The 55,621-nt window shown below is 72.1% G+C and carries 60 protein-coding genes and 1 pseudogene (1 of these 61 cut by a window edge); 22 read left to right on the top strand and 39 right to left on the bottom strand.

Going from position 1 to position 55,621, the window contains the following annotated elements; genetic code table 11:
* The 8 genes from ACEQ2X_RS17710 to clpS all read right to left on the bottom strand — a co-directional run.
* A protein-coding gene (locus ACEQ2X_RS17710) for a cell wall-binding repeat-containing protein (protein WP_370327169.1) crosses the window boundary here: on the bottom strand, positions 1–1,409 show its 5' portion. It extends 922 nt beyond the left edge of the window; the window shows 1,409 of its 2,331 coding nt (coding positions 1–1,409); it begins with the start codon at positions 1,407–1,409; its stop codon lies off the left edge, out of view.
* On the bottom strand, positions 1,406–1,891 hold the full coding sequence (locus ACEQ2X_RS17705) for a hypothetical protein (protein ID WP_370327168.1): 486 nt from the start codon (positions 1,889–1,891) through the stop codon (positions 1,406–1,408). Before ACEQ2X_RS17705 ends, ACEQ2X_RS17710 begins: the two co-directional genes overlap by 4 nt.
* Before the next feature lie 78 nt (positions 1,892–1,969).
* Positions 1,970–2,554, bottom strand: a complete 585-nt coding sequence (locus tag ACEQ2X_RS17700; RefSeq protein ID WP_370327167.1) for a hypothetical protein — start codon at positions 2,552–2,554, stop codon at positions 1,970–1,972.
* A gap of 74 nt (positions 2,555–2,628) precedes the next feature.
* Positions 2,629–3,417: a hypothetical protein gene (locus ACEQ2X_RS17695; protein WP_370327166.1), complete on the bottom strand. Its 789-nt coding sequence runs from the start codon at positions 3,415–3,417 to the stop codon at positions 2,629–2,631.
* Between the two features lie 25 nt (positions 3,418–3,442).
* The gene (locus ACEQ2X_RS17690; protein ID WP_370327165.1) at positions 3,443–3,964 is read right to left on the bottom strand and encodes a MauE/DoxX family redox-associated membrane protein; all 522 of its coding nucleotides are present in this window, start codon (positions 3,962–3,964) and stop codon (positions 3,443–3,445) included.
* A gap of 248 nt (positions 3,965–4,212) precedes the next feature.
* Positions 4,213–4,809, bottom strand: coding sequence for a TetR/AcrR family transcriptional regulator (locus tag ACEQ2X_RS17685; protein WP_370327164.1), 597 nt, complete (start codon positions 4,807–4,809; stop codon positions 4,213–4,215).
* A gap of 37 nt (positions 4,810–4,846) precedes the next feature.
* Positions 4,847–5,371 (bottom strand): DUF2017 family protein, encoded by a 525-nt coding sequence (locus tag ACEQ2X_RS17680; protein ID WP_370327163.1) that lies wholly within the window; start codon positions 5,369–5,371, stop codon positions 4,847–4,849.
* Position 5,372: 1 nt separating this feature from the next.
* Positions 5,373–5,681, bottom strand: a complete 309-nt coding sequence (clpS, locus tag ACEQ2X_RS17675; RefSeq protein WP_370327162.1) for an ATP-dependent Clp protease adapter ClpS — start codon at positions 5,679–5,681, stop codon at positions 5,373–5,375.
* A gap of 93 nt (positions 5,682–5,774) precedes the next feature.
* Between clpS and ACEQ2X_RS17670 the strand changes: the two genes are divergently transcribed.
* Positions 5,775–6,185, top strand: coding sequence for a hypothetical protein (locus ACEQ2X_RS17670; protein ID WP_370327161.1), 411 nt, complete (start codon positions 5,775–5,777; stop codon positions 6,183–6,185).
* 101 nt (positions 6,186–6,286) lie between these two features.
* On the top strand, positions 6,287–8,296 hold the full coding sequence (locus tag ACEQ2X_RS17665) for a cell wall-binding repeat-containing protein (RefSeq protein WP_370327160.1): 2,010 nt from the start codon (positions 6,287–6,289) through the stop codon (positions 8,294–8,296).
* Between the two features lie 30 nt (positions 8,297–8,326).
* Here ACEQ2X_RS17665 and ligD read toward each other — a convergent pair whose 3' ends face one another.
* Entirely contained in the window at positions 8,327–10,921 is a 2,595-nt protein-coding gene (gene ligD / locus ACEQ2X_RS17660) for a non-homologous end-joining DNA ligase (protein ID WP_370327159.1), read from the bottom strand.
* Between the two features lie 84 nt (positions 10,922–11,005).
* Here ligD and ACEQ2X_RS17655 point away from each other — a divergent pair, with 84 nt between their 5' ends.
* Genes ACEQ2X_RS17655 through ACEQ2X_RS17630 form a run of 6 tightly spaced genes read left to right on the top strand, consistent with a single transcriptional unit; the run spans position 11,006 to position 15,952 of the window.
* Complete coding sequence (locus ACEQ2X_RS17655) at positions 11,006–12,421, top strand: cell wall-binding repeat-containing protein (RefSeq protein WP_370327158.1); 1,416 nt, start codon at positions 11,006–11,008, stop codon at positions 12,419–12,421.
* Between the two features lie 52 nt (positions 12,422–12,473).
* On the top strand, positions 12,474–13,298 hold the full coding sequence (locus tag ACEQ2X_RS17650) for a Ku protein (RefSeq protein ID WP_370327157.1): 825 nt from the start codon (positions 12,474–12,476) through the stop codon (positions 13,296–13,298).
* The gene (locus ACEQ2X_RS17645) at positions 13,298–13,900 is read left to right on the top strand and encodes an FxsA family protein (protein ID WP_370327156.1); all 603 of its coding nucleotides are present in this window, start codon (positions 13,298–13,300) and stop codon (positions 13,898–13,900) included. The genes ACEQ2X_RS17650 and ACEQ2X_RS17645 overlap by 1 nt, the downstream gene beginning before the upstream one ends.
* Positions 13,887–14,333 (top strand): hypothetical protein, encoded by a 447-nt coding sequence (locus ACEQ2X_RS17640; RefSeq protein WP_370327155.1) that lies wholly within the window; start codon positions 13,887–13,889, stop codon positions 14,331–14,333. Before ACEQ2X_RS17645 ends, ACEQ2X_RS17640 begins: the two co-directional genes overlap by 14 nt.
* Positions 14,334–14,339: 6 nt before the next feature.
* Positions 14,340–14,954 (top strand): ribosome small subunit-dependent GTPase A, encoded by a 615-nt coding sequence (gene rsgA, locus ACEQ2X_RS17635; RefSeq protein WP_370327185.1) that lies wholly within the window; start codon positions 14,340–14,342, stop codon positions 14,952–14,954.
* A complete protein-coding gene (locus tag ACEQ2X_RS17630) occupies positions 14,945–15,952 on the top strand; it encodes a PD-(D/E)XK nuclease family protein (protein ID WP_370327154.1) in 1,008 nt (335 codons plus the stop codon). Before rsgA ends, ACEQ2X_RS17630 begins: the two co-directional genes overlap by 10 nt.
* 4 nt (positions 15,953–15,956) lie before the next feature.
* Here ACEQ2X_RS17630 and ACEQ2X_RS17625 read toward each other — a convergent pair whose 3' ends face one another.
* A complete protein-coding gene (locus ACEQ2X_RS17625) occupies positions 15,957–16,565 on the bottom strand; it encodes a hypothetical protein (RefSeq protein WP_370327153.1) in 609 nt (202 codons plus the stop codon).
* A gap of 116 nt (positions 16,566–16,681) precedes the next feature.
* Here ACEQ2X_RS17625 and ACEQ2X_RS17620 point away from each other — a divergent pair, with 116 nt between their 5' ends.
* Both ACEQ2X_RS17620 and ACEQ2X_RS17615 read left to right on the top strand, forming a co-directional pair.
* Positions 16,682–17,515: an HAD family hydrolase gene (locus ACEQ2X_RS17620; RefSeq protein WP_370327152.1), complete on the top strand. Its 834-nt coding sequence runs from the start codon at positions 16,682–16,684 to the stop codon at positions 17,513–17,515.
* A gap of 21 nt (positions 17,516–17,536) precedes the next feature.
* Positions 17,537–18,604 carry a Fic family protein gene (locus ACEQ2X_RS17615; RefSeq protein ID WP_370327151.1) on the top strand — a complete coding sequence of 356 codons (1,068 nt, stop codon included), beginning with the start codon at positions 17,537–17,539 and terminating at the stop codon, positions 18,602–18,604.
* A 16-nt stretch (positions 18,605–18,620) separates the two neighbouring features.
* On the opposite strand, the gene ACEQ2X_RS17610 is transcribed toward ACEQ2X_RS17615, so the two are convergent.
* From ACEQ2X_RS17610 to ACEQ2X_RS17600, 3 genes are read right to left on the bottom strand one after another with little or no spacing between them, the layout of a single operon-like run.
* Positions 18,621–19,961, bottom strand: a complete 1,341-nt coding sequence (locus tag ACEQ2X_RS17610) for a nicotinate phosphoribosyltransferase (RefSeq protein WP_370327150.1) — start codon at positions 19,959–19,961, stop codon at positions 18,621–18,623.
* A 34-nt stretch (positions 19,962–19,995) separates the two neighbouring features.
* Positions 19,996–20,694, bottom strand: coding sequence for an NUDIX hydrolase (locus ACEQ2X_RS17605; protein WP_370327149.1), 699 nt, complete (start codon positions 20,692–20,694; stop codon positions 19,996–19,998).
* A 2-nt stretch (positions 20,695–20,696) separates the two neighbouring features.
* Positions 20,697–22,799: an ATP-dependent helicase gene (locus ACEQ2X_RS17600; RefSeq protein WP_370327148.1), complete on the bottom strand. Its 2,103-nt coding sequence runs from the start codon at positions 22,797–22,799 to the stop codon at positions 20,697–20,699.
* Between the two features lie 112 nt (positions 22,800–22,911).
* On the opposite strand from ACEQ2X_RS17600, the gene ACEQ2X_RS17595 reads away from it, so the two are divergent.
* The 3 genes from ACEQ2X_RS17595 to ACEQ2X_RS17585 all read left to right on the top strand — a co-directional run bounded on the left by ACEQ2X_RS17595 (position 22,912) and on the right by ACEQ2X_RS17585 (position 24,631).
* Positions 22,912–23,490, top strand: coding sequence for an MBL fold metallo-hydrolase (locus ACEQ2X_RS17595; protein ID WP_370327147.1), 579 nt, complete (start codon positions 22,912–22,914; stop codon positions 23,488–23,490).
* A gap of 263 nt (positions 23,491–23,753) precedes the next feature.
* Positions 23,754–24,206 (top strand): hypothetical protein, encoded by a 453-nt coding sequence (locus tag ACEQ2X_RS17590; protein WP_370327146.1) that lies wholly within the window; start codon positions 23,754–23,756, stop codon positions 24,204–24,206.
* Between the two features lie 2 nt (positions 24,207–24,208).
* Positions 24,209–24,631 carry a DUF5655 domain-containing protein gene (locus ACEQ2X_RS17585; protein WP_370327145.1) on the top strand — a complete coding sequence of 141 codons (423 nt, stop codon included), beginning with the start codon at positions 24,209–24,211 and terminating at the stop codon, positions 24,629–24,631.
* A 38-nt stretch (positions 24,632–24,669) separates the two neighbouring features.
* Here ACEQ2X_RS17585 and ACEQ2X_RS17580 read toward each other — a convergent pair whose 3' ends face one another.
* The 3 genes from ACEQ2X_RS17580 to ACEQ2X_RS17570 are packed head-to-tail and all read right to left on the bottom strand — an operon-like array spanning position 24,670 to position 27,478.
* Complete coding sequence (locus tag ACEQ2X_RS17580; RefSeq protein ID WP_370327144.1) at positions 24,670–25,401, bottom strand: AAA family ATPase; 732 nt, start codon at positions 25,399–25,401, stop codon at positions 24,670–24,672.
* Positions 25,401–27,299: a thioredoxin domain-containing protein gene (locus tag ACEQ2X_RS17575; RefSeq protein ID WP_370327143.1), complete on the bottom strand. Its 1,899-nt coding sequence runs from the start codon at positions 27,297–27,299 to the stop codon at positions 25,401–25,403. Before ACEQ2X_RS17575 ends, ACEQ2X_RS17580 begins: the two co-directional genes overlap by 1 nt.
* Positions 27,299–27,478 carry a DUF255 domain-containing protein gene (locus ACEQ2X_RS17570; RefSeq protein ID WP_370327184.1) on the bottom strand — a complete coding sequence of 60 codons (180 nt, stop codon included), beginning with the start codon at positions 27,476–27,478 and terminating at the stop codon, positions 27,299–27,301. Before ACEQ2X_RS17570 ends, ACEQ2X_RS17575 begins: the two co-directional genes overlap by 1 nt.
* 239 nt (positions 27,479–27,717) lie before the next feature.
* Between ACEQ2X_RS17570 and ACEQ2X_RS17565 the strand changes: the two genes are divergently transcribed.
* Positions 27,718–29,001, top strand: coding sequence for a tyrosine-type recombinase/integrase (locus ACEQ2X_RS17565; RefSeq protein ID WP_370327142.1), 1,284 nt, complete (start codon positions 27,718–27,720; stop codon positions 28,999–29,001).
* Between the two features lie 208 nt (positions 29,002–29,209).
* Here the strand turns inward: ACEQ2X_RS17565 and ACEQ2X_RS17560 are convergent, their stop codons facing one another.
* The 3 genes from ACEQ2X_RS17560 to ACEQ2X_RS17550 form a co-directional block, all read right to left on the bottom strand.
* Positions 29,210–29,485, bottom strand: coding sequence for a hypothetical protein (locus ACEQ2X_RS17560; protein WP_370327141.1), 276 nt, complete (start codon positions 29,483–29,485; stop codon positions 29,210–29,212).
* 170 nt (positions 29,486–29,655) lie between these two features.
* Positions 29,656–32,694 (bottom strand): hypothetical protein, encoded by a 3,039-nt coding sequence (locus ACEQ2X_RS17555; protein ID WP_370327140.1) that lies wholly within the window; start codon positions 32,692–32,694, stop codon positions 29,656–29,658.
* Positions 32,695–32,732: 38 nt separating this feature from the next.
* Entirely contained in the window at positions 32,733–33,245 is a 513-nt protein-coding gene (locus ACEQ2X_RS17550; RefSeq protein ID WP_370327139.1) for a hypothetical protein, read from the bottom strand.
* 357 nt (positions 33,246–33,602) lie between these two features.
* On the opposite strand from ACEQ2X_RS17550, the gene ACEQ2X_RS17545 reads away from it, so the two are divergent.
* The 6 genes from ACEQ2X_RS17545 to ACEQ2X_RS17520 all read left to right on the top strand — a co-directional run bounded on the left by ACEQ2X_RS17545 (position 33,603) and on the right by ACEQ2X_RS17520 (position 37,241).
* Positions 33,603–34,010 carry an excisionase family DNA-binding protein gene (locus ACEQ2X_RS17545; protein WP_370327138.1) on the top strand — a complete coding sequence of 136 codons (408 nt, stop codon included), beginning with the start codon at positions 33,603–33,605 and terminating at the stop codon, positions 34,008–34,010.
* Positions 34,011–34,025: 15 nt separating this feature from the next.
* Positions 34,026–34,574, top strand: coding sequence for a PIN domain-containing protein (locus ACEQ2X_RS17540; RefSeq protein WP_370327136.1), 549 nt, complete (start codon positions 34,026–34,028; stop codon positions 34,572–34,574).
* A gap of 203 nt (positions 34,575–34,777) precedes the next feature.
* Positions 34,778–35,125 (top strand): hypothetical protein, encoded by a 348-nt coding sequence (locus tag ACEQ2X_RS17535; protein ID WP_370327135.1) that lies wholly within the window; start codon positions 34,778–34,780, stop codon positions 35,123–35,125.
* Positions 35,125–36,315: a peptidoglycan DD-metalloendopeptidase family protein gene (locus ACEQ2X_RS17530; RefSeq protein ID WP_370327134.1), complete on the top strand. Its 1,191-nt coding sequence runs from the start codon at positions 35,125–35,127 to the stop codon at positions 36,313–36,315. The genes ACEQ2X_RS17535 and ACEQ2X_RS17530 overlap by 1 nt, the downstream gene beginning before the upstream one ends.
* A gap of 355 nt (positions 36,316–36,670) precedes the next feature.
* Positions 36,671–37,012, top strand: coding sequence for a helix-turn-helix domain-containing protein (locus tag ACEQ2X_RS17525; RefSeq protein WP_370327133.1), 342 nt, complete (start codon positions 36,671–36,673; stop codon positions 37,010–37,012).
* A gap of 37 nt (positions 37,013–37,049) precedes the next feature.
* Positions 37,050–37,241 (top strand): hypothetical protein, encoded by a 192-nt coding sequence (locus ACEQ2X_RS17520; RefSeq protein ID WP_370327132.1) that lies wholly within the window; start codon positions 37,050–37,052, stop codon positions 37,239–37,241.
* 81 nt (positions 37,242–37,322) lie between these two features.
* On the opposite strand, the gene ACEQ2X_RS17515 is transcribed toward ACEQ2X_RS17520, so the two are convergent.
* The 20 genes and pseudogenes from ACEQ2X_RS17515 to ACEQ2X_RS17420 all read right to left on the bottom strand — a co-directional run bounded on the left by ACEQ2X_RS17515 (position 37,323) and on the right by ACEQ2X_RS17420 (position 50,851).
* On the bottom strand, positions 37,323–37,916 hold the full coding sequence (locus ACEQ2X_RS17515; protein WP_370327131.1) for a ubiquinol-cytochrome c reductase iron-sulfur subunit: 594 nt from the start codon (positions 37,914–37,916) through the stop codon (positions 37,323–37,325).
* An 84-nt stretch (positions 37,917–38,000) separates the two neighbouring features.
* Positions 38,001–38,336 (bottom strand): hypothetical protein, encoded by a 336-nt coding sequence (locus tag ACEQ2X_RS17510; RefSeq protein ID WP_370327130.1) that lies wholly within the window; start codon positions 38,334–38,336, stop codon positions 38,001–38,003.
* Between the two features lie 62 nt (positions 38,337–38,398).
* Positions 38,399–38,706 (bottom strand): annotated as a pseudogene (locus ACEQ2X_RS17505) (sensor histidine kinase).
* 62 nt (positions 38,707–38,768) lie between these two features.
* Positions 38,769–39,236, bottom strand: coding sequence for a HAMP domain-containing protein (locus ACEQ2X_RS17500; RefSeq protein WP_370327129.1), 468 nt, complete (start codon positions 39,234–39,236; stop codon positions 38,769–38,771).
* 47 nt (positions 39,237–39,283) lie between these two features.
* The gene (locus tag ACEQ2X_RS17495; protein ID WP_370327128.1) at positions 39,284–39,487 is read right to left on the bottom strand and encodes a hypothetical protein; all 204 of its coding nucleotides are present in this window, start codon (positions 39,485–39,487) and stop codon (positions 39,284–39,286) included.
* A 63-nt stretch (positions 39,488–39,550) separates the two neighbouring features.
* Positions 39,551–39,766 (bottom strand): hypothetical protein, encoded by a 216-nt coding sequence (locus tag ACEQ2X_RS17490; protein WP_370327127.1) that lies wholly within the window; start codon positions 39,764–39,766, stop codon positions 39,551–39,553.
* Positions 39,759–40,454 carry a response regulator transcription factor gene (locus tag ACEQ2X_RS17485; protein ID WP_370327126.1) on the bottom strand — a complete coding sequence of 232 codons (696 nt, stop codon included), beginning with the start codon at positions 40,452–40,454 and terminating at the stop codon, positions 39,759–39,761. The genes ACEQ2X_RS17490 and ACEQ2X_RS17485 overlap by 8 nt, the downstream gene beginning before the upstream one ends.
* A 40-nt stretch (positions 40,455–40,494) precedes the next feature.
* Positions 40,495–40,839 (bottom strand): cupredoxin domain-containing protein, encoded by a 345-nt coding sequence (locus tag ACEQ2X_RS17480; protein WP_370327125.1) that lies wholly within the window; start codon positions 40,837–40,839, stop codon positions 40,495–40,497.
* 23 nt (positions 40,840–40,862) lie between these two features.
* On the bottom strand, positions 40,863–41,993 hold the full coding sequence (locus ACEQ2X_RS17475) for a cytochrome c-type biogenesis protein CcmH (RefSeq protein WP_370327124.1): 1,131 nt from the start codon (positions 41,991–41,993) through the stop codon (positions 40,863–40,865).
* Positions 41,990–42,532, bottom strand: a complete 543-nt coding sequence (locus ACEQ2X_RS17470) for a TlpA family protein disulfide reductase (protein WP_370327123.1) — start codon at positions 42,530–42,532, stop codon at positions 41,990–41,992. Before ACEQ2X_RS17470 ends, ACEQ2X_RS17475 begins: the two co-directional genes overlap by 4 nt.
* A gap of 50 nt (positions 42,533–42,582) precedes the next feature.
* Positions 42,583–44,577 (bottom strand): heme lyase CcmF/NrfE family subunit, encoded by a 1,995-nt coding sequence (locus tag ACEQ2X_RS17465; protein ID WP_370327122.1) that lies wholly within the window; start codon positions 44,575–44,577, stop codon positions 42,583–42,585.
* Entirely contained in the window at positions 44,574–45,005 is a 432-nt protein-coding gene (locus ACEQ2X_RS17460) for a cytochrome c maturation protein CcmE (protein ID WP_370327121.1), read from the bottom strand. Before ACEQ2X_RS17460 ends, ACEQ2X_RS17465 begins: the two co-directional genes overlap by 4 nt.
* An 85-nt stretch (positions 45,006–45,090) precedes the next feature.
* Positions 45,091–45,810, bottom strand: a complete 720-nt coding sequence (ccsA, locus tag ACEQ2X_RS17455; protein ID WP_372530573.1) for a cytochrome c biogenesis protein CcsA — start codon at positions 45,808–45,810, stop codon at positions 45,091–45,093.
* Between the two features lie 23 nt (positions 45,811–45,833).
* Complete coding sequence (locus ACEQ2X_RS17450) at positions 45,834–46,490, bottom strand: heme exporter protein CcmB (protein WP_370327119.1); 657 nt, start codon at positions 46,488–46,490, stop codon at positions 45,834–45,836.
* Complete coding sequence (locus tag ACEQ2X_RS17445; RefSeq protein WP_370327118.1) at positions 46,487–47,140, bottom strand: ATP-binding cassette domain-containing protein; 654 nt, start codon at positions 47,138–47,140, stop codon at positions 46,487–46,489. Before ACEQ2X_RS17445 ends, ACEQ2X_RS17450 begins: the two co-directional genes overlap by 4 nt.
* A gap of 153 nt (positions 47,141–47,293) precedes the next feature.
* Positions 47,294–48,169, bottom strand: coding sequence for a phosphogluconate dehydrogenase (NAD(+)-dependent, decarboxylating) (gene gnd, locus ACEQ2X_RS17440; protein WP_370327117.1), 876 nt, complete (start codon positions 48,167–48,169; stop codon positions 47,294–47,296).
* 97 nt (positions 48,170–48,266) lie between these two features.
* Positions 48,267–48,899 carry a class I SAM-dependent methyltransferase gene (locus ACEQ2X_RS17435; RefSeq protein ID WP_370327116.1) on the bottom strand — a complete coding sequence of 211 codons (633 nt, stop codon included), beginning with the start codon at positions 48,897–48,899 and terminating at the stop codon, positions 48,267–48,269.
* A gap of 75 nt (positions 48,900–48,974) precedes the next feature.
* Positions 48,975–49,730, bottom strand: coding sequence for an alpha/beta fold hydrolase (locus ACEQ2X_RS17430; RefSeq protein WP_370327115.1), 756 nt, complete (start codon positions 49,728–49,730; stop codon positions 48,975–48,977).
* A gap of 155 nt (positions 49,731–49,885) precedes the next feature.
* A complete protein-coding gene (locus tag ACEQ2X_RS17425; RefSeq protein WP_370327114.1) occupies positions 49,886–50,437 on the bottom strand; it encodes a TlpA family protein disulfide reductase in 552 nt (183 codons plus the stop codon).
* Between the two features lie 99 nt (positions 50,438–50,536).
* Positions 50,537–50,851, bottom strand: a complete 315-nt coding sequence (locus ACEQ2X_RS17420) for a DUF2933 domain-containing protein (protein WP_370327113.1) — start codon at positions 50,849–50,851, stop codon at positions 50,537–50,539.
* A gap of 1,463 nt (positions 50,852–52,314) precedes the next feature.
* Here ACEQ2X_RS17420 and ACEQ2X_RS17415 point away from each other — a divergent pair.
* Together ACEQ2X_RS17415 and lnt are read left to right on the top strand one after the other, a co-directional pair.
* On the top strand, positions 52,315–53,088 hold the full coding sequence (locus ACEQ2X_RS17415) for a ferric reductase-like transmembrane domain-containing protein (protein WP_370327112.1): 774 nt from the start codon (positions 52,315–52,317) through the stop codon (positions 53,086–53,088).
* A gap of 209 nt (positions 53,089–53,297) precedes the next feature.
* Positions 53,298–54,932: an apolipoprotein N-acyltransferase gene (lnt, locus tag ACEQ2X_RS17410; protein ID WP_370327111.1), complete on the top strand. Its 1,635-nt coding sequence runs from the start codon at positions 53,298–53,300 to the stop codon at positions 54,930–54,932.
* Positions 54,933–55,621 lie beyond the last annotated feature (689 nt).

Below are 55,621 nucleotides of genomic sequence, written 5' to 3'. Positions count from 1 at the left end.
ACCCGGTCGACGCCCAGGCGGACCAGCTCGTCCGCGGTCGCGGAGTCGAGCGCGTCCCCGCCGGTCAGCAGCACCGGCCCGCCGGCGATCGCCGCCAGCACGCCGCCGGCGAGCGCGTCGGGGAACGACCCGGACGCCGCCAGCACCGCCATCGGCGCCCCGTCGGGGTGGGATTCGGTCGACACGCGCACCGCGGTGCGGACGCGGTCGTCCCCGCTCCACCGGGACACCTCGGCGGTGGCGGGCCACTCGCCGGGCCGGTCGCTCAGCTCGACGTCGGCCGGCAGCAGCCGGACCTCGCCGGTGGAGGGATCGTGGGCCAGCGACCAGCCGGCGGCGAAGTCCACCCGCGACCGGCCACCGGGGGCGTCCTGCACACCCGTCACCGGGAACCCGAGCCAGCCGGCCGGCCCGCCCCGCCGGGCGTACTCGTCGTCGATCGGCCCGTGGACGGCGTGCGCCTCACCGGTCGGGGCCAGGTACAGGCCGCCCCGCTCGGTGGGGACCACCTGGCCGCCGGCGACGTCCACAGGGTCGCCGCTGACGTGGCCGAGCACCCCGTTCGGGCCGTCCAGGGCGGCGTACGCCAGCCCGGTCGGGCCGACCAGCACGACGATGCCGAACGCCGTGGACCGGGTGATCACGCCGTTCTCGTACTGTCGCCAGGATCCGCCGTCGGGCGCGGCCAGCTCCTCGGACGTCGGTGAGCCCAGCGCCGAGCCGACCAGCCCGAGGTCCTGGTAGACGACCGCGATCTCGGTCGGGTTGGGGCTGTTCAGGCAGGTCGAGTTGTGGTCCCGCGTCCGCTCGTCGCTGCGGACGGTGGTGGTGCAGGAGGAGTCCCACTCCCACGGCGGGGTGCAGATCACGACCCGGCACACGACCGGGGTGGTCCCGCGGATCTGCTGGTTGCACTGGCCGTAGCGGAAGTTGTTGCAGCACACCCGGCGGCGGTCGCAGGAGCCCGACGCGCAGCGGCACGAGCACCTGGACTGCGGCAGCCGGTTGCAGTCGATGACGTAGCGGTCCTCCCCCCGGCAGAACGCCGACGAGGACACCTTCCACCAGCCGGCGACGTACGAGCCCGGCGGGCAGGTGTTCGCGCCCCCGTTGATGGTGCAGCAGAACGCCGTCCAGCCCTGGCTGCACTCGTTCGCCGGCCCGCAGGTCTGGGCGTACGCGGTGCCCGGGCGCAGGACGTAGTCCAGCGGGTTCACGGCCAGCGCGGTGCCGACCATCGCGGCGCGCTGCAGGAAGCTGCGGCGCCCGCGGTCGCGGCGGGGCCGCAGCAGATCGGTCGCACGGGCGACCGCGCGCTGGGCGAACGTGCCGCCGGCGCGGACGTCGGTGGCGCGGACGTCGGTGGCGCGGCCGTCGCTGGCGGGCGTGTCGGTCAGCAGGAGCGTCATCGCGGTGCGATCTCCAGGCGTGAGAGGACGTCGTCGGCGGTGCGGACCAGGCGCCGGGCGTTGTGGCGCGAGCCGAGCACGACGTAGAGGCACAGGGCGCGGCCGTTCTCGGTGCAGAAGTGCTGCCAGCCGGCCTGACCCGGGATGGCGCGCTGCAGGCCGTTGCCGGCGAACGCCCGGTGGTCGAGGGACCGCGGCAGCGGGCCGGTGTCGAAGAGGGGGGTGCCGACGCTGTCGGCGCCGTACTCGAGGACCGCGACGAACACGTCCTCGGTGCCGAGCAGGTCGACCGCGCCGGATCCGAAGTCGCCCCGCAGCGACGGCATCTGGGTCGTCGACAGGTGCAGCACCGGCGGGGTCTGCAGGACGCGGCCCTGGAACGCCGCACGCTCGTGCGCGGTCCTGCTCGCCTCGCCCAGGCGGACCGCGCCCTCCCAGGGGGCGGGCAGGTCCACGCGGAACCCGTGGGCGTCGATGCGCATCAGGTCAGTCCTCCACACGTCGGTCGGAACCGGACTCTAGTGCCACGGAGCGCACGCACACCCCTACGACCTGCCACGTCAGACCACCACCGCGACCAGCGCCGCCGCACCGGCCAGCCCCTGCAGGACCGGCACCGCCCGGGCGACCCGCGGCCGGACGCGGTCCATCCAGGCCAGCGTGCGGCGGAGCGCGCCGACGGTGCGGACCCGGCCGGCGGCCAGCAGCGGCAGGGCGCGCACCAGCCCGAACGTCAGCCCGACCAGCGCGCCGAGGCGCGGGTCGGCCAGCAGCGCCGCACCCAGCCACGTGGCCCACACGACGCTCGATGGGATCACCGTCACCAGCCCGGTGCCGAGCTGCAGGCCGTACCCGCCGCCGTACACCCAGCCCCGGTAGCCGGTCAGCCAGCGCTCGTCGACCTGGCGGTGCAGGCTCGGGACGCCGACGGTGAGGTCGGCCACGACGCCGACGAGGGCGACCGCGGCGATCAGCGCCAGGCGCAGCTCCTCGGACAGCCCGGACAGCGCCAGCGCGCCCACCCCTCCCACGAGGGTGCCGACCGCCGCCCCGCCGACGACCGAGCCGGCGAGGTAGGCGGTGACGGTGACGGCCCACCGCTGGCCGCGTCCGCGCTCCCCGACCGGGGAGATGCTCGAGAGCATGGACTCCCCTCAGGGGGACCACTGGGTGCGCACCGCGGCCATGACGGCCAGCGCGGTGACGACGACGAGCGGGGTCACGTGGCCGGTGGCTCGTCGCCCGGCGCGGTCTCCTCCTGCCCGGGGTAGAGGCTCGGGTCGCCGGGGCGGATCCCGGCGTTGAGGAGCTCGGCGTCGGTGTCCCGCTCGACCTCCATGTCGCGACCCGCCTTGCGGGTGCGCGGGGTGTCCTCGCCGACGTAGGCCAGGTCGCCGCTGGCCTGGGCCAGCAGGTTGGCGACCTGCTCCCACGACCCGCCGGTGCCCTCGCCGATCACGCGGCCCTCCGCCCCGCCGACCAGGACCGCGTAGGGGGAGCCGGGGACGGCGTAGTCCGTCCACGCCGCGGAGCTCATCAGGTGCACCGCGCCGTGGCGGGGGATCAGCTCGGCCAGCTCCGACGGGCTCTCGGCGTCGAGGTCCTTCGTGACCGCGACGACCCGGATGCGCGAGGGCAAGCCGAGGCCACCGGGCTCGCGGAGGGCGTCCCAGAAGCTCCGGCAGGTGAGGCACCCGCTCGAGAGGAACAGCAGGAGGGTGTCGTGGCCGACGCCGGAGACCCGGACCGCCTGGCTGCCGCCGTCGAGGGTCGCGCCGGACAGGTCGATCGCCGGCCGGCCGGTCTTCGCCGCGGGTGCGGGCGCCTGGTCGCGGCGCCGGCGGCCGGCTGCAGGGCCGGACGCGCCAGAGGGGCCGGAGGGGTCGCCGATGCCGGCGCCCAGGTCCTCGAGGGCGCGCAGGACGTCGGCGTTGGTGCGCAGGAGGCCGATGACCATGACCGCCAGCAGCGCGACGACGATGGCGAGCAGCGCGACGACGACACCCATCCCTACCCCTCCACCCGGGTCGTGGTCACAGGTTCGCCGCCTCGGCCAGTCCCGCCCGCTCGGTCATCGCAGTCACCAGTGCGACCCCCGTCGCGACCAGCACCGCGCCGGCCAGGAGGGCCAGGACGCCGGCGTCGGCGCCCACCTCGGCCAGGGGGAGGGGTGGGGCCGCCACGGCGGCCAGGGAGACCACCGCCAGCCCGGCGTCGACGGCGATGTGCAGCTTCGGGATCGGGTAGCGCCGGACGCCGAAGCACCCGCAGTCGACCTGGGCGGCGCGCTGGTGCAGCGACACGCCGGTCAGGGCCAGGTAGGTCACCAGCGAGACCACGGCCCCCACGAGCCCGCCCGCGACGACGATCACGGCGCCGACGGCGATCTCGCCGAGCCCGAGCACCCGGGCGGCGACCCGGCCCGACGGCAGGTGCAGGCGGTGCAGGGCGGCCATCGCCGCGTCCGGCACGACCAGCTTCGTCCCGCCGGCGTACACCAGCAGACCGGCGCCGAGCCACAGCACGGCGGTCAGCACGTCACGGGCCAGATCCATCGCCCCGGCAGCCTAGGTCGCGCGGTCGCCGGCGTCCGCGGTCGACGGCCACCGGGCATGACCTGAGATCTGAGCTTCAGCTCCGCCGGTGCGACCAACTCCCAGATCTGGGTCCCACGTCGGCCGACCGTGACCTGAGATCTGAGCCTGAGCTCCGCCGGCACCACCAACTCTCAGATCTGGGTCCCACGTCGCGCCCACGCGACCACGCGACAACGCGACCGCCCAGGTCCCCGACCGGCAGATCCCTACGAGCGCTCGAAGCCCGCTAGGCCGCGCCAGACCAGGCGGGCGAGGAGTTGGACGGCGTCCTCCTTCGCCTCCGCCGACGCGCCGGCCTGGTCGACCCACCACTGCGCCCCCGCCACCGCGAGCCCGCGGACCCCGGTCGCGAGCAGCTCCGCCGACGGCGTCGACAGCCCCGCGTCGGCGGCGATCAGCTTGGCCACCGACTCGGCGACCCCCTGCTGGGCGGTGTCCACCACCTCGGCGATCTCGGCGTCCGCTGAGTCCGCGGTCAGGAACAGCAGGCGGAAGCGGGGGTCCTCGACGAAGTCGAAGAACGCCCGGATCGCGCCGAGGACCCGCTGGCGGTTGTCCGTCGTGCCCTCGAGCGCGCTGGTGACCTGGCGCTGCATCTCCCCGACCGCGTCCTCCACCAGGGCCAGGTACAGCGCCCGCTTGGACGGGAAGTGCTGGTACAGCACGGGCTTGGACACGCCGGCCGACTCGGCGATCGCCTCCATCGACACCGCGTGGAAGCCCAGCTCGGCGAAGCGCTCGCCCGCGACCGCGAGCAGCTGCTCGCGTCGCTCCGGTGCCGTCAACCGCCCTCGCCGATCCATCCCGACGCATGTTACCCGCTGGTAACCCGCCGGCCGGTCAGGCGTCGTCCAGGCCGCCCATCAGCAGCAGGACCATGCCGTTGAGCAGGTCGCCGAGGTAGGCGAGGACGAGCACCGCGTGGTCCTCGCGCTCGTCGGCGATCTCCTCCACCCGCTCCCAGTCCGCCTCGGTCTCGATGCCCACGACCCTGCTGAGGACCTGGCGGCCGTCCTGGAGGACCGCCAGCCACGCCTCCACCTGGTCGGGATCGAGGTCGGTGCGCCACCGCCCCTGGGTCGTCCGCCCGCCGTGGAGCGTGTCGACGAACGTGTCGAGGAGCGTCCGCTTGGTGTCGACCAGCGACCCCATCATCGCGTCGGCGTACTCCATCTCCTCGAGCGGGTCCTCGTAGGCCCGGGGGAACAGCCGACCGGTCAGCTCGTCCGGCGGGGTGTCGGCGTCGACGCCGGCGATGACCTGGCGGAGGGTGGTCGCGACGTCGAGCAGGACCGCCCGCTCGGCGTTCGGCAGCGTCACGCGGATCCCCCCGCCGGGTTGGCGGACCAGCCGTCGGAAGAGCACCTCAGCCCCTCGTCAGGGTCGCCTGCAGCCCGTGGGCGTGCAGGCGGTGGACGTCCATCTCGGCCTTCTCCCGCGGACCGCTCGAGACGATCGCCTTGCCCTCCTCGTGCACCTGCATCATCAGCTGGGTCGCCGTGGCCTCGTCGTAGCCGAACAGCTTGCGGAGCACGAAGACGACGTAGCTCATCAGCGTGACCGGGTCGTTCCACACCACGACCTCCCACAGGCGCTCGGAGTCGTCGCGGGTGTCGGTGGAGGTGACCTCCTCGCGGTCGGGGGCGACCGTCGGGGTCGACGAGGTGAGGTGCATCCGGCAGCAGCGGCGCGGAGGGTCGGGGGCGCGCCGAGGGGCCTCAGCGTAGCGTCCGGTCAGACAGCCGACCCCTGGAGGAGCGAGCCCTCGATGAACCAGATGCCCGTCCCGGACCTGCCGTTCCGACCGCTCGTGACCGTCGTGCGGGTCTGGCCGGACCTCGACGCGGTCGAGGTGGTGCTCGAGGACGGCGGCCGCAGCGCGACGGGCGAGGTTGCGGTCGAGGGTGACGACCTGCTCGCGGCCGCGGGACGGGCCACCTGCAGCGCGGTCTCCCAGCTGCTCGTGCTCGGGACCGAGGTGACGCTCCGCTGGGTCGAGGAGCACCCCGACACCCCCGTCCGGCGGGCGCTGATCAACGTCGGCGTCGACGTGACCACGGGCGAGGACGCCGAGGAGCTCCTCGGCTCGGCGTTCGTGCGGAACGACCCGCAGGTCGCCGCGGTCCGGGCCGTCCTGCACGCCCTCGCCCGCCGGGTCACCGCGTCGATGCGCCGCTGACGCCGGTCCGCTCAGGCCACCTCGGGGTCGGGGACGTGCGGTACCGTCCCGGCCCGTGGCGGCCGCCGGGGTCGCCGGTGCGGATGCGGTCAGGAGCGACGGTGGAACACGCTGCGGTGCGACGAGGTGGGTGGCGGACGTTGGTCGCGGTGGCGGTCGCCGCGCTGCTGGTGGGGGCGGTGATCCCCGCCGCGGCGCAGGGCGAGAGCCGGCGGCTCGCGGCCGTCGAGGACCCGGTCGGGGCGGCGATCGCGCTGTCCGAGGAGACCTCGTCGGTCCCGGCCCGCCAGGTCGTCCTCGGCCGCTCCGACGTGTTCGCCGACAACCTCGCCGGCGCCGCCCTCACCCAGGGGAACGGCCCGCTGCTGCTCGTCGACCCGGCGCCCGCACCGCTCGCCGACGAGGTGCTGGCCGAGATCCAGCGGGTCCTCGGCACCCCGCAGGCGAACGACGAGCGGTGCGGCAACGTGCCGGCCGACGTGCTCGTCCTCGGCGGCGTGTCCGCCATCAGCGAGGACGTGCTCGACACCCTCCGCGACGAGGGCTACTGCCCCAGCCGCCTCGCCGGCGACGAGCGGGTCGGCACGTCGGTGGCGGTGGCGAGCCACATGCTCGCGGAGTTCCTCGAGCCCGGCGCCAGCCGCGGCACCCTGCTGATCGCCACCGCCGGGAACCCGGCGGACTCCGCGTCGGCGAGCGCGTGGGCGGCCGCGAACGGGTTCCCGATCGTGGTCACCGGCCAGGCGGCCCTGGACCCGCAGGTCCGCGACCTGCTCACCCCGGGCGACACCGCCTGGGAGGAGGTCATCCTCCTCGGCGGCGAAGCGGCGCTGTCCGCCGAGGTCGAGGAGCAGGTCATCGACGCGGTCAGCCAGCAGGGCTTCGTCACCACCGTCCGCCGCGTCGCCGGCGTCAGCCGGGACGACACCGCCTACCTGGCCGCCACCGAGCTGTGGGACACGAGCGCGGTGTTCACGGCGATCATCGTCAACGGCTTCCGGCCGGACTTCTGGACCACCGCGCTGCCCGCGGCGGCGGTCGGCGGGCTGTTCGGCGCCCCGCTGCTCTACGTCAACCCCGGGGGGGTGCCGGCGAACGACGGGATCCCCGAGACGACGACGGAGCTGTTCCTCCGGGAGTTCCCGATCAGCACGCTCCTGACCGTCGGACCGGAGTCCGAGGTGCCGGAGGCGACCCGCACCGCGGCGGAGGGCATGCTCGGGTCGGGCGTCGGCCCGGACGACCCGGACGAGGAGCCGGCGGCACCGTTCCTGTTCCTCGACGACGGCGTCGTGTACGACGGCGAGGGCCAGGCACTCACCCCGCCGGGTGAGGAGGTCACCGGGTTCGACGTCAACGCGGACGGCGACATCGCGATCACCGTCGACGGCGACCTGTTCTGCCTCTGCGGCGGCATCGGGACCGACAACCTCCAGGTGCTGCACGCGCCGGAGACCGCCGAGCAGCTGTCGAATCCGGTGTTCACCCCCGAGGGGACCCACGTCGTGGTGACCAACACCTTCGAGGACGCCCAGGACCTGCAGGTCGTCGACCTCGGCGGCGAGGACGCCCGGTTCATCACCACCACCGGTGACGCCGACCCGATCCTCTCCGACCAGCAGTTCAGCCCCCACGGCGGCGTGGTGATCACCGCCCTCGGCGGCGAGCTCGCCACGGTCCACCTCGACGGCAGCGGCGCCGAGCGGCTCGACCTGTTCGGCTTCGGCCCTGCGATCAGCCCAGACGGGACGACCATCCTGTTCACCGACGGGGACGGCACGTTCACCGCGCCCTCCGGCGGGGGCGACACGGCCCGCCTGAACGATCGGGTCGGTGAGATGGCGTGGCTCGACGACAACGTCATCATCCAGGTCGACGCGATCGCCGGTGAGCTCTGGGCCCACGACCTGCGGGGAGCCGACACGCAGCTGACCGACGACCTGCCCGGGATGATCTACTCCCTGGACGTCCACCCCGCAGAGGGGCAGGCGCTGGTCAGCAACCAGAGCACCGTGCGCCTCTACGACGTCGCGTCGGCCACCGAGGTCGTCAGCCTGGCCGGCGACGACATCCAGCAGGTGCGCTTCGGCGCCGCCGCGGCGGGGGACTAGCCGCCGGAGCCCGCACCGGCCGCCCGGTGGTCAGGTCACCTCCGACCTGGCCACCGACTCGGGCGGCACGTCCTCGCGGGTGCCCCGGTAGGAGGGCGCGCGCAGGCGACCCTCGTCGGTGAGCTCGCCGTACTCGACCTCGGCCACCACGACCGGGCGGACCCAGTGGACCGCCTCGCGCGGCGTGGCGGCGGTGCCCGCCGGATCGGCGAAGGGGCAGTCCTCGACCTCCTCGAGCAGGTCGAGGAGCCGCGCCCGCTCGGCGGTGTCGAAGCCGGTGCCCACACGGCCGAGGTAGCGCAGGCCACCGTCCTCGTCGTGGGCGCCGACCAGCAGGCTGCCCAGATCTCCGGGACCACGGGTCGACTCGAGCCACCCGCCGATCACGACGTCGGCGGTGCGGCGGATCTTGATCTTCACCCAGTCCGGTGACCGGCGCCCGGGCAGGTAGGTCGAGGTGAGCCGCTTGGCGACGATCCCCTCGAGCCCCTGGGCCTCCGCCGCCGCGTGCAGCGCCGTGCCCGAGCCGATGATCGCGTCGCTGCGACCGATCCGGCCGCCGGGCACCAGCACGTCGTCGAGCAGGCCGAGGCGGTCCGACAGCGGCAGGCCGGTCAGGTCCTGGCCGTCGACGGCCAGCAGGTCGAAGACCATGAACGTCACCGGGATCGTCCGCCGCAACCGGTCGACCCGCTCGCGACCGCGGACGTGCATCCGCTGCTGCAGGCGCCCGAAGGACGGGCGGCCGTCAGGTCCGAGCGCGACGACCTCGCCGTCGAGGACGGCGGTGAACGCGAGGACGCGCTGCCACAGGTCGGCGATCTCGGGGTACGCCTCGGTGATGTCGTTGCCGTTCCGCGACGTGTAGGTCGTGGTGCCCTCGTTGCGCTCCTTCGTCGGACCCAGACCGGGTCGCCGGGTGGTGGCGATCGCCCGGACGCCGTCCCACTTGACCTCGAAGGCCCAGCCGTCGTCGTCGAAGGGCGCCCCGCCGCCGGTGGCCAGGCACGGCCGCACCGCCGGCGGGTCCGGCGGCAGGACGATCCGGTCCCGGGCAGAGCGGACGATCATCCAGTTCCGCCCGTCGCGGCTCCCCCGTCCCCCTCGGCCAGCGTCGTCGGTCCGCCCTCCCGGGCGGAACATGTGCCACTCGCCGGTGTGCCGCTGGCCGTGCAGCCGGAAGGTGACCTTGCCGTCCTCCCACTCGAGGGTCTCGTAGGTGCCGGTGTCCCAGATCCGCATCGGGCCGCCGCCGTACTCGCCCTCGGGGATGTCCCCGGCGAAGGTGAGGTACTCCATGGGGTGGTCCTCGGTCTGGACCGCCAGGTGGGTCAGGCCCGGGACCAGCGGCAGGCCCTTCGGCAGCGCCCAGCTGCGCAGGGTGCCGCCGCGCTCCAGGCGGAGGTCGTGGTGCAGCGCCGTGGCCAGGTGGTGCTGGATGGTGAAGCGGGACTGCCCGGTCGGGACGACGTCGTCGCCGGCGGGTTCGGACGTCCGGCCGAAGTCCCGCATCGCCCGGTAGGTGTCGAGCTCGCCCGCCTCCTCGACGACCGCCGCGGACCGTGCAGCGGGCTCCGGCGCTGGCTGCGCCTCGGGTGTTGGTGGGGCGTCGGCGAGGGTGTGGGAGGGGCCGCGCCGCTCGGCGTCGGTGGCCATCCCGATCGCCTCCATCGCCGACCAGAGGGTCTGCCCGCCGGCGAGGACGGCGGTGAAGATGTCGCCGACCTCCACGAGCCGCGGCCAGATAGACGCCATCGTGAAGTCCTGGGGCTCGACGTCGGTCTCGAGCTCCTCCCAGCGCAACGGCGTCGACACCGGCGCGCCGCGGTGCGGGCGGACGGAGTAGGCCGAGGCGATGTTCCGCCCCTCGGTGTTCATCCCCGCGTCCAGGAAGACCTTCCCGGTGCGGTCGCTGATCTGCCACTCCATCGTCGTCCGCTCGCGGTCCGCGCGGTGGACCAGGCGGCACACGCGGGTGATGAACTCGCGGACCTCCGCGAAGGTGTGCTCGCGGTCGATCGGGACGTAGATGTGCATCCCGGTCGCCCCGCTGGTCCGCGGGTAGCCGACCAGCCCGAGCTGGTCCAGGGCGGCCTTGATGACCAGCGCGACGTCCTTGACGGTCCGGAAGTCGACGTCGAAGGGATCGAGGTCGAAGAAGGCGTAGTCGGGGAAGCCCAGCGCATCGGTCCGGCTGTGCCACGGGTGCATCTCGATGCAGCCCAGGTTCGCGACGTACACCAGGCTGGCGGGCCCCTGGGCCATCAGGTAGTCGATCCGCTTGCCGTCGTCGTCGGAGATGATCGGCGCGCGGGGCACCCAGTCCGGGACGTGGCCGGGTGCGTTCTTCGCGTAGAAGAAGTCGCCGTCCGCCCCCTCGGGCATCCGCTTCAGCGTCAGCGCCCGGTCCTCGAGGAACGGCAGGATCCAGTCGGCGGCGTTCAGGTAGTACGCGAGCAGGTCGCCCTTGGTGTAGCCCTCCGGCCTCCAGTACGGCTTGGTGAGGTTGCTGACCGTCTGGGTGATGCCCTCGCAGTCGAGCTCCCACGACGTCGCCGCGACCTGCTCCACCGGCAGGGGGGAGGGGAAGTCGATCGTCGTCACGCGGGACGCTCGGGTGGCCACGATCCCATCATCGCCGGACCCGGGCCGTATGATCACGTCGACGCGGGCGCGGGCCCGCGCGCAGTCGACGCGGGAGGTCCACGCATGCCCACACGTCGGAGCCGCGCAACCTGGTCGGTCCTGGTCGCCCTCCTGCTCGCGCTGGTGGTCACGTCAGCGCCGCCGGCGGGGGCGCAGTCGCGTCTGCCCGGGGACGGGCCGGCGGCGCTCGGCCGCTACCGCATCGGCATCGGCGCGACACCGGTCGACGTCGCCATCGACATGTCGCGGGCGGTCTTCGACGACGGCGAGGCGGCGCAGGTCGTGATCGGCCGGGACGACGGGTTCGCCGACTCCCTGGCCGGCGCCGTCCTGACCGGTGGCACGGGCCCCCTGCTGTACGTCCCGGGCGGGGCGGCGGGGCAGCTGCCGCAGTCCGTCGCCGACGAGGTCGCCCGCGTGCTGGGTCCGCCGGGAGGCTGCGCCGACGGTCCGGACGTGTTCATCCTCGGTGGCACGTCCGCGGTGTCGACCGCCGTCGAGGAGGCGCTGACTGCCCAGGATCGCTGCACCGAGCGGTTCGCAGGCGCCTCCCGGGTCGAGACGTCGGTCGCGATCGCCACGTACGTGCTGGACCGGTTCCCGACGACCCGGCTGCTCCTGGCCCGGGACGACCAGTGGGCGGACGCCGCGACCGGCGGCGCCTACGCGACGTACTCGGGCACGCCGATCGTGGTGACCTCGCGGACCGCGCTGCACCCGGCGGTCGAGGGGCTCCTCGCCGGGCGGGGGTGGAACGACCTGGTCCTGCTCGGGGGCGAGGCCGCCCTGTCGGCCGATGTCATGGCCGAGGTCGGCGCCCACGGCCCCACCCGTCGCGTCGCCGGCGACGCGCGGGATCTGCCCGCGGTCGCCATCGCGACCGACCTGTGGGCGCGGACCGAGCAGGTGACCGTCGTGAACGGCTACACCGATGACGGGTGGGTGTACGCGCTCGCCGGCGCGTCGCCCGCGGCTGCGCTCGCCGCGCCCCAGCTGTACGTCCAGCAGTCGGCGGCGCCGAGCTCGACCCTCGGCTACGCCGAGGACCGCGGGCCCCTCGACCTGGTCGTCGGGCTCGGATCGACGGCCGAGATCAGCGACGCGGTCATCGAGTCCCTCGGTGCCAGCGGCCCGGTGCACGACGGCCAGGGCGGTGGCGACCAGCCGCCGCCGGCTGGCGGCGCGATCCCGACCGGCACCTACGTGTGCTGGCAGGACGGCGTGTACCCGTTCGAGAACATGGACATCGTCGACGCCTCCACCTACGCCTCCCAGAGCGGCGGAGCCGGCACCTACACCTACGACGCGGGCGCGAACGACATCCAGTTCACCTCCGGTCCGTACGCATCGTGGGTGGAGCGGGGCGAGTACCACCCCGACGGCGTCCTCCAACCCGGTGACGGTCCGACCATCGTGTTGTACTACCTCGACGAGGACGGGGAGTCCGAGCGGATCCTCTGCTACCTGGGCGAGGACTGAGGTCGGTCCACAGCCCATGGCGCGCGGCCGGTGACCCCGCGATGATGGGGGCATGCCGCGCACGTTGTGGAAGGGCACGCTCTCCTTCGGGTTGGTCACCATCCCCGTGGGGCTGTACACCGCCACGGAGAACAAGTCGCCGTCGTTCAACCAGCTGCGCCGCTCCGACTCGAGCCGGATCGGCTACAAGCGGGTCGCGAAGGCCGACGACGAACCGGTCGGCAACGACGAGATCGTCAAGGGCTTCGAGTACGAGCGCGACCGCTACGTGGTCTTCGAGCCCGAGGAGATCGAGTCGCTGCGGCCGAAGTCCAGCCGGGTCATCGACATCGAGACGTTCGTCCCCCTCGCAGAGATCGACCCGATCTACTTCGACAAGGCCTACTACCTCGGCCCCGAGGAGACCGGCGCGAAGGCCTACGCGCTGCTGACGACCGCGATGGCGCAGTCCGGCAGCGTCGCGCTGTGCCGGGTGACGATGCGGGACAAGGAGCACCTCGCGGTGCTCCGCCGGGTCGACCCGCCCGCGACCGACGAGGACGACGCAGCCCCGGTGCTGGTCCTCAACACGATGCACTGGCCCGACGAGATCCGGGAGTTCAGCCTGTCCGACGTCGGCATCGACGAGGTCCCCGAACCGCGGGAGGCCGAGGTCGACATGGCGATGACGCTGATCGAGAGCTACAGCGGGACCTTCGACCCCGACGCGTACACCGACACGTACCGCCAGAAGGTCCTCGACGCGGTCCAGGCCAAGGTCGAGGGCGAGGAGATCGCCGTCGCCGAGGGTGAGGAGGAGCCGTCCTCCGTCGTCGATCTGATGGAGGCGCTCAAGGCCTCGGTGGAGCGCTCCAAGGGCCAGCAGAAGGCGTCCTAGTGCTGCCCTTCATCCTGCTCGCCTTCGTCGTCGTCCCGATCGTCGAGATCACGGCGATCGGGCAGGTGCAGGCGTGGCTGGGATGGCCGACGACGATCCTGATCCTGGTCCTCGACTCGGTGGTGGGCGCGTACCTGGTCCGGATGCAGGGCGCGCTCGCGTGGCGCAACTTCCAGGCGGCGGTCGCCGAGGGGCGCCTGCCGACCGAGGAGGTCGCGGACGGCGCGCTGATCCTGTTCGGGGGTGCGCTGATGCTGACCCCGGGGTTCGTGACCGACGCCGTGGGCCTGATCTGCGTGTTCACGCCGACGCGCAAGCTGCTGAACGGGTGGGTGCGCCGACGCGTGCAGCTCGGCGGTGGCCCGTTCGGCCAGATCCTGACGATCGGCAGCACGCCGCGCGCCCGAGGGTCCGGCCGGCGCGGCTGGCGCGCCACCGGGTCGGACGAGGCCGATGCACGGCCTCCCCGCCGTGGCGGCCCCCCGACCAGCCCGCCACCGCGTCGCGACCCGGGTGTGATCGACATCGAGGTCGTGGAGGTCCGCCGCAACGACGACGCGCGCCGCCCGGAGCGGCCGTCAGACGGCGATGCCGGGGGTTGACGCCGACGTGACCGCCGACGGCGGTCTCGCGGGGGTGGGCTTCGACGAGGGGTGGCGGTCCGCCGTCGACGCGGTGGTCGCTGCGACGGTCGACGCAGACGCGGACGCCGCCGGCAGCGGACACCGTCCCGGGCGGGTGGTCCGCACCCACCGCGTCGGCTTCGACGTCATGACCCCGCGCGGGCGGGAGTTCGTGGTCCACCGGGCCCGCAGCCGCGACCCGCTCACGGCACCGGCCACCGGCGACTGGGTCGTCGTGGCGGACCTGGCGGACCTCGACGAGCCGGTCATCGCCGAGGTGCTGCCCCGCCGCACCGCGCTGGTCCGCCGCGACCCCGCCGATCGGGCGGCTCCGCAGGTCCTCGCCGCGAACGCCGACGTCGTCGCCGTCGTCCAGGGCGCCGACCGCCCGGTCAACGCCCGCCGGCTGTAGCGGCAGCTGGCCGTCGCGCACGGCAGCGACGCCGAGGTGGTGGTGATCGTCACCAAGGGCGACCTGCCCGGCGCCGACGACGTCGTGACGGCCGTCGCCGACGCCACCCGGGGGGAGCCGGTCCTGCTCACCGCCGCCGCGACCGACGACGCCCGCGCGCGCGGCATCGACGCCGTGGACGCCCTGACCGATCCCGACCGGACGCTCGTGCTGCTCGGCGAGTCGGGGGCCGGCAAGTCGTCCCTGGTCAACGCCGTCCTCGGCCACGAGGCCCTCGCCATCGGCGGCGTCCGCGAGGGCGACGCGAAGGGCCGGCATACGACCACCCGCCGCGAGCTGCTGGTCCTCCCCACCGGTGGCGCGATGCTCGACACGCCCGGCGTGCGGGCCGTCGGCCTGTGGCCGGAGGGGGCCGACCTGGACGCGGTGTTCACCGAGGTCGCCGAGGCGGCGGCGACCTGCCGCTTCCGGGACTGCACCCACGACGTCGAGCCGGGCTGCGCGGTGCGCCATGCCGTGGCGGACGGTCTGATCGACCCCGACCGCCTGGATGCCCACCAGCGGCTCGTCGAGGAGCTCGAGGCGACGCGCACCCAGCTCGAGCGGAAGGGGTGGCGCTGATCGGCTCTGACCACGCACCCGACCCCGACTCCCAGATCGTCGGCGGCATCGACCTGGCCGGGCTGGGCGAGGCCCCCCGGCGGATCGTCACCGACCTCCTCGCGGTCGGCCGTCCGCGCCCGGTGCCCGACCCCGACCGGCCCGCCCGGCTGCGCGACTGGATCGAGGGCCGCCTGGCCCCGCTGCTCGAGGACCGGCCCGCGGACGCGCGCCGGGTGGTGCTCGGCAAGACCCAGCTCGACGCGCTCGCCTGCGACGGCCGCTACCTCGACCTGCGGGCCACGCCGTTCGAGTGGTCCCGGCCGACCGTCCGCGGACAGCTCGTCCACCGGGCCATCGCCCTCGACCACCACGTCAGCCGGCGGACCGGCGCGAAGGAGCTGATGGCCCACGCGTGGGAGGAGTTCCGCCACTCCGGCGACGGGCAGGTCGACTACGCCGACGGCCTGACCGACCTCGAGGTCGCCGCCGTGCAGGCCGAGGCCACCACGGTCGTCGAGGAGTACCGCACCCTCTTCCCCGTCCTGCCCGACTCCTGGCGGGTGATCTTCGAGCCGACCCTGACCGCCCGGTTCGGCGCGGGGGCGGTGGCGGTCCGCGGCAAGCCCGACCTCGTGCTCGGTCGGGTCGTGCCGCACGAACGGCGGTTGCTGCTGGTCGACCTCAAGACCGGGAACCGCTCCCGGAGCGACCGCCAGGACATGCGCTGGTACGCGCTGCTGGCCACCCTCAAGTACCGCCAGGCCCCGTTCAAGGTGGCGACGTTCTACGTGGACGAGGGGACCTGGGACGAGGAGGCGGTGACCGACGACGTCCTCGAGGCCGCCGCCCGCGGGCTGGTCGACCGCGTCGCCGCCGCCATCCGACTGGAGGACGACCCGACCCCGATCACCCTGTCGGCCGGGCCGATGTGCCGCTGGTGCGGACGCGCGGACAGCTGTGAGGAGCGGGCCCGCGCCGACGCGGAGCTCGCCGCCCGAGCCACGTCGACGCCCTGACACCTCAGGTGGGGACGCGCAGGACCACGCGACGGCGTCCGGCCTCGTCGCCGACGGTGACGAGCCCCCCGACGTCGGCCAGGCGGATGCCGGCGAGCTGCACCCACGGGCCGGCGGTCCCGACCTCCCCCGCGGACCCGCCGGTGGAGGTCACGCGCGCCTCCACCCCCTCGGCGTCGGCGGAGACCGCCACCTCGACGAGCTGCTGGCCGCCGAGCAGCACGTCGACGGCGACGTCGTGGACGGCTGTCACCAGGACCCCCCACACCTCCGGCGCGACCTCGTCGCCGAGGTCGACGCGCACCGCGGGGGAGGCAGCCGGCGCGGCATCGGACAGCGACCGCTCCAGGTCCTCGGCCAGGTGGGAGGGGCGGAAGGTCGGCGCGGTCAGCGCCCACATGATCTGACGGGCCTGCTCGCCGGCGGTCGACAGCGCCGCCATGCCGCGTTCGGAGAGCTGGTCGGCGACACCGACGGTCTCCAGCATGAGCCGCGCGGCGACGAGCTGCTGCACCGGCCGGTCGTGGATGGCGGCCGCGACGAACCCGAGGAGGGACTCGAGCAGGTCGAGGGACAGCGCGGCGGACGGCTCGTGTGCAGGCGGTGAGGTCATGTGCACCGCAAGTGTCGCGCAGGGGCTCGCGTGGCACGAGGTGACCCTCCGGGCCGGTCCGCCGGCCGCGGAGCCGGAGCACCGGTGGCAGACTCCGGGCCACGATGAGCCCCGAGATGACCGCCACCACCGTCACCGAGGCCGGCACCACCGACAGCGCCGCCTTCTTCGACCTCGACCGTACGCTCATGTCCGGGTCGAGCGCCTACTACTTCGGGAAGGCCGCCTACCGCGAGGGGCTCCTGCCGATGAAGCGGCTGCTCGCCGACGGGTCCACCGCGCTCATGTTCCGGCTGTTCGGCGCCTCCGACGAGCAGTCCGAGGCGATCCGCGACCGGATCCTCGCCACGGTCGCCGGCACGGAGGCGGACAAGCTGACCAGCCTCGCCCCGCAGGTGATCGAGGAGCTGCTCCCGAAGATCAAGCCCGAGGCCAACGCCCTGCTCGACATGCACCGCGAGAACGGGCGGGACGTGTACATCATCTCGGCCAGCCCGATCGAGATCGTCGGCGAGCTGGCCCGCGCACTCGAGATCACCGGCGGGCTCGGCACCCAGAGCGAGATCGTCGACGGGATGTACACCGGGCAGCTCGCCGCCCCGTTCTGCTACGGGGAGGGCAAGGCCGACGTCCTCCGCCGCCTCGCCGTCGACGAGGGCTACGACCTGACCAAGTGCTACGCGTACTCGGACTCAGCGAGCGACCTGCCGATGATGCAGATGGTCGGCCACCCGGTCGCGGTCAACCCCGACCGGTCCCTGATGGCCATCGCCCACCGGCGGGGCTGGCCCGTCGTCGAGTTCGACCGCACCCAGAAGAAGGTGATGCGCGGGGTCGGCATCGGCACGCTGACGGCCGCCGCCGCGGGTGCGGGCGTGTACGCGGGCATCCGCATCGGCGAGAACAACGTCCAGCGCACCGTGGCCCGGACGTTCGGGTTCTCGCGCTAGTCCGCGGGCGCATCCCCCACAGTGCAGTTCACCTACAGCCACCACCTGGTCCAGCTGGTCGCCCGCGCCGAGGCGGCCACGACGCGGATCGCCGGCGCCGATCCCGATCGGCGGGCGCGCCTCGCCCCCGCAGCCCGCGGGGAGGCGGCGGCCTGCTCCGCCCGCCTCGACGGGTCGCCGCTGACCGACGAGACCGTCGCGCGGGTCGACGCCGGTGACGTGCCGGTCCTCGACGGGCCCCCGGCGGACCTCGGCACCGGCTGGGCCCGCGCCCTCCGGCTCGAGGGGATGGAGACCCAGGACGTCGCCGCCGTCGAGTACGCGAACCTCCGGACCCTCGACGCCGTGGAGGCGGAGCTGGCCTCCCGCATCGTCACCGAGCCGCTCACCGCGCTGCGCGACGTGCACGGCATCGTCTGCGAGGGCTTGGTCGACCCCGCCGTCATCGGCGCGCCGCGGCGCACCGAGCAGGCCGTCCACGACGGCGCGCAGGGCATGGTCATCTACCACGCGCCGGCGCCGGACACCGTCGAGCCGGCGCTGGCCGACCTCGACGAGTGGCTGCGACGGCGCACGCTGGTGCAGCACCCCGCCATCACCGCCGGGTTGGTCCACGGGAGGCTCCTCGAGATCCAGCCGTTCGAGGCGGGCAACGGCCGGGTCGCGCGCGCCTGCGCACGGCTGGTGCTGGTGGCCGCGGGCGTGGACCCCCAGGGGGTCGCCGTGCTCGAGCGGCAGCTGATGGCCGATCCGACCGGCTACTACGGGGAGGTCGCCGCGACCGTGCGCCGTCGGGGCGACCGGTCCCGCTGGCTCGAACGCCACACCGGTGCGCTGGCCCGCGCGCTCGAGGCCGCCGCGGACGCCCTCGACCCCCGGCCCCGCCCCGCCCTGCCGGACCGGGGCCGTGCCGTGGTGGCGGCGGTCCCCGCCGGTGGGCGGATCAACCTGCGCGAGTACGCCCGGGACGTCGGCGTGGACCTGCGCGACGCGCGGGCGGACCTGGTCGCGTTCGCCCGCGCCGGTGAGCTGGTGGAGGCCGCCGGCGGCGGGGGGCTGACGTTCGAACGGCCGCGCTCGATGGCCTGACCCCGTCGGGGGCGGGTCAGGCCTCCCCGCGGATCCCGTCGGCCATGTCGGCGAGCACGGCCTCGCGGAGGTCGTCGAGGCGCTGGCTGCGCCGCACGGGCCAGCGCAGCAGGTCCTCCTCGGGGCAGCGGGCCTGCAGCCACCCGCGGGACTCGATCGCCTGCGCGCGGATCCGCGCCAGGTCCGGGAGGTCGGCGATCCGCCGTCCGTCGGCCATGACCTGGTTGAGCAACGGCGTGCCGGGCCGGTCCTCGTCCGCCAGCCCGATCACGTCGCCGTCGTCGGTCCGCCACACCTGCTTGCGCCCCGGGTCGGTGGTCTTGCCCGGGTTGGAGGAGATCTTCGCCACGTCGACGTCGGCGAGGTGCGCGAGCTTGTAGACCCCTGAGATGGTCGGGTCCTGCTTCGCCGTGACCAGGGCGGTCCCCACCCCGAAGGAGTCGATCGGCGCGCCGGCGCGGCACAGCTCGGCGACCCGACGGGCGTCGAGGTCGCCGCTGGCCACGATCTGCACCTCCTCGAACCCGGCGGCGTCCAGCTGCTCGCGGGCGCCCGTCGCCAGCGCGGACAGGTCGCCCGAGTCCAGGCGGATGCCCTGCAGCCGCTGTCCCCTCGCCCGCATCTCCCGGGCGACGGTGATCGCGTTCGGCACGCCGACGCCCAGCGTGTCGTAGGTGTCGACCAGCAGCACGCAGGCATCGGGGAAGGTCGTGGCGTAGGCGCGGAAGCTCTCGAGCTCCGACGGGAACGCCATGACCCACGCGTGGGCCTGGGTGCCCGACACGGGGATCCCGAAGCGGTGCCCCGCCTCGACGTTGGACGTCGAGTCGCACCCGCCGACGAACGCCGCACGCGAGGCGGACAGCGCCCCGTCCGGTCCGTGCGCCCGTCGGGCACCGAACTCGAGGACCCCGCGATCGCCGGCGGCGAGGCGGACCTCCGCGGCGTTCGAGGCCACCAGCGAGCTGTAGCAGATGGCGTTCAGCAGCGCGGTCTCCACCAGCTGGGCCTGGGCCAGCGGGGCCTCGACCCGCAGCACCGGCTCGTTGGCGAAGACCGGCGTCCCCTCTGGCACGGCGTGCACGTCGCCGGTGAACCGCAGGTCGGCCAGCGAGTCGACGAAGGCGGCGGGCAGCGGCGTCGTGCGCAGGTAGGCCAGGTCCTCGTCGGTGAAGCGGAGCGCCTCGAGGAAGTCGAGGGCGAGCTGCTGGCCGGCCGAGACGAGGACGGACACGCCCTCGGGCGGACGCCGGAAGAACAGGTCGAACGTCGCCGGGGCGTCGGCCAGCCCCGCGTCGGCGTAGCCGGCCATCATCGTCAACTCGTAGAAGTCGGTGAAGAGTGCGGAGGGCGTCATGGGTCGTCCGGGGGATGGGGCGTCAGGGCGGGCGTCAGGAGGTGGCGATCACGTCGTCGAGCAGCACCAGCTCGGCGCTCGTGAAGGTGTACAGGCGCGCGGGGCGGTGGGATCCCCGCCGCTGCCGGCCGGTGTCGCTGAGCAGGCCCAGGGCGGTGACCTTGCGCCGGAAGTTCCGCTTGTCGAGCGTGGTGCCGAGCACCGCCTCGTAGACCAGCTGCAGCTCGGACATCGTGAACTCGTCGGGCAGCAGCCCGTAGGCGATGTTCGAGTACGAGAGCTTGCTCCGCACCCGCTGGACCGCGGCCTCGACGATCGTCGCGTGGTCCCAGGCGAGGTCGCCGGCGGCCTGCTGGGCGGCTGGCACCCACCCGCCGTCCGTCCCGTGGGCAGGGGGATGGTGCGGCTCGGGGATCAGGGCCAGGTAGCTGACGCTGACCGCGTGGCGTCCTGGCACCCGGTCGGGAGCGCCGAAGGAGGCGAGCTGCTCGAGGTGGCGGGGTTCGTCGATGCCGATGGCGGCGAGGACCCCCCGGGCGGCACCCTCCAGGTCGTCGGCCGGGGTGAGCGGTCGGCCCGGCAAGCGCCGGCGACCGGGTGTGGTGTCGTCCGGCTCCACCCAGACGTGGGGGGAGGGGAGCTGCTCGCCGTCGGCGAGCTGACCGCCGGACAGCGTCAGCGCCACGACGTCGACGTCGACGCTGGTCAGCGGACCCGCCGACCGCGCGGCCACCGTCAGGCCCGCCCGGCGATCGTCGCCAGGACGTCCGCGCCGTAGCGGTCCGCCTTGGTGGGGCCGATGCCCGAGACGCGGAGCAGCGCGGCGCGGTCCGCCGGCCGTCGGGTGGCGAGCTCGATGAGGGTCGCGTCGCTGAAGACCACGAACGCGGGGACGCCGTCGGCCTGGGCGCGATCGCGCCGCCAGGTGCGCAGGCGCTCGGCGAGCACCGGGTCGGCGTCGTCGGGCAGGGCGTCGAGCGACGCGCCGCCGCTCCGCGCGCGCCCGCGGCTGCGGGAGGACGAGGTGGTGCCAGGCGTCGGGGCGCCCTCACCCAGGCCGTACAGGAACCGGCTGGGCCGCCGGCTGGTGGGCTTGCCCGACCGGTTGGGTCGGGTGGTCGCCCAGGTGATGGACAGCCACCGCCGGGCGCGGGTGACCCCGACGTACAGCAGGCGCCGCTCCTCGTCGACCTCCTCCTCGGTGGAGGCGTGGCTGATCGGCACCAACCCCTCCTCCACGCCGACGAGGAACACCGCGTCGAACTCCGTCCCCTTGGCCCGGTGGAGGCTCATCAGGGTGACCGCGTCGGTGGCCTGGTCGGCGCCGGCGGCGACGCGGTCGGCCAGCTCGGCTGCGGCGCTCGCGAGGTCGGCACCGCCGTCGACCAGGTCGGCCACCTCGTCGCGGACCGCCTCGACGGCCTCCCACCGCTCGCGGGCGCGACGACCTTCGGGCGGCCGGCCCGGACGCCAGCTCAGGGCGTCGCGGAGGATCTCCTCGGCGCGGGTGACCTCGTTCGGGTTCGCGACCGGCGCGTCCACGACCGGTGGCGGCCCGCCGGCGTCCGGCGGACGGCTGGCGGCCTGCTGCAACGCCCGGACGGCCTGGCGGACCTCCGGGCGGGTGTAGAACGACCCCTCGCCCCGGACGCGGACGGGGATGCCGCGCTCGCGGAGCGCATCCTCCCACGGGGCGGCCTGGGCGTTGATCCGGTAGCAGATCGCCATCTCGCCGTAGGGCAGGCCGCCCTCGGCCAGCGCGGTGATCGCATCGGTCACCCGGCGGATCTCCGCCTCGTCGTCGGCGCACTCGGCGAACGTCGGCTCGAGGGCGCCCGCGCCGGGCAGCGTCGCCCGCAGATCTGGGGCGCGCCGGCCGAGGACCGCGTTCGCGACGGTGAGCACCTGCGGCGTCGAGCGGTAGGACCGGTCGAGCTGCACCGTGGTGGTGCCGCGGAAGGTCCGGTCGAAGCGGGTCAGGAACCGGCTGTCCGCACCGGTGAAGCTGAAGATCGTCTGGGCGGGGTCGCCGACCACGCAGACGTCGTCGCGGTCGCCGGCCCAGGCGCGGAGCAGCCGCCACTGCAGCGGGTTGGTGTCCTGGAACTCGTCGACGGTGAAGGTCCGGTAGCGCTCGCGGATCGTCGTCGCCGGACCCTCGAGGTCGAGGAGCGCCCGGGCGAGGCGGAGCATGTCCTCGTAGTCGATCACGCCGCGACGCGCCTTCTCCTCGCCGTAGCCGCGCACCACGTCGGCCAGGGTCGCGGGGTCGATCAGCTCGTCCCGGCCGCTGGTTGCCACCTCGTCGGGGGTCAGGTCGGCGTTGGCGGCCCACTCCACCTCCGCGGCGAGGTCCGAGGCGTCGACCCGCAGCCGCCGAGCTGCGGAGAACAGCAGCGGCAGCTTCGAGCCGAGCACCTCGGGCAGCCCGCCCGACGGCGTGGACGCGACCCCGGCGTCGACCAGTGCGCTCCAGAAGTGGCGGACCTGGGCCCACGCGGCGGCGTGGAACGTCAGCGCCCGGACGGTCACCTGCGCGCCGTCGGGCCTCGACTCGGCGAGCAGCGCGGCGATCCGGCTGCGCATCTCCGCCGCCGCCCGCTCGGTGAACGTGACGGCGAGGATCTCGGAGGGGGCGAACGCGCCGGAGGCGATCTGCCCGGCGATCCGGTGGGTGATCGTCCGCGTCTTGCCGGTCCCGGCGCCGGCGAGGATCCGGACCGGCCCCACCGGCGTGCCGGCGGCCGCGGCCTGCTCGGGGTTCAGCGGCGCCAGCAGGTGCTCGGGCACCACGTGCGGACCGGTCGCGGGTCGTGTCGTCGCGTGCGCGGTGCTCACGGGGAGGCAGCCTAACCAGGCGGTGGCACATCGCACCGCCGCGTCCACAGCGGATCCGCCGCGCCGGGCAGGCAGGTGGTGCCCGACGCCGTCCACGGGGCAGGATCCGCACATGACCGCTGAGCTGAAGGTGCTGTTCGAGGGCTACGTCAGGGGCGGCGAGGTGGACGGCGCGAACCACGTCGGCGCCACCGCGTCCCTCATCACCGCGGGCGACCGGGTGATCGTCCACGACCCGGGGATGTGCCCCGGCCCCGAGGCGCTCCTCGGACCCCTCGAGGTCGCCGGGTTCCACTCGGGGCAGGTGACCGACGTCATCGTCAGCCACCACCACCCCGACCACACCCGCTGGATGGGCCTGTTCGCCCTCGCGCGGGTCCACGACCACTGGGCGGTCTACGACGGCGACCTGTGGACGTCCCGCGAGGCCGAGGGCGTCGAGGTCGTCGAGGGCGTCACGCTCATGCACACGCCGGGGCACACCCACGAGGACATCACCACGCTGGTCACGACGCCCGACGGCGTCGTCGCGCTGACCCACCTGTGGTGGGACGAGCGGTCGGAGTCCGACCCGCGCGCCGTCGACCTCGACCTGCTCCACACCCACCGCGCCCGCGTCCTCGAGCGCGCGGACCGCATCGTCCCGGGCCACGGCCACGCCTTCGACGTGACGGACGCCACCCCGCGGTAGGCGATCTGCACGCTGCCGGGTGCCGGGAGGGGCGCGACTGCACGTCGTCCGGCTAGCCGGCCCGTGCATCTGCACGCTGCCGGGTGCGGGGAGGAGCGCGACTGCACGTCGTCCCGGAGGGTCCCCGACGATGTGCAGGTGGGCCGCGTCGGGCACCCGACGACGTGCAGACGGGCCGTGATGAGCACCAGACGGCGTGCAGCTGGGCCGTGCTGAGCACCCGACGACGTGCAGCTGGCACGACCGGGGCAGACTCGGGGCCCATGACCGCCCCCCTCACCGCTGCCCTGGCCACCGTCACCCCCCAGGACGGGACCATCGACAACATCTTCGTCTCCCCCGCCGTCCACGAGGCGGTCGGCGGGATCGTCGTGCTCTCCCTGCTGGTCACCACGGTCTGGACGGCGAAGCGGGCGCTCGGCGGCACGCCGCTCGACGGCGGGGTGCGGATCAGCCTGGTCGTCACCCAGGTCGCGCTGATGGCCCAGGCGCTGATCGGGATCAAGCTGCTCGACCAGGGCCTCGGCGTGGCCCAGCTCTACATCCACTACGTCGGCGGGCTGATCCCCCTCGGGCTGTACATCATCGCCGGCTGGTTCTCCTGGCGGTCGCCCGAGACCCGCAGCCGCGTGATCGCGGTCCTCAGCCTCCTCGGCACCCTCAGCGCCGCGATGGCGTTCCTGATCGGCCGGGCCTACGTGCAGGGCACCCTCTAGCCGTGGCGACCTGGACCTGCCCCGACTGCGGCCGCCGGTTCGGACGGCGCAACGCCGGGCACGTCTGCGCGCCGGCCATGACCCTCGAGGAGTGGCTGGCGACGTCCCCGCCCCACGAGCGCCCCGTGGCCGAGCGGTTGATCGAGGCCGTGGCCGAGCTGCCCGACGCCTGGGTCGAGCCCGTGCAGGTCGGCCTGTTCGTGAAGCGGTCGTCGACGTTCTGCGCGCTGCGGACCATGACCCGCTGGACGGCGCTGTCGCTCAAGCTGCCGCGGGTCGTCACCGCGCCCGAGCCCGACCGGAAGGTCCAGTCCCAGGGGATCGTGCACCACCACACCTGGAACCTCCGCCGTCCCGAGGACCTGACCGACGAGCTGATCGGGCTGCTCGGCGAGTCCTACGACTTCGACGCGCCCCGTCGCTGAACCCCGTCGCTGAACCCCGCAGCTGAACCCACGCAGCGTCAGCCAAGCAGGTGCCGGAGGTACCGCTCCGGCGCCTCCAGGTAGCCCCGCCAGTGCGCGACGAGCTCGAGGTCGTCCCACCGGGCCGGTCGCAACCCCCAGCTGCCGACCTCCAGGATCGCCGCGCCCGGCATGGCCGCCAGGACGGGGGAGTGCGTGGCGCAGACGACCTGGCCGCCATCGGCGACGAGGTCGGACAGCACGGCGATCAGCGCGAGGGTGCTCGAGAACGACAGCGCCGCCTCCGGCTCGTCCAGGCAGTAGAACCCGCCGCCCTCGAAGCGGCTGCGCAGCAGGGCGATGAACGACTCGCCGTGGCTCATCTCGTGGAACCGGGGGTCGCTGCGCGGTCCGGGGTTCTGCTCGAGGAAGGTGAACCAGCCGTGCATGGTCTCGGCGCGCAGGAAGAAGCCGTAGCGCGACGCCGCCACACCCCGCTGCAGGCGGAGCGCCGAGCCCAGGGGCGACTCGCTCGGCCGCGTGGAGTGCTGCCCGAACGGGGTGCCGCCCTCGGGGCTGAGCCCGAACGCGACGGCCAGCGCCTCGACGATCGTCGACTTGCCCGACCCGTTCTCGCCGACGAGGAACGTGACGCCGGGCGCCAGCTCCATCCCCTCGGCGACCAGCTGGGCGACCGCGGGGACCGTCAGCGGCCACGCCCGGGGATCGAGGCGACCGGGATCCTCCACGACCGCGCGGACGACCGGACGGCCGACCCCCTCCACGGCCATCAGCCGCCGTCGACCCCCACCGCGCTGGCGAGCTGGAGCGCCAGGTCGCCGGGGTCGGTCGTCGGGGCGTCGCAGGTGAACCCGCGGCACACGTAGGCGGTCGGCCGGCCGTCGCGGACCGGCCGGTCGGCGAGCAGGGGCACCGTCCCGCCGTCCTCGCCCGAGCCCACCGCGAGCACCACGCCCGGTCGCCAGGTGTCGCGCACCACCCCGACCAGGTCGGCGGGATCGTCACCGACGATCGCCACCTCGACCGGACCCGCCAGCAAGCGCTCCGCGCCGAGCGCCAGCTCGCCGTACCCCAGCGGCGCCCTGGCCAGCCGGTCGCCGAAGCGGGTGACGGTCGCCACCGCGCGGTCGCGGTGGGCGAGGTCGCCGGTCAGCGCCGCCAGGCGGGCGCCGACCTCGACCATCACGCTGGAGCCCGCCGGCTGGGCGTTGTCCCACAGGTCGAGGGGGCGGAGGATCAGGTGGGGGCCCTCGGCGGACCCGGCCGGCGTGGCGTAGTACGCCCCCTCGCCGTCGGCGAAGCGCGCCTCCACCTCGCCGGCCAGCGCGGTGGCCCACGCCACCCAGCCGGCGTCGCCGTCGGCCTCGTACAGCACCAGCAGGGCGCGGGCCAGCAGCGCGAGGTCCTCGAGCAGCGCCGGCACCGACGCGGCATGCCCCGGCGACCACGTGTGGTGCAGCACCCCGGAGACGACCATCTCGTCGCGGACGAACACCACGGCTCGCTGGGCCGCCTCGACCAGGTCAGCGCGGTCGAACACCGCCCCCGCCTCGGCGAGCGCCGCGATCGCGAGCGCGTTCCAGCTCACCAGCACCTTGTCGTCCACCCCCGGGGCGACGCGCAGGTCGCGGCGCTCCCGCAGCGACTGGCGGACCGCCGCCCAGCGCCGCGCGAAGCCCGGATCGTCCTCCTCGAACGCGACGACCTCGTGCAGCACGTTCGCCCGCGGCGGCGCGTGGCCGTGCGGGTCCCGCCAGTTGCCCTCCTCGACGACGCCTAGCCGCTCGCGCCACCGCGCCGGGTCCTCGCCGACCGCGGCGACGGCGGTGTCGAACTCCTCCGCGGTCCACACGAAGAACTTGCCCTCCACACCCTCCGAATCGGCGTCGGTCGCCGAGGAGAACCCGCCGTCGGGCTGCTGGGTCTCGTCGACCATGTACTCGGCGACGTCCAGGGCGACCCGCCGGAACCGCGGCTGCCCGGTGATCTGCCAGGCGTGGGTGTAGGCGCGCAGCAGCAGGGCGTTGTCGTACAGCATCTTCTCGAAGTGCGGGACCAGCCAGCGCGCATCGGTGGAGTACCGGGCGAACCCGCCGCCCACGTGGTCGTAGATGCCCCCGCGGGACATCTTCTCGAGGCTGTGCACCGCGGCCGCGAGCGAGTCGGGGTCGCCGGTGCGCTGGTGGTGGGCCAGGAGGAAGTCGATCACCATCGCCTGGGGGAACTTCGGCGCCTGCCCGAACCCGCCGAGGGTGCGGTCCCAGGTCGAGACGACCCGCTCGGCGACGGTGTCCAGCAGACCCGCGTCGACGGCCCGTCCCTCCCCCAGGTCCTGGGTGTGGCGGAGGTGGGCGGTGATCCGCTCGCCGCCCTCGAGCACCTTGTCGCGCTCCGAGGCCCACGACCCGGCGACCGCCTGCAGCACCTGGGTGAACGCCGGCATCTGCCCGCGCGGCGTGGACGGCCAGTACGTGCCGCCGTAGAACGGCGTGCCGTCCGGGGTCAGGAACACGCTCATCGGCCAGCCGCCCTGCCCGGTCAGCGCCTGGACGGCGGTCATGTAGACGCTGTCGACGTCGGGGCGCTGCTCCCGGTCGACCTTGACGTTGACGAAGTTGGCGTTCATGTACGCCGCGGTGGCCTCGTCCTCGAAGGACTCGTGGGCCATCACGTGGCACCAGTGCTCGGTCTCCAGTGGCAGCTCGAGTACCCAATGGAGAGGAAGATCGGCACGTCTCTACGACGCGCCTCCTCGAACGCTTCATCGCCCCAGGGGTACCAATCCACAGGGTTTTCAGCGTGTTGCCGCAGATACGGCGAAGACTCGGCTGCCAGCTTGTTGACCATCATCACCTCCTTCGAGCGTCAGGCCCTGGTGGGGCTGTGGGAAACGTTGTGGGAAGAATCAGCCCGTTCGGATACGCTCGCGGAGGCAGTCAGCACACCGCACGAGTGCGTCAGGGACCTGGTTCGCGATCGGAGGTGACCTCCTCATGACGACTCGGGGTAGCGGACGATCCCAGCCTAGGGGGTCGCCTTCGAAGGCGCGATCGAAGTCGCGCCGGTCGCCCCGGCCGACCAGTGATGTGCGGGTCGAGCGCAACATCTACCAGCGGGTGAAGCGCGACGGGACGCTGGGACGATTTCGCGCGATCGGTGGCGGAGGTGTCCGCCGCACGTTCGACACCGTGGAGGACGCTCGGGAGTTCCGCGACCGCGAGTCGGATCTGACGCGCGAGGAACAGGAGAGCTTGAAGCCGGACACGGTGATCGATCGCGAGCTCGTGCAGGGGGTCCTGCTGTACCTGGAACGCCACGACCAGCTGGCTGCGGCGACGATCAACGGGTACCGCAAGACCGCGCGCTACTCGTTGTACCCGTGGATCGACCCGGACCGCGGCACCGGACTGCACCCGCACCGCTGGACGACCAGGACGTTGACGGCCAGGCAGCTGGAGGAGTGGTGCTCGCACCGCACTGAGGCCGACCCGGCTGCCTACACCAACCGCGTCAAGCTCGCACTGGTGCTGGGTCGCACGCTCGTCGCCACCAGGATGCGGGCAGACAACCCGGCCGCGGGGCTGCAGCCACGCCACCACGTCCGGTCGGCGAAGACGATCCGCAGCCGCAGCCGGCGGAGGACGGCCACGGGCGAGCGGCTCTGGATCCCGACGTTCGGCGAAGTGCTGGCGCTCGTCGACGGAGTGGGGGAGCTGTACCGGTTGTGGTTCCTGTTCCTCGCGCTCACCGGGATGCGTCCGTCCGAGGCGGCCGGCATGCGCTGGGACCAAGGCCTGATCGACACGGCCAACGGCTGGATCTACACGCCAGCGCTTTCGATGGTCGAGCAGAACGTCGGCTACTGGGCATGCGGCGGCATCAGCGTGATGGACCCCGAGTGGGAGCGCAAGCTCGACCAGCGGATCGCGGCAGGACAGCGCACCGGCAAGACGATGTTGTCGCCGGAGCGGCGGATCCTGCTGCTCGAGCAGCTGGTGGACGACGTGCTGGGTCCGCTGGAGGAGTTCCGCCCGCCGGACGGGGTTCCGTGGCTGTTCCCAGGTCGTCGAACGGTGAAGGCGCTCAACACCGTGTTCGGATCGGTGCCGCTGTCGTACAACAACGCGCAGGTGAAGCTGCGGCAGCAGGTGGCGGGCACTCCCTTGGAGGGGCTGCAGCAGTACGAGCTGCGGCACTACTTCGCATCCGTCGTGATCGCGGCCGGCGCCAGCTTCTCCGAGACCGCGGACTACCTCGGCAACTCCGAGGCCGAAATACGGCGCACCTACGCCCACCTCGTCCGCGAGCGCGCCGACGAGATCCGCCAAGCAGCCGGCAGCATCATCCACGCGCAAGAGCGCCGCGCATGACGGGCGGCACCCTGTGGCGCATCCAGGACGATGGGCCGGAGACGCTCCCCCGCGCTTACGTGGAGGAAACCGCTGGCGTCCTGATCGTCGAGGGTCACTCACCCGTAGCGGCAAGGGGACTGGCCAAGGCAACCGCAAAGACGCAGCGGAATGGCCGATCCTCCTCCTGCTGGGCAACGGAGGTTGGCTTGGGTCCGGGAACCGGCCCCTACGTTTCATCAAGCCGAGGAGTCGCCCGATACCTCTTGGCGGCCGCCTGGCGGGAGATGCCGAGCGCTCGGGCGACCTCGGCGTACGAGTCCCCGTCGGCGATGGCGAGGGCGGCGCGCTCGTTGGCTCGACGTGATGCTTCGGCGGCGACGGCCGACCAGGTGGCCGAGGCGTCGAGGTGATCCGCGCCGGAGCGGACGAGGAGGCGGAGGACATCCAGAACAGCGGTCTGCCAAAGTGTGTCGCGGCGCTCGCCGACACGCTGCTTCGTCAACTTGGTTGTCACGATCGGCCTCCCTGGTCAACTGGGTTGACGCCCAGGGAGTTGTGCGTCGGGGCGTCGAGGTGTGACGCCGACGAGCGCAGCTGGGGATAAGCGAGGGCGCGTTGCGCGCCCGAGAACGCGTGCAGTTCACGCCCCTGGGCGGTTCGCCGGGGTAGGGCTCAGGCTCCTGCCATCAGCTCGCGGAAGGCGAGTTCGATCTCGGGTGGGGGAGTGGCGACGGTGCCGGCGATCTCGTCGGCGTCGTCGGCGAGCTTGCGGCGGTACTGCTCGAAGATGCGTGGCGGCTGCTCCGGGCGCCCGCGCAGCCGTGCCAGCTGGGCGCGCTCGAGGTACAGCCAGCCGTTAGGGTCGAGCAGCTTTAAGCCCTGCTCGATGGCCATCTCGGCACCATCGAGATCGCGGGCCTCGCGACAGGCACGGGCCACCTCCAGGGCGGCGTCCTGCAGTTGGACGATGGCTCGCTGGCAGATGTCGGTGGCCCAGGAGTACGCGTGGCCTTCCAAGGGCTCACCACGGATGAACTCGAGCGCCGCGGTCATCTCCTGGATGCGCAACTCGGCGGGCAGGTCGCGGGCGACAGCCAGGTGGGCGAACGCTCGGTCGAGGTCGGTGCCGAGATGCTGGGAGAGCACGATCGGCTCGTCGCCGCTGCGGCGGGGTACGAGCGGTTGACCGTCCGGCCCGTCGCCGAGGATCTTGCGGAGCTTGGTGAGCGCGGAGGTGACCCGCTGGCTCCCCGGTCGCGCGGCCGTGCCCGCCCAGATGACGTCGTCGAGCCGTTCCTTGGTCACGCCCTGGCGGTGGGTGGCGAGATAGACCAACATCTCCAGCGTGCCGGGGGTGAGCCCCTCGACGCGGGCACCGTCGCGGATCACCTCGACCGCCCCGAGCAGGCGCACCTCACACCAGGCCGGCTCGGTATCCGGCGCGGAGCGGTGGGTGAGCTGGCCGTTGCTGCTGGGGTCGGCAGCGACGCGAGCCAACTCGTCTGGCGGCTCGGCCGGCTCCAGGTTGGCGGGCTCGTCGAGGCGGGCCAGCTCGTCGTCGAGGAGCTCGGGGTCGATGTCGGGCAGTGCAAGCCGGACGGTGCCGCCGTCGGGCAGTCGCAGCCGGCCGGTGTGCTCGTCGTCGAGTTCCAGCAGCCACGTCCCGACGCTCGCAGCGCCGGCAGCCACGACGCCGACCATCCCGACCAGCTCGTCGGGAATCTCGGGTGGGACGGTGCCGTGGTGGCAGACCAGCAGTCGGGGGATGCGGTCGTCGATGAAGACCTCCCCGACCTCGGCGAGCGCCTGCTCGACTTCACCGGACGGGTCCTCGATCAACCGGACGCGGTCGAGCGAGGCGAGCCGCTCGTCCCCGGTGATGGCGATCTCGACCGGGAACGAGACGCGCGAGGTGGCCAGATCCAGGCTCATGGCGCGCAACCGCCGGCACACCTCCGATGGCGGCCCCTCAAGGGCCAACGTTCCCATGGCGCCGATGTTGGCCAGCACGGTCGAGGTGCCGGAGCGGCCCAGCGTCACCAGCAGGGGGAGGCCGAAGGACCGCTCGGGGCCTCGGTCCCCCATCCGTGCCTGCCAGCCGACGGGTCCGTCGGAGCCGTCGTCGGCCAGCGTCCACGGCGGCGGGGGTTCGGGCAGCACGCCCCGCTCGTCGAATAGCAGTGTGACCTCGCCGTCGTCGGTGATTCTCACCAGCACGGGGTGGACGTCGAGGGGGATGCTCGCCAGCAGCGACGCGAGGTCGTCCAGCGTCTCCTCGGGCACTGCGCCGGCATCGAGCCGGGCGATTTCGGCGTCCGTATCCGGGAGAGGGGTGGGCAGGCGCATGCCGGGTGCGCGCTGCTGCAGGAGGGTGCGCCGACGCCACCGCAGCGTCGCGATCACGCCCGCGGCGAGGATGCTGGCCGCGGCCACGCCTGCGGCCAGGCCCGTGGGCACGCCCAGCGCCGTCCGCGTCCCGTCCTCCTGCTCAGCCGACGCCGCCTCCTCCTGGCTGTCCGGGGAGGCGCCGCCTTCGATCGCCGCTCGCCAACCGTCGGCTTGCGCGGAGTGCGCAGGTGCGACCGGACTCGGGACATCCGCCGACTCGACCGGGCCCGGAGACCGAGCGTCCGACGGCGCCCCCTGGGTACCGGCCTCGGTGGCCGAGGCCCCCGCGGGGCCCTCGTCCCCGGCAACCGGCTGCGATTCGGCGTCACGGGTGTCGCCCTCCGACGAGGCGGACCCGGTCGCCGCCGACTCACCCTCGGCGGCGACCGGGGATGCCGGCAGCACGAGCTCCTGGCCGGGGTAGATCAGGTCGGGGTCGCCGGGTGATCGCAGCCGGTCACGGTTGGACTGGATGAGGTCTAGCCAGTAGGGCGCGATCTCGGTGGCCGTGGGAACGCTGCCCCACGACTCGGTCAGCGTCGCCTCGGCGATGCCCCAGAAGTGGTCGCCCTCCTTGACTTCCCACGTCTGAAGGTCAGCGTCATCCCTGGCTGCACCGGCCGGTTCGGCCGGGACGGCGGCGTCCTCGCGTGGGCTGCTGTCCAGGCGGGTCGGGATCATCAGCTGCCATCCGGGCTCGACGAACGCCGTGCTCTCGCTGATCGTGTCGCCGTAACCGACTTGTCGGCCCAAGTTGGCGGCGCGCAGCTCAGGCCCAAGCGAGGCGTCCCCGACCACGTCAGCGGCGAACCCGCCCCACGAGTCCCCCTCGGCCACGGTCACGATGCGACCCCGGGGGTCCGGCTGGGACTCGAGCCACGACGCGCCGTCGGTGTGGAGAGCCGGAGCGGCCCAGACCAGGATGGGCGCTTCCGTCCGATCACCCAGTGCCTGGGCGTGCTGGCCGGGCCCGGCCAGGGTAATCACGGCAGCAACCAGGGCCTGGGCGAGATGCCGGATCCAGCCCGGCACGCCTGTCGGAGACGGCCGGTTGCGCGCGACCGCGACCACCTCGATCGCGAGCATCCCGACCAGCACGGCCCAGGCGGCCCAGGCTGCGCCTGCAAGGACGTTGACCCAGACCGACGGCGGAACCAGACCGACTTGGACGGCCTCGACCACCCTGGTCCAGTCGACGGGCCAGGAGGGAAGCGGGTTCCCGATCGTGCCCGCCAACAGCAGCGGCGGGGTCGCCAGCACCGCGAATGCAGCGACCAGCCGCACGGCTCCGCCCGCCCGGGACTTCCACATCCTGGCCGCCACCACCACCTCCTCTGCGGTCTGCGTAGCCTCGTCGGGTGTCAGCGGACGATCACTGACTGGATCTCCTTCACCGGGAACGTGGCGGTCTGCTGGCGGGTCTGCGTGCCGAGTGAGCCCGACAGACTGCCGAGCTCGGGCGCGAACCCGTCGTACGTGACCGTCCAGGTCACCGACATCGTGGCCGTGACCTCGTCGAGGACCTGCTGGTAGACGTGGACGCAAGCGCCCCTGGGCTCGCCTGGCACCTGGTCGTAGTACGAGGTGTTGGGGTCGTACGCCAGCTGGCTGGTGCAGGCGAAGGAGCCGCTGCCGTCACCTGGGTCGATCTCCAGCGCGCCGGGGGTGGCGGTGACACGCACCGAGATGGCGCCGTCGCTGGCGTCGGCGACGCAGGCGCCGGCGTCGAGACCGGGCCGGTCGACGTGGCCAACGGCGTCGCCTGCGCAGCCGAACCCGAGCAGTCGGGCGGCTTGGCGTCGCCGTTCGTCGGTGTCGAGGGCGGTCCAGCGGCGGGTCACGTCACCGAACGGGGCGGGGGTCGGGTCATACATCGGGCGCACCTTCTGGTCGGAGGTGCGCCGACCGTTCCCCTTGCCCTATGCGGAACTGATGCCGAACTGATGCCGGCGCCTATGCGGCCTGACTTTCTCGAAGATTTCTGCCCGTGGGCCTATGCGGCGCTCGATCGGGCTATGCGGACCGGATGCCGCGCGATGCCGGAGGTCGGACACGACATGCCTGGAAGTCAGACCTGCCGGGTGGAGGCCGAGGACTCGATGCGTGGCCGCTTGCCGGTCGGAGACCGTCGCCGCTGCCCCTCGAGTGGGACCGCCCCGTGGTGGCCGGCCACCTCCTCGCTACACTCGTTTCGTTGGATTCGTTCGATTCGTTCAGTGGAGGTGGCCCCGGTGAGCGTTCAGTCTGAACTGGAGCAGGCAGAGGCAGCAGCAAGCGCGCTTGCCGAGGGTCGGGTCGTCGTCATGCCACGAGGCCGCAAGGGTGAACCGGTCGAGGTGCCTGCGTCGGTCGTTCGAGTACTTGCCGAGGTGCTCGACCACGCCCGCCGGGGTGAACCCGTACGGGTCATCGCTGACGACGAGGAGATCACCACCCAGCAAGCCGCCGACCTGTTGAACGTGTCGCGTCCCTACCTCGTCGGGCTCGTCGACCGGGGTGAGATCCCGTCACGCAAGGTCGGCACCCGGCGCCGGCTCAAGCTCTCCGACGTGCTTCTCTACCGGGAGGTCGATCAGGCCCGGCGCTTGGAGGCCGTGAACGCGCTCGCTGCCGAAGCTCAAGAGCTGGGGCTGTACTGATCCATGTCTCGCCCGGTGGCGTTGCTGGACGCCAACGTGGTCTACCCGGCGCGACTTCGGGATCTGCTGATCCGCCTCGCCATCGCCGGGTTGTATCAGGCGCGCTGGAGCGAGCAGATCCTCGACGAGTGCTTCCACAGTCTCATCGAGGACCGCCCAGACCTGAGCGAGGAACAGCTCGCGCGCACCCGCCGGCTCATGACGACGGCCTTGCCTGACGCCATGGTCAGCGGCTACGAGACTCTCTCCGAGGAACAGGATCTGCCCGATCCTGGCGATCACCACGTCCTGGCCGCGGCCCTGACTGCCGGCGCGGCGTTGCTCGTGACCGCGAACCTGGATGACTTCCCCGCCGAACAGATGCCCACAGGGCTGTCTGTCGTGTCTCCTGATGGATTTGTTCTCGCTCTGATGAACGACGATCTCGACACGGTGGTGGAAGTCGTCGCGGCGCAGGCCGCTGCGCTCACTAACCCACCGATGACGACGTGGCAACTCCTCGACGGTCTGGAAGAGGTTGGGCTCGTTCGGACGGTTGCACAGCTCCGCAGCGCAGTCAGCTGAACGTAGCGCACAGACCGCTCCCGGACTTCTCGTTCGATGTCCTGTCCCGCGCTGGACGTCACAAGCCGCCTCCCCCGAGGGCCATTCCCTGAGTGACCTCGACACAGGGACGCACCAATGCATCGCGAGATCCACGCGGAACCCTCGCCACCGTCGCCGTCGCCACCCTGACACTCGCCGGCTGCACTCCCAGCACCACGACCGTGGAGGGCAGCCCGCCCGTCCGCCAGGTCGCAATCGCGAGACTGCCCGAACAGCCCGCCCACGATCCCGAGCTGCCGCTGGACCATCCACCAGGCCCGATCGACCCCAGCGATCCGGCGGCGGTCGCCGTCGCGCTGATCGCCTCCGGGCTGGCCGAGGAGGGACTCGAGGTGATGGACCTGGGCGTCGAGACCCTTCTCGCCTCTCCGGATGCCGTGACCGTCCGGGTCGCGGCCGCCCACCTGGCCGAGCTCGCATCCGCGCCCCACACGTCGGTGTACGAACTTCACCTCACCCGTGAGCCCGGCGGGACCTGGCGTCTGGTCGGCTACCGGCAGGCCCACTGATGCGCCGAGCGCTGGCTGCCGTCGTCGTGGTCGTGCTCGCGCCGCCGCTCGGCCTGATGATGAGCACCAGCACCGGGACCGCCGGCTGGCCCGCTGGCTTCGATCCTGCCCCACTGACGGGCGAGATCCCCGAGCCGATGCTGTCGGCCTATCTCGACGCGGCCGAAACCTGGGAGGTTGACTGGGCGCTGCTCGCGGCAGTCGGTAAGTTGGAATGCGACCACGGCCGCTACCGGGCGCCCGGCTGCTGGCCGCCCGGCACCATCAACCAGGCCGGGGCGCGCGGGCCGATGCAGTTCCTCGGCTCCACCTGGCGATCCTCCGCCGGGCGCTACGACCTCGACGTGGCCGGCCCGCCAGCCCGCGACGGGCAGGGCTACGGCACAGACGGAGACGACGACGGCATCGCCGACCCCTGGAGCCCGTTGGATGCGGTCCACTCCGCGGCCCGCTACCTGGTCGCCCTCGGCGGCCGAGACGACCCGCGGCGGGCAGCCAAGAGCTACAATGCCGGACCAGCCAACACCAACCCCACCGCAGGGGAGAGCTACGCCACCCGTGCGCTCGAGCTGATCGCTCACTACCACCGGCTCGCCGGTGCCGGCGGGCCGGGAACACCGACGGTGGCGGTCGTGCAAGATGGATACGCACTGCCGTTCGACCCCGCCGGGCTGCATGCGGTCACCAGCGAGGCATCGCCCCCTCGCGACCCTGAATGGCAACTGGTGAGACCGCATCACTCCGGTCGGGTCGGCATCGACATCGCTATGCCAGTCGGCACGACCCTGTACGCCCTGGTGGACGCCGAAGTCGTCTGGGCCAGCGATTCCGGCAACTGCGGCTACGGGTTAGCCATCCGCAACGCCGACCAGCACGCCTCGATCACCTATTGCCACCTGTCAGCCATCAACGTCAGCGCCGGGCAGCAGGTCGCCGCCGGTCAGCCGCTTGGCCGTTCAGGTGGCCAGCCCGGAACCGCGGGGGCCGGCAACTCGACCGGCCCGCACCTGCACCTGCACATCGACACCCCGGCCGGCCGCCGATGCCCCCAAGCCCTGCTGCTGGGGCTCTGGCGCGGCTGGCCCGTCCCCACCATCGCCGCGCTGCGCACCTCCGGCTGCACCTACACCAGCGTCGCCCCGCCACCCCAGTCGCCCGTCCCAGTCCCGCCCGACCTGCCTATCCCGTGACGGGTGGTCCTCCGGGGGGGGGGGTCACACCTCCACCAGCTCATGAGCAACTCCCTTCGGCAGCGCGGCCAAACCTAGTGCGCTGGGGCCGAGACGGAAGGGGCGACGACCGTGGTCCAGAAATGCGGCACCGACAACCTCCACCACGACGACTCTGACTGTGACCACGTGGGGGTCAAGCGGATCGGCGGCATCCTCCGACAGCTCATCGATGCGCGCGGCTGGCCGCCGCTGCCCGTCACCACGCACATCGAGGGCAACCGCCCCGGCGCAGAGGGCGACGACCCCTGGCACGGCGTTGCCTGGCCCGACCCCCGCGATCAAGTGCCCTTCGGTCGCGTCATAAGGCGATGACATGGATGTAACAGGGAAGTCGCGTGAGCGCCACGCCCGCCGCGTGAACCTACGCGAAGCGGCGCGGCACGAGGTCCTGGAGCCCGTCGCCCGAGTCACCTCCGACGGGAGTACAACCACCCTCCTGACAGCCGCGCAGGTCGCGGAGCGTTGGCAGGTGCCCGTTAGGACCGTCTACGCCTGGGCGAAGCGGAACGCCATGCCTCACTACCGCGCCGGCAGGCTGCTGCGCTTTGACCCGGCGGAGGTCGAGGAGCACTTCCGAAGTCACGGCTTCGCCGACGAGGTCGCCGCCGACCCCGAGCGTCCCGGCGAATCGGCCTTCACGCTCTTGAACGCGTAGACGCCTCCTCGCGTCTGACGGCATCGACGGTCGGCCGATGCAGGTGCTCAGGTTCGTGCAGCCCGATCTGCCGGCCTGGTTCCGGGTGTGGGTCGAGCCCGACAGCGGACCGATCAGACGGCTGCGGATGCTGGCCGAGGGACACCTGATGGTCCAGGACTACACGGCCTACGACGGCCCTGTCGTCGTGGAGGCACCACCACCACACACCGTCATCGGCCGTCGATGATCCCTGCCTGATGCTTGAAGCACCGCCGCTTGGCATCGGCGGTTTCGCCATGCATGGACATGGAGACCGCCAGCCGGCTGTCTACGTGCAGTGAGAGCCGGCGGGTGGCTGCCCGAGCACGTTGGTGCCTCGGCTGGGGCCGGTCACGATCTGACTGGTGTTGACGTACACCTCGCCGTTGCGGACTTCGGTGGGGAAGCGGTCCAGGCCACGGGGTGCTGGGCCGAACCGGTACTCGCCCCACCGGTTGTACTGCGACCCATGGCAGGGGCACTCAAACCAACTGGATGACGCGCACCAGGGCACACGGCAGCCCAGGTGGACGCACTTCTGGTACAGCGCCATCACGGGTCCGCCACCGGTGACGTCGAGGTAGACCCCGTCAGGATCCTGGGCCGCATCGTAGCGCACCATGTAGAGGCGTCCGGCGGGATACTCGAATCGGCCGCCACCCTCCTCGATGGCGGTGCGGAGGCCCTCAACGGTGCCGAGGTGGATCTCAGCTCCGAACCCGCCGCCGAGTCGGGGCCACAAGAAGCCGATGCTGGCCAACCCGAAGGCGCCAAGGGTGCCGCCCATGCCGAGCAACCAGGAGTTGCGCAGGAAGGTCCGGCGGTCAGGGCCAGTCCGTGCTCTGCGCGTCGGTCGTTCGGCGGGTGCTGCCCGGGCGTCCATGTCGCCACACCTTCCGCTCGATCTCGGGGTGGGACCGACGAATCTACTACTATATGAAGTCGTAGACCAGCGGCTTTGCGCTCCTCAGCGCATGGTGCCGTTCATCATGGACGATCCCATCATCCCGCGCATGCCGTTGCCGTCGGCGCGCTGCATCATCTGCTCCACCTGGGGCGCCATGTCGTCCATCGCCTGTGCGCAGTGCGCAGCCATCTCCTCCACGTCGACATCATCCATCTCGGACATGTGCGAGCCCATGCCACCAGATCCCGTGCTCGCGGAGCGGTCCTGTGCGGCGGGCTTGGCGAGGCTCGTCCCTGCGCCGAGGCCGGCGCCGACGAAGGCCACCGCCATCAGCGTGGCAAGCAACAGCGTTCGGATGGGAGTCATCATGGTGGGGTTCTGCGTGGTGTGTGTCATGCCCATACCTTCCCCGGCCCCTGCGGGCACCGCGTGAAGGGCGTGTGAAGATGTGATGGAGATCAGCGCGACAGTGGGAGTTGTACGAGGACGACAGCGCCGCGACCTTCCTCGTTGTGGACGGTGACCGCGCCACCGTGTGAGCGGACGAGCTCGGCCACGATCGTCAAGCCGACGCCGTGGCCGCCGACCCCCGCGGCGTTGCGCCCGCGCCAGAAGGGTTCGAAGATGTGGTGCTGGTCATCGGCTGGGATACCCGTCCGGTGTCGGCGATAGACAGCTCGGCATGCCCGTCGCGCGGTCGAACCGACAGCGTCACCGTCCCGCCCTCGGGTGTGAACTTCAGGACGTTGGACAGCAGGTTGGTCACCACCTGACGCAGACAGTCGGCATCGCCGTGGACGTCGACGTCCTGCAGCACCGACCGCAGCGTCACGTCACCGCTGGCGAACAGCGGGTCGAGCGCATGCGCGGCGTGCGCTGCCACGTCGGCCAGGTTGGTCGGGGCCAGGGTGAGGCTGAGGTCGGCCCCTTCGGCCGCTGACAGCGACTCCAGACCGCGACGTTGCGCGTCAGGCGCAGCACCTGCTCGTGGAGGGCGGCGAACGCATCGGACGAAGGCTGCTCGACGCCGTCGATCATCGCCTCGACGGTCGCCTGCAGGACCGCGATTGGTGTGCGCAGCTCATGGGCGACCGTGGCCGCGAACTGGCGGCGCTGACGGGCGCGGCGGGCCAGCACGTCGGCCATGCGGTTGAACGCCGCGCCGACCTCCCCGATCTCACCCGCAGCCCTGGCGTCGGCTCGTGCCGTGGGATCGCCCGCTCCGAACCGCCGGACCGTCGTCGCGAGGGTGCGCAGCGGCAGGGTGATCCGCCGGGCGACCAGCAGTGCCGCCACGAGGGCGAGCAGTGCGGCAACGAGTGAGCTGAGCAGTGCGGTGCGGCTCAGCGCGGCCAGCAGCTCCGCCTCGCGGCCGCAAGCTCCTCGGCCGGGAACCGCAGCGTCATGCTGCCGATCCGCACGCCGTCGACGATCAATGGCACCTCGCGGGAGTCGCCCAGCGGTCTGGGATCGGCGGCCTGCATGCCGGCCATCATGTTGTTCATCGCCAGACCCGAATCGGCGACGGGGGTCCCGTCGGCATCCACGACTTCCAGGGTGGCCCTGGCGGCGGCGGCGAGCGTGACTGCAGGGGTGAGGTCCGCATCCGCTCAGCCGTCTGCCGCGTCGTAGGCCTCGTGCAGCGCGACACCGATCAGGTCGGCGGTATCGGCTCTGTCCTGGGCCGCGAATGAGGTGACCTGCGCGCGTGCGGCGAGGAACGTCAGCAGCGCCACGACGGCGATGGCGGCCAGCGCCACGGCGATGAAGACAACGGCGAGGCGGGGGAGGAGGCCGATCGGTCGGGGGACCGTCGGGTCACCCATCCGCGCACAGGCCGAACCGGTAGCCGACACCCACAACGGTCTCGACGATGGTCGGTGCCCCCGGGTCGTGCTCGACCTTGCGACGCAGGTTCTTCACGTGCGTGTCGATGGTGCGCTCGTAGCCGGCGAACTCATAGCCGCGGGCGTCGTTGACCAGTTCCAGGCGGGAGTACACGCGCCCGGGAACCCGTGCGAGCGCCTGCAACACCGACCATTCGGTGGGGGTAAGCTCCACCACCTCGCCATGTGCCCCGACCTCACGACGTTCGTCGTCCAGGATCAGATCGCCACCGCCGTACGACCGGCGCGCAGGGACCTCCTGGGCAACGCCCCGGCGCAGTACCGCGCCCACCCGTAGGACCAGTTCCCGCGGGCTGAACGGCTTGGCGACGTAGTCGTCGACGCCGAGCTCCAAGCCATCGATCCGGTCCTCCTCGGCAGCTCGGGCCGTGAGCACGATGATCGGTACGTCGGACTGTCGGCGCACCTCGCGGATGAGGGATTCACCTGATACGTCAGGCAGTCCGAGGTCGACGATGAGCAGGTCGGGTGTGCCGTGGCGCCACAGGTCCAGCGCCTCCGCACCCGAGTCGGTCGTCAGCACGCCGAACCCGTCGCGTTCCAGGTAGCCGCGCACGAGTTCGCGGATCTTCGGCTCGTCTTCGACGACGAGGACCAGGCGAGTCACGGTGAGCCTTCCGCGGTGAGTAGTTCCAGTAGGCACTGGCTCAGCTGCCGACGCGGAGGGTTGCCTCCATGCCCTGACGGCGGTGCCCCGGCAGGGTGCACCACAGGTTGAGCGTCTCCTCGCCTGAGGCGTTAAGCCGGATGACCGTCGACGCACCGGGGGGCAGGACACTCGTCGCGCGCTGGACGTCGCCGCCGGCTACCCGGAGGTCATGTGCGGTGGCGCCCGCGTTGGTCACCTGCACCGTCACCACGCCGTCGACGAGTCGTTCCGCGGATGTCGCGATGGCGAAGTCGGTTAGCCCGACATCGATGGTGTCGGCCGCCTGCACCGCGTCGACGGGGACGGGGCCTGGGGTGCAGGCACTGGCGAGCAGCACGGCCACGCCCAGGGCTGCGGTCCGCCGCATCAATCCTGCGGCTCCAGCAGTGACCGGGCCAGCGGGATCCCGGGGTGGTCCGGCGGGGCGGCGTTCAGGTACCGCTGGAACGTCTGCGGTGCCGCCGGGGCTCCCTCTGCCGCCATCGCCAGGCCGAGCAGCAACAGCCCGTCCGGCTGGTCGGGCCGCTGTTCCAGCACGGTTCGGGCGTGCTGACGGGCGCCGACGGTGTCGCCGGCCTGCAGCAGCCTGGCCGCCAGCTCCAGTCGTGCTGGGATGTCCCCGGGATCCTGGGCCACCGCCGCATCCAGGGCGGACGCCTCAGCGGCGACCGCCGGTGCCGACGCGGCCCGGGGAAGGTTGCCCGTCGGCAGGTCACCGGGTCCGCGGGGGGCGAGGCTCAGCAGCAGCACTCCGGCGATGACGGCAAGGAAGACGGCCGCGCCGCTCGCCCACGCCCACCGGCGACCGAACCCGCCGCTGGCCGCCGTTGCCGGCCGCTCCGGCGGCGGACGTGGCGCAGCGGCGACCTGGGCGACGTGCGCCTCGCGCCGCTGCGCCGCCAGCGCCGTTGCGATCTGCCGCCGCGCCTGCTGGTCAGCCCCGGACGCGACTGGGCCGGCGGACTCGTCGGTGACCGACCGTGCCAGCTCGAGCGCGGCTTCGAGACGGTCGCCGGCCGGGGTCTGCGGCAGCGCGATCTGACCTTCGGCGTACAGCTCCGCCAGGTGCGCGCTGTGCTCCAGGTCGTCGTCGGGCACCGTCACGGCTTCGGCGCGTCGGGATCGGCCGAACGCGAGGCCGACGCCGCCGGCGACACCGACGACCGGCAGCGCCCACACCAGCCATCCCAACCCCGATGACGGCGGGGACAGCAGGATCCAGTCGCCGTAGCGCTGGACGAAGTAGCCACGGATCTCCGCGTCGGTCCGCCCGTCGGCCAGCTGCTCGGCGATGATCGCACGCATGCTCTGGGAGATGGGCGCGTCGGAGTCGGCCACCGACAGCCCCTGACAGGTGGGACACCGCAGCGTCACCGCGATCGCGTTGACCCGGTCCTGCGCCGTCATCGGGGCCGGCTGCACCGCCTGCCACAACCCCGACCCGGCCAGACCCAGCAGGATCGTGGCCGCCGCTGCCACGAGCAGGCGGCGGGTCACCGGCCCTCCAAAAGCGGTCCGACGGCCTCGACGATCCAACCCTCGGTCAGCTCACCAATCCGCTTGGCCCGGATGCGGCCGTCGACGTCGACGACGAACGTCTCGGGCACGCCGAAGGTCCCCCACTCCACCGCCCAACGCCCCTCGGGATCCAGCACGCTCGGATAGGGCAGCGCACCAAGTTCGTCCATGAACGCCCGGGCGTCCGCCAGGCTGTCCTGGGTGTTGATGCCCACGAACTGCACACCAAGCGGCGCCAGGACACGGGCCGCCTCCTGCAGCACCGGATGCTCCCGGCGGCATGGCACGCACCACGACGCCCACACGTTCACCACGACGATCTGGCCGGCGTGGTCGGCGAGGTCGAAGGTGCCGCCCTCCATGGTGGGGCCCCGAAGGGGCGGGGCGGGCTGGTCCATCAGCACCGTGTCGACGACCGTCGGGGCACGGCCGAACCCCGTGCCCAGCACCGTCACGGCCGCCACAGCCAGCACCAGCACGACGGCGAACCACGGCCAGCGCCGCCTCCTCGGGGTCACGGGTTCCTCCACATCGGCCGCCTGCACGTCGGCACCGTCGCAGGGTTCGGTCACGTCGGAACCCCCTGCGGCTGGCTGACGGCGGTCGGCGTCGGGGACCGGTCGGAGCCACGGCGGCCGGGCCAGGCGGCGACGACGGCGCCCAGGACCATGACGCCGGCGGAGACCCACAGCCACAGCACCAGCGGGCTGATGATGAGCCGGATCGTCGCCTCGGTGCGATCATCGTCGACGGAGGTGATGAGCAGGTAGGCGTCCTCTGCCAGGCGGGTGCGGACCGACGGCGTCCCGATGGCCTGGGTGGCGGCCGGGTAGAAGCTGAGCGCCGGCGCGTACACCCCCAGGTCACGTTCCCCGTCGGCGATGGCCACCTGCGCGGTGATGCTCATCTTGCGGTCGGTGCGTCGCGGGGTGATGCCCTCCAGCGTCGCGGTGTAGCTGCCGACGGTGAAGGACTCCCCGACCTGCAGCGTCTGCTGACCTTCGGTGCTGTAGGAGGAGGAGGCGGCGATCGCGATCGCGGCCATGACCACGCCGGCGTGGACCACCAGTCCGCCGTACAGCCGCCGCCGGCGCAGGAGGGTGGCCGCCAGCGCCCGCAGCGGACGCAGGTCGGTGCTCGCGCGTGTGGCCTGCCAGCCTGTCACCACCCGGTCGATGATGGTGCCCAGGACGAACACGCCCAGGCCCACCGTCATGACGGGCGCGATGCCACGCAGCCCCGCGGCGCCCATCCCGGCGATGGCGAGCAGGCCGACGGCTGTCGGCAGGGCGAGTCGCCGGCCCAGGCTGCGGAGGTCCGCCGCACCCCAGGGCACCAGGGGGCCGATGCCCATCAGCACCAGCATCGCAAGCGCCAGGGGGATGGCCATCCGGTTGAAGTAGGGGCTGCCGACGCTGACCCGCTCCCCGTTGACCGCCTCGACCAGCAACGGGAACACGGTGCCGATCATCACCGTGAAGGCCAGCCCGACGAGGATGACGTTGTTGCCGAGGAACACCGACTCGCGCGACAGCGCCACCTCCATGCGCTCGACGGGCCCCAGCCGGTCGGATCGCCAGATGAACAGTCCCGTGACGGCGACGAACACCACGGCCAGGAACGCCAGCAGCGCCGGGCCGATGGCGGATTGGGAGAAGGCGTGGACGCTGGCGACCACACCGCTGCGGGTCAGGAAGGTGCCGAGCAGCACCAGTAGGAAGCTGGAGACGGCCAACGACAGGTTCCACACCCGGAGGGTGGCGCGGCGCTCCTGGACCATCACTGAGTGGATCAGAGCGGTGGCGGTGAACCACGGGAGGATCGAGGCGTTCTCCACCGGGTCCCACGCCCAGTACCCGCCCCATCCGAGGACCTCATAGGACCACCAGGCGCCCAGCATGACGCCGGCGGTGAGGAAGGTCCAGGCGGCCAGGGTCCAGCGCCGCGTGGCGATCAGCCACCCCCGTCCGGTCCGGCCGGTGATCAGGGCGGCGACGGCATAGGCGAAGGGGACGGTCAGCCCGACATAGCCGAGGTAGAGCATGGGCGGGTGGATGCCCATCAGCGGGTGGTCCTGCAGCAGCGGGTTGGGCCCCGGCCCGTCGGTGGGGACTGGGGAGACCGGGTGGAAGGCGTTGCCGGCGAACAGGGCCAGCCCGAAGAAGAACACCGCCACTGCGCACAGCACCGCCATGGCCCACGGGTGCAGCGTCAGCGCCCGCGGGTGGACGTGGCGCATCACCAGCACCGCATAGCCCGACAACACCAGCAACCACAGCAGCAGCGATCCCTCCAACGCCGCCCACAGGCTGATGACGGTGTAGTACAGCGGCACGGCCCGGGCACCGTTGTCGGCGACGTAGCGGACGCTGAAGTCGTTGGTGACCAGGGCCCACACCAGCACCCCGCAGGCCGCCGCGGCGGCCGCCAACATGACCACGGTCAGCCGTCGGGCACGGCGGTCGAAGCGGCCGTGGCGGGCCGCGAACACCCACCAGCCGGTCGCGGCGATGGCGGCCACGAACCCGAGGGAGAGGGCAGCGGTGCCGAGGAGATTGTTCACCGGCGGGCCCCTGCAGAGTAGGGCGGCGGCGTGTCGTCTTCGCCATCGGGGGCGCTGTACTCGTTGGAGTGCTTGACGATGAGCAGGTCAGAGCGGAACACGCCGGTGTCGTCGAGGGATCCCTCGACCAGCGCGCCCTGGCCCTCCTGGAACACGCCAGGCGGGTCCCCTCGGTGCACGACGGAGACCTGGCTGACGCCGTCGGTGAGGACGAAGTGCACGTCCTGCCCTCGACGTGCCACCGACCCGATCTGCACCAGACCGCCCAGCCGCAGGCGGCCGGCGTCCGCCGACAGGGTCGTCACCTCTGAGGGGCTGCGGTAGTACACCAAGCTGTCGTCCAACCCCGAGGCGGCCAGGAGGCCGATGGCGGCGACGGCCATGACGGCGACCAGCAGCAGCCGGACGCGTGGGCGGACCGTCATCATCGGTCGCCCCTGACGGTCCACCAGGCGTACGCCGCCCACACTGCAATGGTGAGGCCGTAGCCGGCCACCACCCAGATCCACCCGTTCACCGCAAAACCTTCCTGGTGACGGTCAGCTCGACCTGCGGCCGCTGCGGACCATGGTCGATCCGCGTGGCGGTGGGTTGCCCGGCGCTGTCGTGGTCGGCCAACACCTGTACCCGGCGCAGGTGGATCCAGGTGGCCGCCAGGGTGAAGGCGGCCACGCCGGTGAGCAGGGCCGCCAGCATCAGCGGGTGGATGTCGGCTGCCGGGCCGCCGGGGCGCAGGACGGTTGGGGGCTGGTGCAGCGTCCGCCACCAGACCACCGAGAAGTGCACGATCGGGACGTTGACGAATGCGGCGACGCCGACGACGGCGGCCCGCCGGGCCCCGGCGTGGGGGTCACCGCCGCGCCGGCGGATGCCCAGGTAGCCGAGGTAGACCACCAGCAGCACGACGGTCGTGATGAGGCGGGGTTCCCAGGCCCACCACACGCCCCACACGGGTCGCCCCCACAGGCTGCCGGTCACGATGGCCAGGCCGGTCAGGCCGACCCCGAGCTCCGCTGCGGCTTGGGCGTGGCGGTCCCACCGCAGCTCTCGGCGCAGCAGGTAGCCGACGCTCGCCAGCAGCACCACGGCGAAGGCGAGGTAGGCGACCCAGGCTGAGGGGACGTGCACGTACATCAGGCGCTGGGCCTCGCCCTGTACCGCGTCCGGGGGCGCGAGCGCCAGACCGAGGACGGCGGCGGCCGCACCGGTGACGCCGGCGGCAGCCCCCAGCACGCGTGTGGCTCCAAGGGACACGTTCACTCCTCAAGCAATGTCGGATAGACCGCCCAGGCCACCGCCAGACCAGCGAGGTCATAGGCCCCGAGCAGTGCGAGCCATGGTCCGGGATCGACCCCAGGCATTCCCGCCTGGGTGCCCGCGAGCAGCGCCGGCAGCCCGGCGGGCAGGATCAGCGCGGCCAGCAGGCCGCCGCCACCACTGCCGCTGCCGCCCGTGGCGGCGGCCGTGCCGTAGACCACGACCGCACCCGCCAGCCCCAGAGTTCCCAGCACTGCGGCCGGCAGCGCCGCCGCCGCAAGCTCGGCGTCGAGCACCACGATGGTCAGTGCGGCGGTGAGGGTCCAGGTGCCGGCCAGCCACAGCCAGGTGACGGCCAGCTTGCCCCACAGCAGCGCAGCGGGGCCGACCAGCCCGCGCAGCAGGTCCCAGCAGCCATCGTGCTGCTCGACCTCCGCGACCGTGCGCGACAGCGGGGACGCCAGCAGCAGCACGACGAGCCAGGGCAAACCTGGGGCGACGGCATCAAAGACCGACGGGACGGGGCCGAATGCCAACCCGGCCAGCAGCACCCCGGCCACCGCGAACGGGCCCACCACACCGCTGAGGTGGCGGCCCGACGCCTCGATGACCAGGTCGCGGCGGGCAACGGCCAGCGCCATCGCCAGGCCGGTCATGCCGCCCCCGTCGGTGACGAGGAGACCAGGCGGACCTCGGCATCGCAGTGCCCGTCCAGCCAGCGACGGGCGTGCGTGGCGACGAGGACGGCGCACCCGCGACCGGCCAGCACCTCGATGACGGTGCCGGCACAGCGGCGCGACGCCTCGTCGAGGTGGGCGTCGGGTTCGTCCAGGCAGGCCACTGCAGGGTCGGCGGCGACCACCACCGCGAGCGCCACACGGGCCCGCTGACCGGCCGACAGCTCGCCCACCCTGCTGCTGCACAGCTCCGCCAGTCGGGTCACCGCAACGGCCTCGTCCGCGTCACCACCGCCGAGGGATGCGGCGAACGCCACCGCCTGACCGACCGTCTGGGCCGGACGCGCGCCACCACCCGCCCGAGCGTACAGCGCCGGCGTCCGCCCGCGGCGGACGCCACCGGACGGCTGCAGCAAGCCCGCGGCGATCCGCAGCAACGTGGTCTTGCCCGACCCGTTGGACCCGGTGACAGCGCAGACGGTGCCCGGTGACAGGCGAAGGGTGAGGGGTGCGAGCGCCTCGACGTGCCCGTAGCTGCGTCGCACGCCCTCGAGCGCGAGCGCGAACGCGTCGTCTGCGCCCCTGAGCGGGACGTGGGCTGTGGCGGGGGTCAGGGGGATCGTTGGCATGAGGTGGCGCACGGGTCGCAGTTGCGTGGCTGACGTCAGCCGAGTTGGTCAACTATGCGCGGTCGTAGTGTAGGGCGGTGCTGGGCCGGCCGCGAACCGTGGAAGACGACTGGGTGCGCGGGTTCAGCCGTCGGTCGTGATGTCGGGGGGCGGTCATGACGCCCGCATCCCGTGGCCGCCGAATCGGTTGCGCAGCGTCGCGATCGCCTTCATGGCCGGGGAGTCCGGCTGCCGGGATGCGAACCGGGCGAACAGCGCCGCGCTGATCGCGGGGACCGGGACGGCGTTGGCGATCGCCTCCTCCACGGTCCACCGTCCCGCACCTGAATCTTCCGCGTATCCGCGCACCGAGGCCAGTCCGGGGTCATCGGCCAGAGCGTCGGCCAGCAGGTCCAGCAGCCAGGACCGCACCACGCTGCCGTGTCGCCACACCTCCAGCGAGGCGTGCACGTCGATGTCGAGGTCAACCGCGGTCAGCAGCTCATACCCCTCTGCGTAGGCCTGCATGAGTGCGTACTCCACGCCGTTGTGAACCATCTTCACGAAGTGTCCGGTGCCGGCCGGACCGACGTGCGCGAAGCCGTCGTCAGTGACGAGCGCTTCCACGATCGGTCGTAGGTGGTCGATGTCCGCCCCGTCACCGCCGGCCATGATGCAGTAGCCCTCGCTCAGTCCCCACACGCCGCCGGACACGCCCGCGTCAACGAAGCCGACGCCCAGCCGCGCGAGCAGCTCAGCGTGGCGCATGGAGTCACGGAAGTGCGAGTTGCCGCCGTCCACGACCAGATCCCCATCAGACAGCAGTCGCGCCAACTCCTCGACGGTGGCGTTGGTCGGCCCGCCCGATGGGACCATCAGCCACACGACCCGACGTGCTTCACCATCCAAGGCCGCCACCGCCGCCGCCAGCGAACCGACATCGGCCCGGTCGGGGTCACGGTCGTAGCCCACCACCTGGTGGCCGGCCCGTCGCAGCCGCTCGGTCATGTTCGCGCCCATCTTGCCAAGCCCGACCATCGCGATCTTCATGTTCGTGCCTTCGGTAGGCCGCTGCTCCACGGCGTGTCGATCTTGACCTCGCATCGTCGCAGGGCGGACAACCGGCGATGACGTCGTTGGCGGCCGCTCACGATGAGGCCCTGCGTGCAACGCCGATCACATGTGGCGCCGGTGGCAGCGGGATCCGCGTCTCGGGGAAGCGGAAGGCCGCGATGTCGTCGATGACGAAGCCGGCCGCTTTGATCGCGGCCACTGTCCGGCGACTGGTGTGGCAGCCCCCAGCCAGGTATGGCCACACGTGATCCACCGCACGTTGCACCGATGCCAGGCGCGGTTCGTGTGCACGTACGTACTCATAGAAGCGCAGCTCTCCACCGGGTTGCAGGATCCGGTGCAGCTCGGCGAGCGCCACCGATTGGTCTGGCACCGAGCACAGCACCAGCGACGCGACCGCGGCGTCAACGCTGCCGTCAGCCGCAGGCAACGCGTCGGCAAGACCGTCGACGACGGTGATCGGGACCGCAGCGGACTGCGCAGCACGTATCGCTGCGCGACGCAGCCGCGGCTCCGGCTCCACGGCAAGGACCCCATCGACGCCCGGCGGGTAGTGGGCGAAGTTCAGGCCGTTGCCGGCGCCGACCTCGATGACCCGGCCGTGCAGGTCTGCCAGCAACCGCCGGCGATGCTCAGCGTTGCCATGCTGTTCCATGCGGCGGCTGAGACGCTCATAAACCCGGGCGAATACGGGGTGGGAGACCATTGAATTCCTCTTCATCCGAACGGCTGCAGGTTCGGCGGTGCGAGCGTGCGGCGTGCGGCGGGGAGCTGTCGGCCGTCAGGACTGCACGATCCGGGTGAGTGCCCAATCGGGGTAGGCAGCCGGTAAGTCGTGCCCGGCGGTGGGGTGCCGTGCGGTGTCCACACAGTCGTAGACCGTCTCCAGCTGAGCGGTACGGGCGGCCACGGGGACCGGGTCATCGGCCCCGTCGGCTAGGAGCATTGGGACCCCCCGGGCATCGAGTTCGCCGATGGCCGCTTCCCAGTCACCGCGGATGATCAGGCCTTCGATCCCGCCGAGGTAGGCGTCCCACGTGTGCAGGACCCCGTGGCGGGCCAGCCGCACCGGCCACTGCGGCGACACCGCGGTCCACAGCCACTGCGCCGTGCTGCGGTACTCGCACATCAGTGCACAGCTTCGCTGCGCGATCCTGGTGTTCAGCGCGAAGAACCGCTCCAGCGTGCCGATCTCGGCGATGTGGCGCTCCGCCTCTGCACGATCGGCGTACAGCGGGGCGCAGAACGCCACGACCCGCACCGTCTCTGCACGCCGGGCTGCCCAGTGCAGGGCCGCCAGCGTGCCCATGGAGTGTCCGACCACGGTCAGTGGCCGGCCATCGAGCCTCAAGTCGGCCAGCATCTCGTCGAGCGCGTCGAGGTGGGCCTCACGGGAGAAGTCCGTCCGGCTGACGTCCATCGAGGCGCCGAACCCGAGCAGATCGGGGACCACGACCTCAGCATGGGCCGCGAGGGCGTCGTAGCCGCCGCCCCACCAGTCACCAGAGGCGGTCAGACCGTGCAACAGCACAACCACTCTCTCCCGCTCGCCCGTGCCGAGCCGTCGCACCGCCAGCGGGCCGGCCAGGGTGCGGCGGCCCGACGGTGGCGTCCAACCTCGCACCGCCGGGGAGGTGGTGTGCCGCCACATCCACGTCGCAGCCGCCGATGAAGCGACGGCAGCGGTCCGCCTCATCCCGCCGGTCCGGACCGAACGTCCAGGTGCCGTGTCAGCAGGTCGCGCAGCTCGGCGGCCTCGATCGCGCCGGTGTGTCGATAGACGATCTTGCCCGCTTCGTCGATCAGCAAGGTGGTCGGCATGCCGAACCCGCCAACCTCGGTGAAGTACTCGGCCAGCGGATCACGCGCCTGATCGTAGGTGACGTCCAGCTCTTGGAGGAACTCGAGCGCATTCTCCTCGTTGTCCTGCACGTTGATGCCCAGGAAGGTCACCTGGCCGGCAAGCTGCCGGCTGGTGTCGCGCAAGACCGGCATATCGGTGACGCATGGTCCGCACCACGTCGCCCAGAAGTTCACCAGCATCGGGGACCCCAGGTAGTCGGACAGGTCGACGTCCGCGCCCGGGCCGAGGGAGGGGAGGACCTGTGCGGGCAGAGACGTCGGCGCGTCCTCCCCAGCCGATCCCAGCCCACCGGTGAGCAAACGATCCTCCGCGAAGACGGCCCCCACCCCGCCATCCCGTCCGAGGCCGGCGAGGACGCCCACGCCGACCGACACGGCCACCAGCACCACCGCCGCTGTGAGCCGCCATTTCCGTCGGCGGTCGACGTGGTCCGCGACCGGCGCTGACTCATCGTTGAGAAGACCTGGCGACACGCCGGGTCACACCTGCGGCTGGCGGCGGCTCTGCAGCTGTGCGGCCACGGCTGCCTGCTGCGCCTCAAGCTCGCGGAGTCGACCCTCCAAGACCGCGTCTGAGGCAGCAGGGACAGCCCCGTCGGGCGCCTCGTCCTTCTGACCCGAGCCGGGCATCATCATCTTAATCATGACCACCATCGACAGCGGACAGATGGCCAGGAACAGCAGCGGCAACGCCGCGACCAACCACTGCGGAGCGAGCACCCAGATGCCCACGGCAGCGGCGGCCAGCCCGGCCATCACCCTGAGGTTCAGGCACATCTTGAGCAAGTTCATCATCTAGATCTCCAGCCGTCGGACAGACTCACACCCATCAAGTTACTATATCTCGTAGTAACTCATGCTCAGTGGGACGCCCAGAAGGCCACAGCAGGTGAGTGAAGGGCCGACCACGCTGACGCTGGGACCCCCCGCCACCGTCGATCGTGCGGCGGGCTCCATGGGAGCGGTCGCGCTAATGTGCTCCTCGCTCTCGAGCGATGCGATGATCACTGCCACGTCGTACGTCACGCGGTGCGCCGCTTGGTGCTCGGCCGCCATGCAGCGCACGATGGCGGACGAGACGCAGTGATCACATACTACTGGTCGTCATAGACGGCCGACGACTGTCGGTGTCCTCGGTGGATGGACAAACGACGGACAGCAGCGCGTTCCGGGGCGGGTCGGTGATCGCGGCCGTGGTCGCCTGGACGATCGCGTTGTTCGCCCCGTGCTGGCATCTCGGTGATGCTGCCGGCGCACTTCGTCGGCTCGCTGCAGAACCGTCGGGTCATGACAGCGATGACGTTCGTGTTCGCCGCCGGGATCGCCACCGTGATCATGCCGATCGCACTCGGCGCAGCGGCGCTGCGCCAGCTGTTCCTCACCGAGCACAGGACGATCTACGTCGTCGACGCCAGCCAGATGCTGCTCGCCGTCTTCAGGTTGTTGGGCGGGCATCACGCTGCCGATGACGGACATCGGGCGGCAGCGGTCCGTGAACGGTCTACACGCTGGGGGTGTTCTCCGGTGCCGCCAGCCGATGCTGTGCCTTGGCCGCCTGCGCGGCACCGGGCCCGATCGCTGAGAGCGGGGCGGGGCTGGAGGAGGCGACGGTGGCCAACGCCGTGGGAGGCGATCTATGAGGCCAATGTGTCTGCCACGGTGGGTCGGAGGGAGGCACGATCACCGACCCTCCCCCGCGACACAATCAGGCGGGCCACACCTGGCCAATGCCGACTGCGTCCTGCTGGAGATCATCGCCGCCGGGGCGCCCGATCGGCCCGGGCTGCCCGACGACGTCCCGACGATGTCACCCTTCGCCGAGGAGTTGGACGCCTACGACCGCCGCGCGGGTCCTGGAGTTCATCAGGGTCCTGGTGGACCGAGGAGCAGCGGGCGTCCCAACGACAGACCATCGCGCAGATCTGCGAGGCACCCTCCAGCTGACCTCGATCAGATGAACGCCTCATCGCGCCACGAGCCCACGGCACACCGGTGACTCCACACGGCAGCCCCTTCAGCCATCCAAACCCATGCATGAGCAATGGCTGCGCCACCTTCGTCGACACGACCTTGACAGAGCTACAGCCGCTAGTCGACCGTCGACGCGTCGCAACCCCAGGCCCCGGCAGGGAAGTCGACCCGCCCGGCCGGCCGGCACTCGTCGAAACCATCAGGTACAGTCTACGGCGTTGCGTAGTAGCACTGGTGGGCCTGGAGGTAATCCTATAGCGGCGCGGACGAGGAGAGACATCACATTCATGCGCCATGCAGCGGTTGCGACCGCCGGTGGTACCGCACTCGCCCTGTTCTGGGCCTCGCGTCCAGGGTGGTCGCCCGACATGCGCCTATGGAAGGCCGTGGGCGACGCCGCACTCGTGCTGTTGCTCGTCACAATGGCAGTGGGCCCGCTGGCTCGACTGTGGCGGCCCGTCGGGCGGGCACTGCCCTGGCGGCGGGAGACCGGCATCTGGTTCGGGGTGCTCGCCACCATTCACACCGTGCTCATCCTCAATGGCTGGGCACGCTGGAGCGTTCTGCGGTTCCTCGGGTACGAGCTCGTTCCCCAGCTGGGGCGAACCGCGCGCATGGAGCCCGGCTTCGGCTTGGCCAACCTCGTCGGTCTGGTGGCACTCCTGTGGGCGGTGGCCTTGGCAGCGACCTCTTCCGACTACGCATTGCGGCGGCTGGGCCCATCAGCGTGGAAATGGCTGCATAACGGCGCCTACGTGGTGTTCTACCTCGTCGTCCTCCACACGGGTTACTTCCTGTTCTTGCACTACACCGCATCGTTCCACAAGGAAGTCCCGCCACCGGACTGGTTTCGCTTCCCCTTTATCGTCGGGGTGGTAGTGGTCGTAGCACTGCAGATGGCGGCCTTCGCAGGGACCGTGCGCAGGCGCCGTGACCGCCAAGGTGGGCCTGGACGTGATGAACAGATCGGCGCCGAGGTTGCTGCCGCTGGCCGCTCGCGTCCGTCCGGGGTGCGATCGCCTCAGATCCGGACCGCTGCTACCCGCCGACGAAGTCGGTGAGCTTGACCACGCCCCCAGGCTATTGCCGGACGACGACACATCTTGGTCGTACGTGAGGTGGTCCGGTTGCGCCGCGCCGTCTTGCCCCCCGCGGCTTCTTCGCAGCGGTGGTGTTCGCCTTGGTCGGTCACCTCTTGATGCAGGGACCACCGGATTGGATGGCGTCCACGCACCCTCTGCACCCGAGGTTCGATCCACTCCAACGGCACATGAGCAGGATGCTGCGAACGCTCGTTGTCTACCGGCGGACCTCCAGCGTGCAGCCCGATGACGCGCGCAAACCAACTGCTGCTCCGTCCGCCACAAGATGGGCGTCAGCCGGACCCGTGCTGGCGCTGGCCGGAGGACTGCTCACGTCTGCCGCCTTCCGTCCGGCGGGGCTGGCCGTGCTCGGGTTCTCTGGGATGGTGGCAGGGACCTGGGCGCTCCGACGCGCGCGCGGCTGGCGCGCGGGTGCCCTCGTCGGATTCCTGTACGGGGTGGGATTGTTCGGTTCGTTGCTTGTCTGGAGCCTTCGCTTCGGCATTCCCGCGTACGCAGCGCTGGCCGGCAGCCAAGCGCTGTTCAGCGCCATCCCCGGGGCGTTGGCCGGTTCGGCTTCGAGAGGGCGGTTGGCATGGGTCACGGTCACTGCCGGGTCATGGACACTGGCCGAGGCAGCACGGGCGCGGTGGCCCCTCGGCGGGTTCGAGTGGGGTCAACTCGCGCAGTCGGCCGTGGACCTGCCGGTGCGCGCGGCGGCGGCCGTCATCGGTTCTGTCGGCCTATCAGGGCTGTTGGTGGCCGTGGCGGCTGCGGTAGTCGTGGCCACCGAGCGCGGACGGCCCTCACGGCGCCTTGCGCCGCTTGCCGTTGTGGCGACGCTGCTGGCTGGCATGACGGGGCTCGGGTTGCTGCCGTGGACCGCGCCGAGCGGCACGCTTGAGGTGGCGATCGTGCAGGTCGACCCTCCGTGCCCCGGGCGGACGGCCGTGGATTGTCCGGGTGAACAGGAGGCCAACCTCGAGCAGTTCATACGCTCTTCGGCCACCCTTCCGGACAGTGTCGACCTGCTGCTGTGGGGCGAGGGCGCGCTCAGCGGCCGTTCACCGGCCGACGCCGGCCAAGAGGTGGTCGACCGGATGGGCGCGCTGCCCGCACCGTTGCTTGCCGGCGTCACGTCACCGACAGGCCCGGACGGGTTCTTCAACCGCAACGTGCTCTACGACCTTCAGGGCCGCATGCTCGACAGCTACACGAAACGTCACGCAGTTCCGTTCGGGGAATACGTGCCCGCTCGCAACGTGCTGGGCGGCATCGGTGATGTCGGCCGGCTGGTCCCACGCGACATGGTGCGAGGAACTGAGCCTGGTCGGCTCGCCGCGTCATCTGGACCGGTAGGCACCGTGTCGTCATGGGAGCTGTCATTCTCCCGTGACGTCCGAGACGCCGCGGCAGGCAGCCACGCCGTGGTCACGCTGACAACGCAAGCCACCTACGAACGTGCCCAAGTGTCCGACCAGCTCCTCGCCATCGCGCGCCTGCGAGCCGCCGAACTGGGCAAGCCGATGGTCATCGCGGCCACAACCGGCCGCTCTGCGCTTCTTCCCGCCGGCGGCGGCGACGGTCCGGCGACGCGCTTGTTCGGCAGCGATCGACTGATCGGCTCGGTCACCCTCACCACTGGGCGCACGCCATTCGCCGTCTTCGGCCAGGCGCTCCCCGTGCTGCTCGCCGTCGCGGTCACCGGTGGCGCAGTGCTCGGATCTCGGGACTGCGAAGCAACAACGCGGCTACGAGGTATCCGGCTGCACCGACCAGTACGGTTACGGTTAGCAACACGATCTTCGGCGCACCGGCGGTGATCGGCGTTCGCCAGCCACCCGACCATCAGTGCCACCGGCGCTGCCGCCGCCACTGCCCGCCCGAAAGCACCGGAATGCCGGCGAACAACCCCGGTCGTGGCTCCTGTAGAACGGGGCTCAGGAGTGCGCAGCCGACTTCCTAGGACAACAGGACATAGGCGCCGGCTTCCGATCGCACGGATAGCCGTCGTACCACAAGAGCGGGGGACGCTCCAGGGCTGGAGGCTGCCCTCCATCAGTGGTGAACACCAGCCACTGGCTTACCACGCCAGGCTCGGGGGCCGCAGCCATCAACGACGGCAGCGGTGTCACCGGAAGCAGCTCGACGATCGGCTTGCCGAGGACGAGATAGGCCGAGAGCCGCCCCCGGGCGTTCACGATCATCTCGCACCGGGCGGTCGCGCCCGGTACGCAGTTGGCCGGCACACAGCCGACGCGTTCACGACGCAATGTAGTAGTCTAGCGGCCTTGATGGAGCACAAGTCGTCGCTCATGGTGTGGGGAACCTTCGTGCTGCCACACGTCTTCATCGTGCTGCTGCTTGCCTCCCTGCTCGTCGCCATTGGAGTTCCCCCGGTGCAGCGGACACCGTCGGGTCAGGCTGCGAGGGGCATGGTAGTGGCGGTGGGGGTGTGTGCAGCTTCGTAGTCGGCGGGTGATGTCTGGTCGAGGGCGGAGTGGCGCCGCTG

It is taken from the genome of Euzebya sp. (genome assembly GCF_964222135.1).
Lineage (GTDB): Bacteria > Actinomycetota > Nitriliruptoria > Euzebyales > Euzebyaceae > Euzebya.
The sequence above is the reverse complement of the archived record's forward strand: the minus strand, read 5'-3'. Positions and strand labels throughout refer to the sequence as shown.

Coding starts and splice junctions, on each gene's coding strand:
- ACEQ2X_RS17705 (WP_370327168.1), bottom strand. CDS start 1,891: ATGCGCATCGACGCCCACGGGTTCCGCGTGGACCTGCCCGCCCCCTGG.
- ACEQ2X_RS17700 (WP_370327167.1), bottom strand. CDS start 2,554: ATGCTCTCGAGCATCTCCCCGGTCGGGGAGCGCGGACGCGGCCAGCGG.
- ACEQ2X_RS17695 (WP_370327166.1), bottom strand. CDS start 3,417: ATGGGTGTCGTCGTCGCGCTGCTCGCCATCGTCGTCGCGCTGCTGGCG.
- ACEQ2X_RS17690 (WP_370327165.1), bottom strand. CDS start 3,964: ATGGATCTGGCCCGTGACGTGCTGACCGCCGTGCTGTGGCTCGGCGCC.
- ACEQ2X_RS17685 (WP_370327164.1), bottom strand. CDS start 4,809: ATGGATCGGCGAGGGCGGTTGACGGCACCGGAGCGACGCGAGCAGCTG.
- clpS (WP_370327162.1), bottom strand. CDS start 5,681: ATGCACCTCACCTCGTCGACCCCGACGGTCGCCCCCGACCGCGAGGAG.
- ACEQ2X_RS17670 (WP_370327161.1), top strand. CDS start 5,775: ATGAACCAGATGCCCGTCCCGGACCTGCCGTTCCGACCGCTCGTGACC.
- ACEQ2X_RS17655 (WP_370327158.1), top strand. CDS start 11,006: ATGCCCACACGTCGGAGCCGCGCAACCTGGTCGGTCCTGGTCGCCCTC.
- ACEQ2X_RS17650 (WP_370327157.1), top strand. CDS start 12,474: ATGCCGCGCACGTTGTGGAAGGGCACGCTCTCCTTCGGGTTGGTCACC.
- ACEQ2X_RS17640 (WP_370327155.1), top strand. CDS start 13,887: ATGCCGGGGGTTGACGCCGACGTGACCGCCGACGGCGGTCTCGCGGGG.
- ACEQ2X_RS17625 (WP_370327153.1), bottom strand. CDS start 16,565: ATGACCTCACCGCCTGCACACGAGCCGTCCGCCGCGCTGTCCCTCGAC.
- ACEQ2X_RS17620 (WP_370327152.1), top strand. CDS start 16,682: ATGACCGCCACCACCGTCACCGAGGCCGGCACCACCGACAGCGCCGCC.
- ACEQ2X_RS17610 (WP_370327150.1), bottom strand. CDS start 19,961: ATGACGCCCTCCGCACTCTTCACCGACTTCTACGAGTTGACGATGATG.
- ACEQ2X_RS17595 (WP_370327147.1), top strand. CDS start 22,912: ATGACCGCTGAGCTGAAGGTGCTGTTCGAGGGCTACGTCAGGGGCGGC.
- ACEQ2X_RS17590 (WP_370327146.1), top strand. CDS start 23,754: ATGACCGCCCCCCTCACCGCTGCCCTGGCCACCGTCACCCCCCAGGAC.
- ACEQ2X_RS17580 (WP_370327144.1), bottom strand. CDS start 25,401: ATGGCCGTGGAGGGGGTCGGCCGTCCGGTCGTCCGCGCGGTCGTGGAG.
- ACEQ2X_RS17575 (WP_370327143.1), bottom strand. CDS start 27,299: ATGGCCCACGAGTCCTTCGAGGACGAGGCCACCGCGGCGTACATGAAC.
- ACEQ2X_RS17570 (WP_370327184.1), bottom strand. CDS start 27,478: ATGGTCAACAAGCTGGCAGCCGAGTCTTCGCCGTATCTGCGGCAACAC.
- ACEQ2X_RS17550 (WP_370327139.1), bottom strand. CDS start 33,245: ATGTATGACCCGACCCCCGCCCCGTTCGGTGACGTGACCCGCCGCTGG.
- ACEQ2X_RS17530 (WP_370327134.1), top strand. CDS start 35,125: ATGCGCCGAGCGCTGGCTGCCGTCGTCGTGGTCGTGCTCGCGCCGCCG.
- ACEQ2X_RS17525 (WP_370327133.1), top strand. CDS start 36,671: ATGGATGTAACAGGGAAGTCGCGTGAGCGCCACGCCCGCCGCGTGAAC.
- ACEQ2X_RS17520 (WP_370327132.1), top strand. CDS start 37,050: ATGCAGGTGCTCAGGTTCGTGCAGCCCGATCTGCCGGCCTGGTTCCGG.
- ACEQ2X_RS17515 (WP_370327131.1), bottom strand. CDS start 37,916: ATGGACGCCCGGGCAGCACCCGCCGAACGACCGACGCGCAGAGCACGG.
- ACEQ2X_RS17510 (WP_370327130.1), bottom strand. CDS start 38,336: ATGACACACACCACGCAGAACCCCACCATGATGACTCCCATCCGAACG.
- ACEQ2X_RS17490 (WP_370327127.1), bottom strand. CDS start 39,766: ATGGGTGACCCGACGGTCCCCCGACCGATCGGCCTCCTCCCCCGCCTC.
- ACEQ2X_RS17460 (WP_370327121.1), bottom strand. CDS start 45,005: ATGATGACGGTCCGCCCACGCGTCCGGCTGCTGCTGGTCGCCGTCATG.
- ACEQ2X_RS17450 (WP_370327119.1), bottom strand. CDS start 46,490: ATGACCGGCCTGGCGATGGCGCTGGCCGTTGCCCGCCGCGACCTGGTC.
- ACEQ2X_RS17445 (WP_370327118.1), bottom strand. CDS start 47,140: ATGCCAACGATCCCCCTGACCCCCGCCACAGCCCACGTCCCGCTCAGG.
- gnd (WP_370327117.1), bottom strand. CDS start 48,169: ATGAAGATCGCGATGGTCGGGCTTGGCAAGATGGGCGCGAACATGACC.
- ACEQ2X_RS17435 (WP_370327116.1), bottom strand. CDS start 48,899: ATGGTCTCCCACCCCGTATTCGCCCGGGTTTATGAGCGTCTCAGCCGC.
- ACEQ2X_RS17420 (WP_370327113.1), bottom strand. CDS start 50,851: ATGATGAACTTGCTCAAGATGTGCCTGAACCTCAGGGTGATGGCCGGG.
- ACEQ2X_RS17415 (WP_370327112.1), top strand. CDS start 52,315: ATGCGCCATGCAGCGGTTGCGACCGCCGGTGGTACCGCACTCGCCCTG.
- lnt (WP_370327111.1), top strand. CDS start 53,298: ATGAGCAGGATGCTGCGAACGCTCGTTGTCTACCGGCGGACCTCCAGC.